Annotated in this window: 60 protein-coding genes (1 of these 60 running past the window's edge); 13 read left to right on the top strand and 47 right to left on the bottom strand. The window is 62.1% G+C overall.

Annotated features, from left to right (window positions below; translation table 11 throughout):
• The 11 genes from AB5Y81_RS06900 to AB5Y81_RS06950 all read left to right on the top strand — a co-directional run.
• Positions 1-66: the end of a fructose-specific PTS transporter subunit EIIC gene (locus AB5Y81_RS06900; RefSeq protein ID WP_279484630.1), read on the top strand. The gene continues 1,842 nt to the left of window position 1, outside the view; 66 of the gene's 1,908 nt are visible here — the last part of the coding sequence; its start codon lies beyond the left edge, outside the window; the stop codon is at positions 64-66.
• Between the two features lie 415 nt (positions 67-481).
• On the top strand, positions 482-1,888 hold the full coding sequence (gene uhpT / locus AB5Y81_RS06905; protein WP_139431773.1) for a hexose-6-phosphate:phosphate antiporter: 1,407 nt from the start codon (positions 482-484) through the stop codon (positions 1,886-1,888).
• Between the two features lie 239 nt (positions 1,889-2,127).
• The gene (locus AB5Y81_RS06910; protein ID WP_017409976.1) at positions 2,128-2,433 is read left to right on the top strand and encodes a PTS fructose transporter subunit IIB; all 306 of its coding nucleotides are present in this window, start codon (positions 2,128-2,130) and stop codon (positions 2,431-2,433) included.
• On the top strand, positions 2,434-3,201 hold the full coding sequence (locus tag AB5Y81_RS06915; RefSeq protein ID WP_043170084.1) for a PTS sugar transporter subunit IIA: 768 nt from the start codon (positions 2,434-2,436) through the stop codon (positions 3,199-3,201).
• Positions 3,202-3,270: 69 nt separating this feature from the next.
• Positions 3,271-4,188 carry a pseudouridine synthase gene (locus tag AB5Y81_RS06920; RefSeq protein ID WP_279484631.1) on the top strand — a complete coding sequence of 306 codons (918 nt, stop codon included), beginning with the start codon at positions 3,271-3,273 and terminating at the stop codon, positions 4,186-4,188.
• A 95-nt stretch (positions 4,189-4,283) separates the two neighbouring features.
• Entirely contained in the window at positions 4,284-4,751 is a 468-nt protein-coding gene (locus AB5Y81_RS06925) for an NUDIX hydrolase (protein WP_017766656.1), read from the top strand.
• Positions 4,752-5,054: 303 nt separating this feature from the next.
• Complete coding sequence (mnmA, locus tag AB5Y81_RS06930; protein ID WP_279484632.1) at positions 5,055-6,161, top strand: tRNA 2-thiouridine(34) synthase MnmA; 1,107 nt, start codon at positions 5,055-5,057, stop codon at positions 6,159-6,161.
• Positions 6,162-6,319: 158 nt separating this feature from the next.
• Positions 6,320-6,931 (top strand): high frequency lysogenization protein HflD, encoded by a 612-nt coding sequence (gene hflD, locus AB5Y81_RS06935; RefSeq protein ID WP_005298892.1) that lies wholly within the window; start codon positions 6,320-6,322, stop codon positions 6,929-6,931.
• 122 nt (positions 6,932-7,053) lie between these two features.
• Positions 7,054-8,424, top strand: a complete 1,371-nt coding sequence (gene purB, locus AB5Y81_RS06940) for an adenylosuccinate lyase (RefSeq protein WP_279484633.1) — start codon at positions 7,054-7,056, stop codon at positions 8,422-8,424.
• A 137-nt stretch (positions 8,425-8,561) separates the two neighbouring features.
• Entirely contained in the window at positions 8,562-9,692 is a 1,131-nt protein-coding gene (locus AB5Y81_RS06945) for a cupin domain-containing protein (protein WP_017781161.1), read from the top strand.
• A gap of 240 nt (positions 9,693-9,932) precedes the next feature.
• Positions 9,933-10,340 carry a hypothetical protein gene (locus AB5Y81_RS06950; RefSeq protein ID WP_201988433.1) on the top strand — a complete coding sequence of 136 codons (408 nt, stop codon included), beginning with the start codon at positions 9,933-9,935 and terminating at the stop codon, positions 10,338-10,340.
• A gap of 64 nt (positions 10,341-10,404) precedes the next feature.
• Here the strand turns inward: AB5Y81_RS06950 and AB5Y81_RS06955 are convergent, their stop codons facing one another.
• From AB5Y81_RS06955 to AB5Y81_RS06980, 6 genes are all read right to left on the bottom strand, one after another.
• Positions 10,405-10,920, bottom strand: coding sequence for a GNAT family N-acetyltransferase (locus AB5Y81_RS06955; protein WP_005298877.1), 516 nt, complete (start codon positions 10,918-10,920; stop codon positions 10,405-10,407).
• A gap of 32 nt (positions 10,921-10,952) precedes the next feature.
• Complete coding sequence (locus AB5Y81_RS06960; protein ID WP_279484634.1) at positions 10,953-12,581, bottom strand: GNAT family N-acetyltransferase; 1,629 nt, start codon at positions 12,579-12,581, stop codon at positions 10,953-10,955.
• Positions 12,581-13,195, bottom strand: a complete 615-nt coding sequence (locus AB5Y81_RS06965; RefSeq protein WP_279484635.1) for a glutathione S-transferase family protein — start codon at positions 13,193-13,195, stop codon at positions 12,581-12,583. The genes AB5Y81_RS06960 and AB5Y81_RS06965 overlap by 1 nt, the downstream gene beginning before the upstream one ends.
• A 38-nt stretch (positions 13,196-13,233) precedes the next feature.
• Entirely contained in the window at positions 13,234-13,872 is a 639-nt protein-coding gene (gene pdxH / locus AB5Y81_RS06970) for a pyridoxamine 5'-phosphate oxidase (RefSeq protein ID WP_005298871.1), read from the bottom strand.
• A gap of 154 nt (positions 13,873-14,026) precedes the next feature.
• Entirely contained in the window at positions 14,027-14,356 is a 330-nt protein-coding gene (locus AB5Y81_RS06975; RefSeq protein ID WP_017778730.1) for a hypothetical protein, read from the bottom strand.
• The gene (locus tag AB5Y81_RS06980; RefSeq protein ID WP_279484636.1) at positions 14,353-16,332 is read right to left on the bottom strand and encodes a reprolysin-like metallopeptidase; all 1,980 of its coding nucleotides are present in this window, start codon (positions 16,330-16,332) and stop codon (positions 14,353-14,355) included. Before AB5Y81_RS06980 ends, AB5Y81_RS06975 begins: the two co-directional genes overlap by 4 nt.
• A 210-nt stretch (positions 16,333-16,542) precedes the next feature.
• On the opposite strand from AB5Y81_RS06980, the gene AB5Y81_RS06985 reads away from it, so the two are divergent.
• Positions 16,543-17,754: an RsmB/NOP family class I SAM-dependent RNA methyltransferase gene (locus tag AB5Y81_RS06985; RefSeq protein ID WP_019839609.1), complete on the top strand. Its 1,212-nt coding sequence runs from the start codon at positions 16,543-16,545 to the stop codon at positions 17,752-17,754.
• Positions 17,755-17,820: 66 nt separating this feature from the next.
• Here AB5Y81_RS06985 and AB5Y81_RS06990 read toward each other — a convergent pair whose 3' ends face one another.
• Positions 17,821-18,165 carry a Grx4 family monothiol glutaredoxin gene (locus tag AB5Y81_RS06990; protein WP_010673955.1) on the bottom strand — a complete coding sequence of 115 codons (345 nt, stop codon included), beginning with the start codon at positions 18,163-18,165 and terminating at the stop codon, positions 17,821-17,823.
• A 286-nt stretch (positions 18,166-18,451) separates the two neighbouring features.
• Between AB5Y81_RS06990 and sodB the strand changes: the two genes are divergently transcribed.
• On the top strand, positions 18,452-19,036 hold the full coding sequence (gene sodB / locus AB5Y81_RS06995) for a superoxide dismutase [Fe] (RefSeq protein ID WP_005298860.1): 585 nt from the start codon (positions 18,452-18,454) through the stop codon (positions 19,034-19,036).
• Positions 19,037-19,161: 125 nt separating this feature from the next.
• On the opposite strand, the gene AB5Y81_RS07000 is transcribed toward sodB, so the two are convergent.
• The 40 genes from AB5Y81_RS07000 to AB5Y81_RS07195 form a co-directional block, all read right to left on the bottom strand.
• The gene (locus AB5Y81_RS07000; protein ID WP_026141231.1) at positions 19,162-19,974 is read right to left on the bottom strand and encodes a VacJ family lipoprotein; all 813 of its coding nucleotides are present in this window, start codon (positions 19,972-19,974) and stop codon (positions 19,162-19,164) included.
• Between the two features lie 79 nt (positions 19,975-20,053).
• Positions 20,054-21,328 carry a c-type cytochrome biogenesis protein CcmI gene (gene ccmI / locus AB5Y81_RS07005; RefSeq protein ID WP_042050385.1) on the bottom strand — a complete coding sequence of 425 codons (1,275 nt, stop codon included), beginning with the start codon at positions 21,326-21,328 and terminating at the stop codon, positions 20,054-20,056.
• Positions 21,325-21,804 (bottom strand): cytochrome c-type biogenesis protein, encoded by a 480-nt coding sequence (locus AB5Y81_RS07010; protein ID WP_005298856.1) that lies wholly within the window; start codon positions 21,802-21,804, stop codon positions 21,325-21,327. The genes ccmI and AB5Y81_RS07010 overlap by 4 nt, the downstream gene beginning before the upstream one ends.
• An 11-nt stretch (positions 21,805-21,815) precedes the next feature.
• Positions 21,816-22,346, bottom strand: coding sequence for a DsbE family thiol:disulfide interchange protein (locus AB5Y81_RS07015; RefSeq protein ID WP_005298853.1), 531 nt, complete (start codon positions 22,344-22,346; stop codon positions 21,816-21,818).
• Complete coding sequence (locus AB5Y81_RS07020) at positions 22,343-24,298, bottom strand: heme lyase CcmF/NrfE family subunit (protein ID WP_017781150.1); 1,956 nt, start codon at positions 24,296-24,298, stop codon at positions 22,343-22,345. Before AB5Y81_RS07020 ends, AB5Y81_RS07015 begins: the two co-directional genes overlap by 4 nt.
• Positions 24,295-24,786, bottom strand: coding sequence for a cytochrome c maturation protein CcmE (gene ccmE, locus AB5Y81_RS07025; protein ID WP_005298847.1), 492 nt, complete (start codon positions 24,784-24,786; stop codon positions 24,295-24,297). Before ccmE ends, AB5Y81_RS07020 begins: the two co-directional genes overlap by 4 nt.
• Positions 24,783-24,989: a heme exporter protein CcmD gene (gene ccmD, locus AB5Y81_RS07030; protein ID WP_010634608.1), complete on the bottom strand. Its 207-nt coding sequence runs from the start codon at positions 24,987-24,989 to the stop codon at positions 24,783-24,785. Before ccmD ends, ccmE begins: the two co-directional genes overlap by 4 nt.
• A gap of 2 nt (positions 24,990-24,991) precedes the next feature.
• Positions 24,992-25,732: a heme ABC transporter permease gene (locus AB5Y81_RS07035; protein WP_005298843.1), complete on the bottom strand. Its 741-nt coding sequence runs from the start codon at positions 25,730-25,732 to the stop codon at positions 24,992-24,994.
• A gap of 163 nt (positions 25,733-25,895) precedes the next feature.
• The gene (gene ccmB / locus AB5Y81_RS07040; protein ID WP_010634609.1) at positions 25,896-26,564 is read right to left on the bottom strand and encodes a heme exporter protein CcmB; all 669 of its coding nucleotides are present in this window, start codon (positions 26,562-26,564) and stop codon (positions 25,896-25,898) included.
• 5 nt (positions 26,565-26,569) lie between these two features.
• A complete protein-coding gene (gene ccmA / locus AB5Y81_RS07045) occupies positions 26,570-27,205 on the bottom strand; it encodes a cytochrome c biogenesis heme-transporting ATPase CcmA (RefSeq protein WP_123245803.1) in 636 nt (211 codons plus the stop codon).
• A gap of 163 nt (positions 27,206-27,368) precedes the next feature.
• The gene (locus AB5Y81_RS07050; protein WP_010634610.1) at positions 27,369-27,755 is read right to left on the bottom strand and encodes a DUF2802 domain-containing protein; all 387 of its coding nucleotides are present in this window, start codon (positions 27,753-27,755) and stop codon (positions 27,369-27,371) included.
• A gap of 18 nt (positions 27,756-27,773) precedes the next feature.
• Positions 27,774-28,262: a chemotaxis protein CheW gene (locus tag AB5Y81_RS07055; RefSeq protein WP_005298836.1), complete on the bottom strand. Its 489-nt coding sequence runs from the start codon at positions 28,260-28,262 to the stop codon at positions 27,774-27,776.
• Between the two features lie 69 nt (positions 28,263-28,331).
• Entirely contained in the window at positions 28,332-29,201 is an 870-nt protein-coding gene (locus AB5Y81_RS07060) for a chemotaxis protein CheW (protein ID WP_010634611.1), read from the bottom strand.
• On the bottom strand, positions 29,198-29,992 hold the full coding sequence (locus AB5Y81_RS07065) for a ParA family protein (RefSeq protein WP_005298826.1): 795 nt from the start codon (positions 29,990-29,992) through the stop codon (positions 29,198-29,200). Before AB5Y81_RS07065 ends, AB5Y81_RS07060 begins: the two co-directional genes overlap by 4 nt.
• 4 nt (positions 29,993-29,996) lie before the next feature.
• Entirely contained in the window at positions 29,997-30,920 is a 924-nt protein-coding gene (locus AB5Y81_RS07070) for a flagellar motor protein MotB (protein WP_010634613.1), read from the bottom strand.
• A 2-nt stretch (positions 30,921-30,922) separates the two neighbouring features.
• On the bottom strand, positions 30,923-31,660 hold the full coding sequence (locus AB5Y81_RS07075; RefSeq protein ID WP_010634614.1) for a flagellar motor protein: 738 nt from the start codon (positions 31,658-31,660) through the stop codon (positions 30,923-30,925).
• 2 nt (positions 31,661-31,662) lie between these two features.
• The gene (locus AB5Y81_RS07080; protein WP_010634615.1) at positions 31,663-32,772 is read right to left on the bottom strand and encodes a chemotaxis response regulator protein-glutamate methylesterase; all 1,110 of its coding nucleotides are present in this window, start codon (positions 32,770-32,772) and stop codon (positions 31,663-31,665) included.
• Between the two features lie 32 nt (positions 32,773-32,804).
• Positions 32,805-34,997, bottom strand: a complete 2,193-nt coding sequence (locus tag AB5Y81_RS07085) for a chemotaxis protein CheA (protein ID WP_042008387.1) — start codon at positions 34,995-34,997, stop codon at positions 32,805-32,807.
• A gap of 11 nt (positions 34,998-35,008) precedes the next feature.
• The gene (locus AB5Y81_RS07090; protein WP_005298816.1) at positions 35,009-35,749 is read right to left on the bottom strand and encodes a protein phosphatase CheZ; all 741 of its coding nucleotides are present in this window, start codon (positions 35,747-35,749) and stop codon (positions 35,009-35,011) included.
• 12 nt (positions 35,750-35,761) lie between these two features.
• On the bottom strand, positions 35,762-36,145 hold the full coding sequence (gene cheY / locus AB5Y81_RS07095; protein ID WP_010634617.1) for a chemotaxis response regulator CheY: 384 nt from the start codon (positions 36,143-36,145) through the stop codon (positions 35,762-35,764).
• Positions 36,146-36,256: 111 nt separating this feature from the next.
• A complete protein-coding gene (locus tag AB5Y81_RS07100) occupies positions 36,257-36,976 on the bottom strand; it encodes an RNA polymerase sigma factor FliA (RefSeq protein ID WP_005298811.1) in 720 nt (239 codons plus the stop codon).
• On the bottom strand, positions 36,969-37,844 hold the full coding sequence (locus AB5Y81_RS07105; RefSeq protein ID WP_010634619.1) for a MinD/ParA family protein: 876 nt from the start codon (positions 37,842-37,844) through the stop codon (positions 36,969-36,971). The genes AB5Y81_RS07100 and AB5Y81_RS07105 overlap by 8 nt, the downstream gene beginning before the upstream one ends.
• A 1-nt stretch (position 37,845) precedes the next feature.
• Positions 37,846-39,258 (bottom strand): flagellar biosynthesis protein FlhF, encoded by a 1,413-nt coding sequence (flhF, locus tag AB5Y81_RS07110; RefSeq protein ID WP_005298808.1) that lies wholly within the window; start codon positions 39,256-39,258, stop codon positions 37,846-37,848.
• Between the two features lie 16 nt (positions 39,259-39,274).
• On the bottom strand, positions 39,275-41,377 hold the full coding sequence (gene flhA, locus AB5Y81_RS07115) for a flagellar biosynthesis protein FlhA (RefSeq protein WP_005298806.1): 2,103 nt from the start codon (positions 41,375-41,377) through the stop codon (positions 39,275-39,277).
• Positions 41,378-41,484: 107 nt separating this feature from the next.
• Positions 41,485-42,615, bottom strand: coding sequence for a flagellar biosynthesis protein FlhB (gene flhB / locus AB5Y81_RS07120; RefSeq protein ID WP_017766597.1), 1,131 nt, complete (start codon positions 42,613-42,615; stop codon positions 41,485-41,487).
• Between the two features lie 134 nt (positions 42,616-42,749).
• Positions 42,750-43,541, bottom strand: a complete 792-nt coding sequence (gene fliR / locus AB5Y81_RS07125) for a flagellar biosynthetic protein FliR (protein WP_010634622.1) — start codon at positions 43,539-43,541, stop codon at positions 42,750-42,752.
• A gap of 49 nt (positions 43,542-43,590) precedes the next feature.
• Positions 43,591-43,860 carry a flagellar biosynthesis protein FliQ gene (gene fliQ, locus AB5Y81_RS07130; RefSeq protein ID WP_005298799.1) on the bottom strand — a complete coding sequence of 90 codons (270 nt, stop codon included), beginning with the start codon at positions 43,858-43,860 and terminating at the stop codon, positions 43,591-43,593.
• A 27-nt stretch (positions 43,861-43,887) separates the two neighbouring features.
• Positions 43,888-44,667 (bottom strand): flagellar type III secretion system pore protein FliP, encoded by a 780-nt coding sequence (gene fliP / locus AB5Y81_RS07135; protein ID WP_010634623.1) that lies wholly within the window; start codon positions 44,665-44,667, stop codon positions 43,888-43,890.
• Positions 44,654-45,037, bottom strand: a complete 384-nt coding sequence (gene fliO / locus AB5Y81_RS07140; RefSeq protein ID WP_017785777.1) for a flagellar biosynthetic protein FliO — start codon at positions 45,035-45,037, stop codon at positions 44,654-44,656. The genes fliP and fliO overlap by 14 nt, the downstream gene beginning before the upstream one ends.
• Positions 45,034-45,426 carry a flagellar motor switch protein FliN gene (gene fliN / locus AB5Y81_RS07145; protein WP_005298791.1) on the bottom strand — a complete coding sequence of 131 codons (393 nt, stop codon included), beginning with the start codon at positions 45,424-45,426 and terminating at the stop codon, positions 45,034-45,036. The genes fliO and fliN overlap by 4 nt, the downstream gene beginning before the upstream one ends.
• Before the next feature lie 51 nt (positions 45,427-45,477).
• A complete protein-coding gene (fliM, locus tag AB5Y81_RS07150; RefSeq protein ID WP_005298775.1) occupies positions 45,478-46,548 on the bottom strand; it encodes a flagellar motor switch protein FliM in 1,071 nt (356 codons plus the stop codon).
• Positions 46,549-46,557: 9 nt separating this feature from the next.
• A complete protein-coding gene (fliL, locus tag AB5Y81_RS07155; protein ID WP_005298773.1) occupies positions 46,558-47,076 on the bottom strand; it encodes a flagellar basal body-associated protein FliL in 519 nt (172 codons plus the stop codon).
• A gap of 57 nt (positions 47,077-47,133) precedes the next feature.
• Positions 47,134-49,131 carry a flagellar hook-length control protein FliK gene (locus AB5Y81_RS07160; protein WP_279484637.1) on the bottom strand — a complete coding sequence of 666 codons (1,998 nt, stop codon included), beginning with the start codon at positions 49,129-49,131 and terminating at the stop codon, positions 47,134-47,136.
• Between the two features lie 91 nt (positions 49,132-49,222).
• Positions 49,223-49,663 carry a flagellar export protein FliJ gene (fliJ, locus tag AB5Y81_RS07165; protein ID WP_005298769.1) on the bottom strand — a complete coding sequence of 147 codons (441 nt, stop codon included), beginning with the start codon at positions 49,661-49,663 and terminating at the stop codon, positions 49,223-49,225.
• Positions 49,664-49,688: 25 nt separating this feature from the next.
• Positions 49,689-51,020 carry a flagellar protein export ATPase FliI gene (fliI, locus tag AB5Y81_RS07170; protein ID WP_279484638.1) on the bottom strand — a complete coding sequence of 444 codons (1,332 nt, stop codon included), beginning with the start codon at positions 51,018-51,020 and terminating at the stop codon, positions 49,689-49,691.
• A 63-nt stretch (positions 51,021-51,083) separates the two neighbouring features.
• Entirely contained in the window at positions 51,084-51,890 is an 807-nt protein-coding gene (gene fliH / locus AB5Y81_RS07175) for a flagellar assembly protein FliH (RefSeq protein WP_279484639.1), read from the bottom strand.
• A gap of 64 nt (positions 51,891-51,954) precedes the next feature.
• The gene (fliG, locus tag AB5Y81_RS07180; RefSeq protein WP_005298762.1) at positions 51,955-53,016 is read right to left on the bottom strand and encodes a flagellar motor switch protein FliG; all 1,062 of its coding nucleotides are present in this window, start codon (positions 53,014-53,016) and stop codon (positions 51,955-51,957) included.
• Positions 53,009-54,721, bottom strand: coding sequence for a flagellar basal-body MS-ring/collar protein FliF (gene fliF, locus AB5Y81_RS07185; protein ID WP_005298761.1), 1,713 nt, complete (start codon positions 54,719-54,721; stop codon positions 53,009-53,011). Before fliF ends, fliG begins: the two co-directional genes overlap by 8 nt.
• A gap of 55 nt (positions 54,722-54,776) precedes the next feature.
• Positions 54,777-55,094: a flagellar hook-basal body complex protein FliE gene (gene fliE, locus AB5Y81_RS07190; RefSeq protein ID WP_005298759.1), complete on the bottom strand. Its 318-nt coding sequence runs from the start codon at positions 55,092-55,094 to the stop codon at positions 54,777-54,779.
• A 117-nt stretch (positions 55,095-55,211) separates the two neighbouring features.
• The gene (locus AB5Y81_RS07195; protein WP_024942923.1) at positions 55,212-55,601 is read right to left on the bottom strand and encodes a hypothetical protein; all 390 of its coding nucleotides are present in this window, start codon (positions 55,599-55,601) and stop codon (positions 55,212-55,214) included.
• Between the last annotated feature and the right edge of the window lie 79 nt (positions 55,602-55,680).

The following is a 55,680-nucleotide window of genomic DNA, read 5'->3' on the forward strand; positions in this document are numbered from 1 at the left end:
GCGGTTGCCCTGAAAAAACTGCGGGTCAAGAAGAGTGACGAGGTGACGCTGGCCAAGGCCGCCTGATCCCCGCCCAACCAAGCCGCCCCCTACGGGGCGGTGACCAAACCAAATGAGGCCACCTGCGGGTGGCCTCCTCTTTTGTCGGGTTCGAGAGAGCCCGCTCACCTCTGCTTTACGACGCCGGCTTGTGATCCTCTTCACGCTTCGCGGCCGGATCCCGCCAAACTAGGAAATTTTCCTACCACCCCTAGGGATGGCTCTCACGCCATTTGCAGCGTGGCTCATTAAAGTCACGCTACCTGATGTGGTTACCCGACCCGCGCCACGGCGCAAGGGACGGGCATGGGTTCAATCGACAGGGGCTCGCCGCGCACCGCGCCCGCTTCCTGTTGTTCTTTCCGTGGCGTGACCTCCAACACCAATCAAAAAGGGAGGAACGCGGCGGAAACAGCGTCTATCTCGCAGAGGATGAACGAAGATGTTTAAACTGCTCGAACAGGTTCGGGTCCCCACCCTGAACCTGCCGGTCGAAGCCCGGCGCAAGCTCTGGTTCAAACCGTTTATGCAATCCTATCTGGTTGTGTTCATCGGTTACCTGACCATGTATCTGATCCGCAAGAACTTCAACATTGCGCAGAACGACATGATCCAGGAGTACGGTCTGTCCATGACCGAGCTCGGCATGATCGGCCTTGGCTTCTCCATCACCTACGGGGTGGGCAAGACCATCGTCTCCTACTATGCCGACGGCAAGAACACCAAGCAGTTCCTGCCGCTGATGCTGATCCTCTCCTCCCTCTGCATGCTGGGCTTCAGTGCCAGCATGGGCGGCACCGGTTTCAGCCTCTACCTGATGATCTTCTTCTACGCGGCCAGCGGTTTCTTCCAGAGCTGTGGCGGCTCCTGCAGCTACTCCACCATCACCAAGTGGACGCCCCGCAACAAGCGCGGCACCTATCTGGGCATGTGGAACCTCTCCCACAACGTGGGCGGCGCCGGTGCGGCCGGTGTGGCGCTGTTCGGTGCCAACTACCTGTTCGACGGCAACGTGCTCGGCATGTTCATCTTCCCCTCCATCATCGCGCTGATCGTCGGCTTTATCGGCCTGCGCTTTGGTAGCGACTCGCCGGAAGCCTATGGCCTTGGCAAGGTGGAAGAGCTGTTTGACGAAGTGGCGAGCGAAGAAGACGTCGCCACCGAGGAGCAGAAGCTGACCAAGTGGCAGATCTTCGTGAAGTACGTGCTGCTCAACAAGGTGATCTGGCTGCTCTGCTTTGCCAACATCTTCCTCTACGTGGTGCGTATCGGTATCGACCAGTGGTCCACCGTCTACGCCCACCAGGAGCTGGGCTTCTCCAAAGACGTAGCCATTCAGGGCTTTACCTTCTTCGAAGTGGGCGCCCTGGTCGGCACCCTGATGTGGGGCTACCTCTCGGATCTGGCCAACGGTCGTCGTGGTCTGGTGGCCTGCGTGGCGCTGGCGCTGATCATCGCCACCCTGGGGCTCTACCAGCACGCCACCACCCAGTTCATGTTCCTGGGCTCTCTGTTCCTGCTGGGCTTCCTGGTGTTCGGTCCGCAGCTGCTGATCGGCGTGGCCGCCGTGGGCTTCGTGCCCAAGCAGGGGATCAGCGTGGCCGATGGCGTCAAGGGCACCTTCGCCTACCTCATTGGTGACAGCTTCGCCAAACTGGGTCTGGGCATGATCGCCGACGGCACCCCCATCTTCGGCCTGACCGGCTGGAGCGGCACCTTCGCGGCGCTCGACATGGCCGCCGCCGCCTGTCTGGTGCTGATGGCCTGCGTCGCGGTCGCCGAAGAGCGCAAGATCCGCCGCATCAAACGTGAGCTGAAAGCTGCCACTTTGGCGACCCAGTCCGCCTGAGCCCCGGCATCCGCCCGGCCTCACGATTTCACTCCGTAGTGTGTATTCGGCCCGCCCTCTGGCGGGCCGTTTTTTATCTCCGCTTCCCCATTTGTCCCTTTTGGGGCCACAAAAGCGCTCACCCCTTGCCCATCCCTTCAACAGAGCGCAGTCGGGATCCCATTTTTGCCTCCGTCCCTTTGGCAAGGCCGTCCCTTGGCGCTATCTTGTTGCCCCACCCGAATTTGCCGTGAGAGCCCATGAAGATCCTCGCCGTCACCGCCTGCCCCACCGGCATCGCCCACACCTACATGGCCGCCGAGGCGCTGCAAAAAGCCGCCGACAAGCTGGGGCTCAAGATCAAGGTCGAGACCCAGGGAGCCATGGGGCTGGAGAACATCCTCACCGCCCGCGACATCGCCGGCGCCGATCTGGTGCTGATCGCCTCCGATATCGAGATTGAGCAAAAAGATCGCTTCCTCGGCTGCCCCATTCACCAGGTGGCGCTGGAGGCAGTGCTGCTCGATGCGGTAGCCGTGCTCAAGACCGCCGCCCCCGGCGTCTGAATGCTGATCCGCGAGATCTCCTTTCACTGCCGGCTGGGGCTCACCATCACCCAGGCCAAGCAGTTGAGCCGGCTGGCCGGGCTGTTCAAGTCCCATATCCAGTTCATCAACGTCACCCGCCGTCAGGCGGTGGAGGCGACCAATCAGCTCTCCCTGCTCACCCTGGCCACCCAGCCCGGCGATCTCTGTCTGCTGCTGATCGAGGGGCTGGATGCCGAGCTCGCCCACATGGCCTTTACCTGCTGGTGCGTGGAGCTGGGCCAACCACTGGGGCGCCCGGGCAGCGCCGCCCTGGCCGAGCAGCGCCTCGCTCAGGCACTGCCCGACTATTGCTTCACCCTGGCCCAGCTCGGCCATGCCACGGCTCCCCTCGACAAGACCCAGGCACTGGCGGTGCTGGTGGATCTACTGCCCGCCGCGCTGATAAGCGACAGGCCCATGCTGGAGCGGGCCATCGCCGCGCGTGAGCAGCTGGCCGCCACCATCATCCGGCCCGGCCTCGCCATGCCCCACGTCATCTGCCCCGCCATCCGCCGCCCCGCGCTCTCGCTGCTCAGCAGCAGCGAACCCATCGAGTGGGGCTCCGCGCTCGGACCGGTGCAGGCCCTGATTTTGCTGGCGGTGCCCACCAGTCTTGCCCCCGAGCAGTTGCGCCCCCTCACCCGGCTGGCTCGCGCATTGATAGACGAGCAGGTGGGCACCGCGCTGCTGCACGCCGGCTCCGCCCCCGCCCGTCAGGCCATCGTCATCGACGGTCTGCTCGGCTGAGCTGCCAGCCCCGTCGTTCATGCCCGTGACAGCCCCCTGTGGTACACTCGCCCTTCCTCTGTTTTTGGTATGCATGCGATGAAATCAGCCCGTCCCCGCCTCTCCCTCTCCGCCCGCCCTGACACCGAGCACAAGGCCAAAGGGCCCGCCACGGCGCGCCCATCCCAGCGCAGGGAGGCGCAGCACGCCATGAGAGACAAGGAGGGCGAGCGCAAACCGGCACCGGCGCCTGCCGATCGCAAGCTGCTGCTCTTGAACAAACCCTACATGGTGCTCTGTCAGTTCACCGACGAGGCGGGCCGCGAGACCCTCAAGGATTACATCACCGAGCCCGGCATCTATGCCGCGGGCCGGCTAGACCGTGACAGCGAGGGGCTCTTGCTGCTCACCAACGACGGCAAGCTGCAGGCGCGCCTCACCCAGCCGGGGGAGAAGACCCCCAAGACCTACTGGGTACAAGTGGAAGGCGTGCCGAGCGAGGAGAAACTGGCCGCCCTGCGCGCCGGGGTGGAGCTCAACGACGGCATGACCCTGCCCGCCGGGGCGCGCATCATGGATGAGCCCACCGTATGGCCGCGCAACCCGCCTATTCGCGAGCGCAGGGAGATCCCCACCTGCTGGCTGGAGATCAAGATTGTCGAGGGGCGCAACCGCCAGGTGCGGCGGATGACCGCCCATATCGGTCACCCCACCTTGCGCCTTGTCCGCTACGCCATCGGGGAGTGGACCCTCGATGGTCTGGCGCCGGGGGAGAGCCGCGCCCTGCCCGCTCCCGAGCTGGCAGCGGCACCGCGGCAATCGGCTGTGCACGGCAAGCCGCGCACAGCCGCCAGGCCACAGGGGGCCGGCAGCAACAGCAAGGCCCGGCCGACCCGTCACGCCCAACACCAGGAGCGGGACAGCCGCGAAGCGAGCCCCCGCCCGGCCAATCGCAGCGGCGGCCGTGGCACCGCACGCCGTCCGGCCCGCAGCAAGCCATCGGAATAACACGAGCAAGCCATTTGGCCAGCGTGCCGCAACATAGATGGCGCAACCTGATCGAGTGCCACAGCAAGGCACAATACACAAGACAAGGAGTCCCAATGAGCGATCATCCCCCCCTGCCCGCCCGCCTCACCGTGGCCGCCCTGGTGCACTGGCAGGGTCGCTTCCTGCTGGTGGAAGAGGAGATAAAAGGCCAGCGCCGCTTCAACCAGCCCGCCGGCCACGTGGAGCCGGGGGAAGATCTCGTCCAGGCGGCCTGCCGCGAGCTGAAAGAAGAAACCGGGCTCACCGCCGCTCCCACCGCCTGGCTCGGGGTCTATCTCTACAAGCCGGCAGACAGCGAGGCCACCTTTGTGCGCATTGCCGTCATCTTCGACCTTGAAAAGGCGCCGGGCCAGCACCATCCAGAGGATCCCGACGGCGACGTGCTGGCCTGCCACTGGCTCACCCTGGAGGAGATTGCCGAGTGCAAACCGGCCCTGAGAAGCCCTCTGGTGTGGCAGTGCATTCAGGACTATCTGGCGGGCACCAGGCTGCCACTGTCGGCCCTCAAAGCCTTTATCTGAGAGCCTGCCCACGCTCTTACTGCGAGACCGTGATCAAGGCTCATGTGCTGCTCGGAATCCTCACGTATATCTATACGTTCCGGTTCCTGCGCTGCTCTTTACCTTGCTGACGGCCTCTCGTGACAGATCGTGAACAGGCTATACGGGACCGTTTGGCACCACTTTTTCATCATGGTGCCAACAAATAGAAAAACGATTTCCTGCTGCCGGGTTCCTGATGAGAACGGCGGCATGGATATGTGACCGGGGGCGCGAAATTCTGGTAGAATACGCCCCGTTTAAACGAACTGGTAACTTCGACTAATGACAGACAACAGCCAAATCAAGGTGATCGTCGGCATGTCCGGCGGCGTGGATTCTTCCGTCTCGGCCTACCTGCTCCAGCAGCAGGGCTATCAGGTCGAAGGCTTGTTCATGAAGAACTGGGAAGAAGACGACACGGACGAGTACTGCTCTGCCGCCCAGGATTTGGCTGATGCCAAGGCCGTCTGCGACAAGCTGGGGATGAAACTCCACACCATCAACTTCGCTGCCGAGTACTGGGACAACGTGTTCGAGCACTTCCTCGAAGAGTACAAGGCCGGCCGTACGCCGAACCCGGATATCCTGTGCAACAAGGAGATCAAGTTCAAGGCGTTCCTGGAGTTTGCCGCCGAGGAGCTGGGTGCCACCTACATCGCCACCGGCCACTATGTGCGCCGTGACGACAGCACCGGCCGCCCGCGCCTGCTGCGCGGCCTCGATACCAACAAGGATCAGAGCTACTTCCTCTACACCCTGAGCGAAGCTCAGGTGGGTCAGAGCCTGTTCCCGGTCGGGGATCTCGAGAAGCCGGAGGTGCGCTGCATCGCCGAGCAGCTGGATCTCATCACCGCCAAGAAGAAAGACTCCACCGGCATCTGCTTCATCGGTGAGCGCAAATTCAAGGACTTCCTGGCCAAGTTCCTGCCCGCCCAGCCCGGCCCCATCGAAACCGTGGACGGCAAGGTGATCGGCGAGCACCAGGGGCTGATGTATCACACCCTGGGCCAGCGCAAGGGGCTTGGCATCGGCGGGCGCAAAGATGCCACCGAAGAGGCCTGGTATGTAGTCGACAAAGAGGTCGAGCGCAACACCCTGATAGTGGCGCAGGGGGAACACCCCCGCCTCTACTCCGATGGCCTGATCGCGAGCCAGCTGCACTGGGTGGATCGCACCCCCATTCGCGAACCGCGCCGTTGCACCGTCAAGACCCGTTATCGGCAGGAAGATATTCCCTGCCTGATCCAGCCCATCGACGATGAGACCATCCGGGTCATCTTCGACGAGAAACAGGCTGCGGTCACCCCGGGCCAGTCCGCCGTCTTCTACGACGGGGAAGTGTGTCTGGGCGGTGGCATCATAGAGCAGCGTTTCAGCCATCCGGTGTAAGGGCTGGACGCTCACAAGCGTCCGCGCTCTACTCCCTTCTCTCCTCGCGGGGAGAAGGGACAAAGAAAAAACAGCACAAGGCAGCGATACATGATTGGCAACTTACAGGCCGGATCATGGCATCGGCCGGTGAATGAACAGAACAGGGCTGTGAAGATATGAGCGACAAATTCCAAGACAGAACCATGGCCTTTGCCGGCATCTGCCAGGCCGCCTACCTGGTGCAGAAGGTGGCCCGCGACGGCACCTGTGACGAGGCCTCCCTGCGCGAGAGCCTCTCCAGCATCCTGGTCACCGACCCCAAGCAGCCGCTGGACGTGTTCGGCAACCACCTGGCCATTCGCGACGGCTACCGCGCCCTGGTCGAGCAGCTGGGCGCCGACGGCAGCCAGAAGAATGCCGAGCTGACCCGCTACGTGGTGAGCCTGATTGCGCTGGAGCGCAAGCTGGCCAAGCGCAAGGACATTCTCAACATGCTGGGTGAGCGGATCGGCCAGATCGGCCGCCAGCAACAGCATTTCGACCTGCTCGACGAGCAGATCCTGGCCAACATGGCGAGCATCTACAGCGATCTCATCAGCCCGATCGGCCCCAGAATCCAGGTGGCGGGTACACCGCTGTTCCTGCAGCAGCCGCTGGTGCAGCACAAGGTGCGCGCCCTGCTGCTGGCTGGCATCCGGGCCTGCGTGCTGTGGCGCCAGCTCGGCGGAAGCCGTACCCAGATCATCTTCGCCCGCAAGAAGATGGTGGAACTGGCCAAGCGTTACTAATCATTGGCTCGCGCAAAGGCAGAGGGAGAACAAGGTGAACAGCCGCACATCAGCCTTGATGGCCCCCGGCCCGCGCGCGAGTGGATACGAATCCCCCACACCAATCATCAGGAGTTCACCCCATGGAGCTGTCCGCGCTGACTGCTGTTTCCCCGATTGACGGTCGTTATGGCGACAAGGCCGATGCCCTGCGCCCTATCTTCTCCGAATTCGGTCTGCTGCGTTTTCGCGTCGAAGTCGAGGTACGCTGGTTGCAAAAACTGGCCAGCCACGCCGGGATCCCGGAAGTCCCTGCCCTGAGCGCGGCAGCCAGTGCCCTGCTCGACGGTATCGTCAGCAACTTCAACGAGAGCGACGCCGCCCGCATCAAACAGATCGAGCGCACCACCAACCATGATGTGAAAGCGGTGGAGTACTTCCTCAAAGAAAAAGTCGAAGTGAACCCGGAGCTGGCCGCCGTCAGCGAGTTCATCCACTTCGCCTGCACCTCCGAAGACATCAACAACAACTCCCACGGCCTGATGCTGAAGACCGCCCGCGAGGAGGTCATCAAGCCTTACTGCGAGAAGCTCATCAGCGAAATCAAGCGCCTGGCCGCCGAGTATCGCGACATGCCGCTGCTATCGCGCACCCACGGTCAGCCGGCGACCCCGAGCACCATGGGCAAGGAGATGGCCAACGTCGCCTACCGTCTGGAGCGCCAGCTCAAGCAGATCATGGCGGTGGAGATCTTGGGCAAGATCAATGGCGCCGTGGGCAACTACAACGCCCACATCAGCGCCTATCCGGAAGTGGACTGGCACCAGTTCTCCGAGGAGTTCGTCACTTCTCTGGGCCTGACCTGGAACCCCTACACCACCCAGATCGAGCCGCACGACTACATCGCCGAGCTGTTCGACGCCATGGCGCGCTTCAACACCATCCTGATCGACTTCGATCGCGACGTGTGGGGCTACATATCCCTGGGCCACTTCAAGCAGCGCACCATCGCCGGCGAGATCGGCTCCTCCACCATGCCGCACAAGGTCAACCCCATCGACTTCGAGAACTCCGAAGGCAATCTGGGTCTGGCCAACGCCGTGTTCCAGCACCTGGCGAGCAAACTGCCCATCTCCCGCTGGCAGCGTGATCTGACCGACTCGACCGTGCTGCGCAACCTGGGCGTGGCAGTGGGTTACTCCCTGATTGCCTATCAGGCGACCCTGAAGGGGATCTCCAAGCTGGAAGCCAACGCCGATGCCATGGCCGCCGATCTGGATGCCAACTGGGAAGTGCTGGCCGAGCCGATCCAGACCGTGATGCGCCGTTACGGCATCGAGAAGCCCTATGAGAAGCTCAAAGAGCTGACCCGTGGCCGCCGCGTCGACGCCGAAGGGATGCGCACCTTTATCGACACGCTGGAATTGCCGGAAGCCGTGAAAGTCGAGCTGAAGAAGCTGACCCCGGCCAACTATATCGGCGACGCCCAGCGTCTGGTCGACCTGCTGAAATAAGCGGGCGAGAGAGTATCGGGGGCCCTGGGCACTAGCCACAGGGCCCCCTGTTGTTTTCCCTGCCAAGGCAGGGCCATGAGTGGCGTTGCCCAAGCCCGTCTTGGGCAACACCTCTCTCACAGAGACACGAGAAGACCATGTACCAACTCAATCTGGATATCGCTCACTTCCTCGAGCACTACTGGCAGAAGCGCCCGCTCCTCATCAAGGGCGGTTTCACCGACTTTCAGGATCCCATCAGCCCGGACGAGCTGGCGGGTCTGGCCATGGAAGAGGTGATTGAATCGCGCCTGGTAACCCGCTTCAACAACAAGTGGGAGGCGGCCCACGGCCCCTTCGAATCCTACGATCACCTGGGCGAAGAGAACTGGACCGTGCTGGTGCAGGCCTGCAACCACTGGGCCCCCGAGGTCAACGAGCTGGCGCTGCCGTTCCAGTTCATCCCGGGCTGGCGTTTTGACGATGTGATGGTGAGCTTCTCCACCCCTCATGGCGGCGTCGGTCCCCACATCGACAACTACGACGTCTTCATCACCCAGGGTCAGGGCAAGCGCCACTGGCGGGTCGGCGATGCAACACCACGAAGCGAGTTTGCCGCCCACGCCGCCCTGCTGCACTGCGAGCCGTTCGAGGCGATCATCGACGTTATCATGGAGCCGGGCGACATCCTCTACATTCCGCCTGGATTCCCCCACGAGGGCTACGCCATCGAGCCCTCCCTGAACTTCTCGGTGGGCTTTCGCGCGCCGGATGCCAAGGCGCTTATCTCCTCCTTTGCCGATCACCTGATCGACAACGAGATCCGCACCGAGCGTTACGGCGATGCCGACCTCAAGCCCCGTGCCCGCCACGGCGAGATCCAGCCCCATGAGCTGCACCGCCTGCGCGAGCTGATGCAGCAGGCACTCGATGACGAGACCCTGTTCAAGGAGTGGTTCGGCACCATGATCTCCGAGGCCAAGCACGATCTGGACGTGAGTCCCATGGAGCCTGACTACAGCGCCGAGGAAGTGGCCGACCTGCTGACCCAGGGCGAGCCCGCCATCAAGGTACCGGGCCTGCGCTCTGTCTGGTTCAGCGGCGAAAGCCAGACCTGCTACATCGACGGCGAAGCCTGGACCCTGCCGAGCGAGGATGCGGCGGCAATTTCGCTCTTGTGCGACAAGGACATGGTCACCCAGGCCGACATGGTGGAGCTTGCCGATCAGGCCGGTTTCCTCCAGCTGCTGACCCGACTGGTCAACCGCGGCTACTGGTTCTTCAACTGATCCCCCTGCGGTGACAAAAGGCGCCCTAGGGCGCCTTTTCTATCTCAGCTGCCCGACCTCACCGTCTCTGCTGCCGACCCGGCCACCCCGGCGGCGCTTTCACTTCTGCTCTGATCCACAACCTGCTTTCGAAGCTGAACCCACTCTTGACGGCACATCTGATGATGCTTTTTTGCGCAAGTGAAAGCTCGTATCATGCGGCCATTGCTCAAGCAGCCAGGTTTAGCAGAGAGGTATCCCATGCAGATCAGCACTCGTCCCATGCCGTTGCCCGGTTATGACAACGCCTATCCCAAGCTGACCCCGGAGCAGCTCAACCAGGGTCGCGACAAGGCGCTGGACAAGAGAGATGAATACGTGGCGACGCAGGAGGAGAAAGAGACCACCCGCCGCACTCTGGCCGTCTCCTACACAGAGCAGCAGCAGGACAAGGCCGCCGTGGATCGCTATCTGCAAGCCAGTGGGCAGGAGATCGATGAGCAAAACGCCCCGACGGCCGTCGATCTCTACCGGATGGAAGAACGCCACCAGCAGCAACAGCAGCTCGGCGACTACCTGCAATACCGGCAGAGCCCCCTTGGCAAACAACTGGCGGGCATGACGGGAGCCGAAGATCGCAAGGGCAACCTGCTCGATACCCGCGCCTGAGCAAGCCCTGTACACGCAAGGGGCTGACATAAAAAAAGCCCTCGCTGAGGGCTTTTTTTATGGGTCAGGATGCCGTCTCTTCCGGCAACTCGTCAAACAGCGGGTGGTAGAGCACCTCCCCCTGCACGCCAGCCAGACCGCCCTCCTGCAGCTCCATCGCCATGAAGCAGTCGGCGGGCACTTCATAGATGCAGTGCAGGCCGAACTCGCTGGCGGGACGAAAACCGAAGCGGCTGTAATAGGTCGGGTCACCAAGTACCACCACCGCCTTCCAGTCCATCTCCAGCGCCGTATCCAGCCCCTCGCGCACCAGATCCGAGCCGATCCCCTGCCCCTGCCAATCCGGGTGGACCGCCACGGGCGCGAGACCAAGCCAGGGCCCCTCCACCCCGTTAATGGTGATCGGGCTCAGCATCAGGTGCCCCATGAACTCGTACTCCTCCTCCTCGACCATGGTCACCACGGCGGCGCCGCATTCGCGCAGGCGGTTGACCAGTTCGGCCTCGTCGGTACGACCAAAGGCGGCACTCACCAGGTCATAGACCGGCAGCATGTCGCCAGGGCGCTCGGTTCTCAGCATACAGCGTTACTCCTCGTACAGCAGAGCGGGCATTATTCCACAAACTGCCCGCCGTCCTGAGCATCTTTGTCCAGAAATGGGAGGGTGGACTCAGGAAAACGATCCGCCACCTGCGCCAGCAACTCATGCAGATCGGCCGGTTGCAGGCTGGTGATGGCGGTTCGATAGGCATTGAACAGCAGCGGTTCGGCCCGTGCCAGCCAGGCCAGGGTGTCGTCGGCATCCCGATGCCAGCGACCGGCCAGCTCGTCGAGCAGAGCGGGCAAGGCCACCAGCAAGTCGAGCAGATGATAGCGATGGGTGAGCGGCTCAGCGGCCAGCAGGGCGAGTCTGGACTCCTCCCTTGCGAGCCAGCGCAGGCGCTGGTGCCGCTCCGCCAGGGTCAGCAACACAGGTCCCTGGCGCTGCAGGCTGGCCAGCTGCAGCAGGTAGTCCAGCCCCTGCTCCTCGGCGTCTTTCAGCAGCAGGCCGCGCAGCAGATGGAGCTGCTCCGGCTCGGCCTGCGCCAGCGCATCCTGGTCGTAGTATTCCACCGCCAGCGGCCCGTCAGTATCCAGGGAGCGTAGCGGCGCGGCGGCGAGCTCGGCCCCTTCTTCCCCATCCCGATTTGTCATGAACAGCGCCAGCCGCTGCAGCGCCCCCTCCCCGACCTGTATCTGCAGGATGGCCGCCACCACCCGCGCATCGGCCAGCAAGGAGGCCAGCTGCCGTTCGACCGGCGCCGCCAGCGTCAGGCTTCGCGCCAGCTGCCAGTAGCTCACCTCGCTCTGGCTCAAGCCCTGGCGCTGGCCACTCAATGCCCGCCGGCCGCAATAGCGCATGCCCAGCTTGGCCATCACCCGGCCGGAGGCATGGTTGTCCGGCATGTGGCGGGCGGTGAGCACCGGCAGCTGCAGCCGGTCGAACGCAAAGGCCTTCACCAACCGGGCGGCCCGGGTCGCCAGCCCGCAGTTTTGCCAGGGCACGCCCACCCACCAGGCCAGCTCGCCGTTCCAGTGCAGCGAGATCACCCCCACCAGCGGTGCCTGGCCCTCGCCTGCCGGCAGGGTCAGCGCCCAGCTCCAGCCCAATCCGAGCGCCGCCTTGCGCCAGCAGCCGGCCAGCCAGTCGCGGGCCGCCTCCGGCGGATAGGGGTGGGGAATGTTGAGGGTGTAGCGGGCGAGCGCCGCATCGCTGCAATAGCGCACCACCTCGACTTCATCGAGCGCCAGCAGAGGGCGCAGCAGCAGGGCGGGCTCCGACCGGGAGGAAGGCTCGGCCAGCACCGGCACCGTCAGGCGGCGGGCCAGCAGGCGATTGAGCACGGCGCCCAGATCGTCCTGCGCCGTCAGCGCCAGATCGGCCCCCTGCCCCCCCAGAGTCAGCAGCCCCTCCTCCCGCGCCAGCGTCAACAGGGAGGCCGAGCCGCTGATGAGGATCTGCCGGCTCGGATCAACGGCCTGCTGGCCGGGCAGATCGCCGTCCAGCCAGGCCGCCAGCAGTGCGCTAGCCGAACGCACGCCATCGGGCGGACAACAGGACCAGAGTCCGCCGGTATCGCTCGGCAAACACTCATCGACCTTGCTCTGCAGCAACTGCCAGCTATGACCCTGCCGCTGCCAGGCCTGCAACACCGGCGCCCAGTGGGGCTGCCACAAGGCGCGCTCGATCAGCAGTTCCATCAGCCGGCCTGACAGGCAGCAGGCAGGCTCAGGTGGCGGGGATGCGCCTCGATTCGGGCAATCCAGGCCCGGATGGCGGGCCAGCCCTGCAGCGAGAAGATCCCCTCCTCCGCCACATGGGTGTATGCATAGAGTGCCAGATCGGCGATGGTCGGCGCCTCGCCGCACAGGTAGGGGCTCTGCTTGAGCTGCTGCTCCAGCACCGCCAGCGCCTTCTCGCCGCCGGCTTTGAGCCCGTCGAGGCGCGCCTTCTGGGACTCCGGCCGCCCCAGATAGTGAACAATGAAACGAGCTACCGCGATATAGGGCTCATGGCTGTACTGCTCGAAGAACAGCCACTTGAGCACCTCGGCCTGCTGACGCGGCTCGGCCGGCCACAGGGGCGACCCCTGCGCCAGGTAGAAGAGAATAGCGTTGGACTCCGCCAGGGTGTCGCCCTGGGCCAGCTCCAGCACCGGGATCTTGCCGTTGGGGTTCAGGGCCAGAAAATCGGGGGTGCGGGTCTCCCCCTCCAGCACATCCACCGGCACCAATTCGAGGGGCAGCTCAAGCCAGCGGGCCAGCAGCCAGGGCTTGTAGCAGTTGCCGGACTTCAGATCGCCATACAGACGCATACAGACTCCTTGTCAGCAGCAGAAGACTAGCGGGGTGCTCAGGGCGCCAGCCGCTCGATGTGCCACCCTTCCCCTTCGCGGGTGTAGTAGAAGCGGTCGTGCAGGCGATGCTCGCCCCCCTGCCAGAACTCGACCGTGTCGATGCGCACCCGGAAACCGCCCCAGAAGCTCGGCAGCGGCACCTCGCCATTGGCAAACTTCTGCTTGAGCTCGAGGAACTTGGCTTCCAGCACGCCGCGCGCCGAGATGCGGGTCGACTGTTTGGAGACCCAGGCGGCGATCTGGCTGTCTTTGGGGCGGCTGTGGAAATACTTCATCACCTCGAAGGTGCTCATCTTCTCCACCCGGCCGGTCACGTGCACCTGTCTGTCCAGGGTGTGCCAGGGGAAGAGCAGGCTGATGCGGGGGTTGCCCTCCAGCTGGTGTGCCTTGCGGCTGCCCATGTTGGTGTAGAACACCATGCCTTCGGCGTCGTAGTGCTTGAGCAGCACGGTGCGCTGCCAGGGCTGGCCGTCGGCATCCACTGTGCCCACCACCATGGCGGTGGGGTCGGTCAGCCTGGCTTCGCACGCCTGGGCCAGCCACTTCTCGAACAGGGCGAGGGGCTCGGCCGGCAGATCGGCCCTGTGCAGTCCACCCCGGGTGTATTCACGGCGCAGATCGGCTACATCCATCATCTTGATTTTCCTTCTCTCTTTGCCGCCCATGCGGCCATGCGTGCAGGCATTGTGCGACGAGCACGCCATGGGTACAAGCCTTGTGACCGGCAAATGACAGCCGTAAAAAAGAGGGAGGCTCGCGCCTCCCCCTGTTGACCTTGACGGCCCTCTGTCACTGCCGATCCGTCGCCGGTCGTGGCGGGCAGTGCGCCAGCATGCGCCGGTTGTAGTCGGCCGCGTAGGCCGCCAGTTTGGCCTGAGCCTCCTGCTGGCCTGGCTTGATCACATCCCCCAGCCCCTCCAGATAGCGCACGCCGCAGCGGGCCTTGGCCGAAGCCTGCTCTGCCGGCGCTATGCCGGGCGCCACCTCGCCTCGCCCGGCCCGCACGATCAGCCGGTAATCCTGCTTGGCCAGGCTGGCGCTGACCGCCTGCTCCAGGGTATCGGCGTCAGCCTGACAGCCGCCGAGCAGGGACGCCAACACCAGCCAGGCCGCCCTCATCCGCGCCTCCGCTGCCAGCCCAGCAGGGCCAGCGCCAGGGTCCAGAGACCGAGGGCGCCACCACCGCCACCGCCCGAGCTGCCGCCGCTTTGGACGACCGGCAGCTTGGCCGGGCTGATGGCGAAGAAGATGTTGTCGCTGCAGGCCACCTTCAGACGGGCGTCGCTGGCCAGATCCGCCGGCAGGGTCACGGTAGCCGAGCCGCTGTTGGGCTGGCTGACCGCCAGGCTGCTCCAGCTGGTTCCCTCGTTCTGGGTCAGGAGCAGGTCCACCTTGCTGCAGCTGATCGGTGCCAGGTTGGTGCCGGCCACATCCCAGCTGACCGCCTGACTTGCCCCCGGCGTCAACGACACCCCAAGCGGCGCAGTCAGCCGGAAGGCGCTGCCGGTATTGACCACCTGTACCTTCATGTCGTCGCTGGCGACACCGCCCTTGCCGTCACGCACCGTCAGCCGGAAGTTGAGATCCCGGTTGGTGGTGGGCCAGGCCTCGCCCTTGACGAGCGTGCCCGAGAGCAGGGAGGGCAGGCTCGGCAGGATCCGCTCCGGTGAGCTGGTGGGGGAGACGAAGCGAAACAGCGGCCGGCTGCCGTCGTCCACCATGGTGGCCAGGCTGCTCGATTCAGTACCCAGATCGATCTGCTCCCAGGTGTAGGTCAGGGGATCACCGTCCAGATCGGCGCCGGCCCCCTTGAGCACGAACGGCGTGTTGGCCGGAATGATGCGGCTGGCCCCGGCCGCCGCCTGGGGCGCGTTGTTGACAAGATCGATAGGGGTGCCACAGGTCGGCACGGTCGCCATGTGTGCCCGCATCTGCTCGATGGACTTGCTGTGGAAATAGGGGTCGCTGTGGGGCTGGATGTTCTCCTCCCCACAGATGCCCGCATAGGCCATGATGGAGGTGCCGCTGCCCGGCTCCCAGGCCTGCTCTGGCGTCCGGTTGTCGCCGCCACAGCTGTTGGTGGTGCCATTGAAGGTGTGATCGGCGCCGAACTGGTGGCCAATCTCGTGGGCCACATAGTCGATAAAGAAGGCATCCCCCACCGGGGTGGCGGAACCTGTCATGCCGGCCGACTTGTCAGCCATACAGAGCACGCCGAGGCCAGCCAGACCGCCACCTCCGGTATTGACCACATGGCCAATGTCGAACGGTCCCAGCGGCGTGCTGGGCAGGGTCTGGGCATTGGCCTGCACCACGCTGTTGATATCGACGTCGGCGTCACTATTGGTGAAGGGATCGCTGCCCGGATCGGTAAAGATGATGTTGTCGTTGCCACTGGCCAACTGGAACTCGGCCCCCACGTCGCGCTGGTACACCTCGTTGACCCGGTTGAGCAGGGTGGCGATGGCCGCGGTGGCCAGCACCTTGGAGCCGCCGTGGAACTGGGTGTACTCCCCCGCCGCCGAGATGGCGATGACGTAGCGCTTGCGCACGTTGCCATCCACCTGCACCTTGTGCGCCAGCGCCTTGCTGGCATCGCTGCCGATAACCTTGTCCGCTTCCTCCGCCAACCTGCTGTAGGCGTCTTGCTGGTAATAGACGGCATACCCCTCGGCATTGCTGAGGGGATCGACGAACACCGTCTTGCCCTGATGGCTGAACATGGCGTGGAAACCCAGCGGCCCCAGATCAAAGCGCCCCGTCTCTACCGGCGCCGCCGGATTGTGACCCTTGAAGGTCTTGATTTCGGGGAATTTGGCCGCCTGATCGGCCGGCAGCAGGTCATAGGCCTGCAGGGTGAAGGTCACCTCTCCCCCGTCGGGCAGAGGCAGGGTCAGCGAGCGCGCCCCGGCTTGCAGTCCGGCAAAATAATCGATGGGCACCTTGGCCACCCGAAACTGGTTGGCCCGCACTTCATAACCGTCGGCGGCGGTGGCGCGCGCCGCGACCGTATCCCACTCTTTGGCCGCAAGGCCGCCCGAACTCATCAAGCTGGCAACCACCAGCGCCAAGGGAGAAAATTTCATCAACTGCATCTTTTTAGTCCTTTTAAAATGCACTCACCTGAACTGCAACCGGCATCATTCGCCTGCTGGTCCGATTAGTCCAGCAGCATCCACCCTATCTTCCCCGAATGGGGAGTGTTGCACCAACCCTGTCTAGCCCCTATCATTGCGCGGATTTATCAGTTTTTGAGCCGCGTCACCATGGCGACGGTTCGTCTTTTTCTGACCAAGGTTAATCTCATGCTCAAATCCCCACTGTTGCCCCGTCTCGGGGACCTGGTCGTTGCCATTGTTGACGATGTGCTGGGCCAGGGTCTCACCCTGGATCGCGCCTATGCCCGTCACTTCTCCGGCATCGAACTCAAACCGCAAGAACAGGCAAGGATTGCCCTGGTCACCGGCGATCTGCTGCGTCGCCTCAGCCTCTACTGCGCCCTGACCGGTATTCAGGTCCGCCAGGCCGAGAAGCACGTCTGGCCGCTGCTGCACAGCTGGCATGCTTTCCACAAGATAGCTCAACCCAACCACCCGACCCTGGATCGCTTCAATGAAGAGGCGTTTCGTCGCCGCCTGACCGAAGCCAAGAAAAACCCGGTGCTGATGGATGGCTGCCCGACCTGGCTGGAAAAGCTCGGCAGCGAGCAGTTGGGCGATGCCTGGCCGGCCGAGCGTGCCGCCCTGACCGCCATGCCCAAGCGTTACCTGCGGGTCAACACCCTCAAGTGCACCCGTGACGAGCTGCAGGCCGCGCTGGCCAAAGAGCAGGTCACCACTGTACCGGTGGAAGGGGTCGAGAGCGCCCTGGAAGTGACCTCGGATGCCGCCCTGTTTCGCACCAACGCCTTTGCCGACGGCTGGTTCGAGCAACAGGATGCCGGCTCCCAGCACATCGCGGCGGCGCTCGACGTGGCTCCCGGCATGCGGGTGATCGACGCCTGCGCCGGTGCCGGCGGCAAGACCCTGCATCTGGCCGCCATGATGAAGGGCAAGGGCCGCCTGCTGGCGATGGACGTGGAAGAGTGGAAGCTGGAGAACCTCAAGCAGCGCGCCCGCCGCGCCGGTGCCCACAACGTGGAGACCCGGGTCATCACCAGCAGCAAGACCGTCAAGCGCCTCAAAGAGAGCGCGGATCGCCTGCTGCTGGACGTGCCCTGCTCCGGCCTTGGCGTACTCAAGCGCAATCCGGATGCCAAGTGGCGCGATACCGCCGAGCGGCTGCCGGTGCTGGTCGCCCTGCAGGAAGAGATCCTGCAGCGCTACAGCCAGATGGTGAAGGTGGGCGGCATGCTGGTCTACGCCACTTGCTCCATCCTGCCCGAGGAGAACCGCCAGCAGGTGGACAAATTCCTCGCCGCCAACGACAACTTCCGCCTGCTCGGTGATCACACCGTGAGCCCGGCGGCCACCGGTTTCGACGGCTTCTATCTGGCGCGCATCGAGCGCATCGCCTGATACCGTCTTGCAGCATAAGAAAAGGGGAGCCGATGGCTCCCCTTTTTGCATGATGCGATGGCGGCCTTATTCGGCGGCTGCGTCATCCTGCTTGTGTTTGGCGGCAGTTTCCTTGATCAGGGTCTGCAGTTCGCCAGCCTGGAACATCTCGATCATGATGTCGCAGCCGCCGACCAGCTCGCCCTCGACCCACAGCTGCGGGAAGGTGGGCCAGTTGGCAAACTTCGGCAACTCGGCGCGGATGTCCGGGTTTTGCAGGATGTCGACATAAGCAAACGGCTCGCCACAGGACATCAGGGCCTGGGAGGCCTGGGCAGAGAAACCGCAGCTGGGTAGCTTGGGGGAGCCCTTCATGTACAGAATGATGGGGTTTTCAGCCAGCTGCTGTTTGATCTTTTCAATAGTTTCCATAGGTGCCTCACTAGAGCGATTTCGGCGGCCATTCTACTGCAATCCGGGCAGACCACAAACTGGCAAACCGCGACAACAGCAAGAAGTGACGAATCAATACGCCGCAGCTTGATCCGGATCATGGCGAGAATCAAGAGTTGTTAGGCCATCTTTGATGCTGGTACAATCGATGGGCTTTGGGCCAACTGGCCCCATCACTTCAAGAACAATTCTTTTCAAAATAGAAAAGAGTACGCAATGTCTTGCAACCGTCGCCTTCGCACGGCCAGCCAATGGAGAGTAGAAAATGGCATTCGAACTTCCCGCTCTGCCCTATGCAATCAATGCTCTGGAACCGCACATCTCCCAGGAAACTCTGGAATACCACCACGGCAAGCACCACAACACCTACGTGGTCAACCTGAACAACCTGGTGCCGGGTACCGAGTTTGAAGGCAAGTCTCTGGAAGAGATCATCAAGACCTCCACTGGTGGCATCTTCAACAACGCCGCCCAGATCTGGAACCACACCTTCTACTGGCACTGCCTCTCCCCGAACGGCGGTGGCGAGCCCACTGGCGCCCTGGCCGATGCCATCACCAAGGCGTTCGGCTCCTTCGCCGAGTTCAAGGATGCGTTCACCAAGTCTGCCATCGGCAACTTCGGCTCCAGCTGGACCTGGCTGGTGAAGAAGGCTGACGGCTCCCTGGCCATCGTCAACACCTCCAACGCCGGTTGCCCGCTGACCGAAGCCGGTACCACCCCGCTGCTGACCGTCGACCTGTGGGAGCACGCCTACTACATCGACTTCCGCAACCTGCGTCCGAAGTACATGGAAACCTTCTGGGCCCTGGTCAACTGGGAATTCGTGGCCAAGAACCTGGCTGCCTGATAGCGCCACACTCTTGCCAAAACGCCCCGCTCTTGCGGGGCGTTTTTTTATGGGCGCGAGGGCAGCCAGCGCAGCAAAAAGGCGCCCGCAGGCGCCTTTGTCATTCGAGCCGGGATGCACAGGCATCACTGGTCAATCTCGTCCAGATAGTCATCCAGATTGCTGTCGTCTTGCTTCTCCTGCTGCTCTTGCTTGAGCTCGCTCTGACGGCCAGTCACCTTGTTCTGGTTGTACTGCAGATAGAAGTCCTTGGTCAGGGCGTAAGGATCGAGCGCGTTGTCGATGATCCGCTCCTGATCGATCAGCTTGGAACGGGTACCCAGACCATTCAGCGCCCAGTGCACCGCTTTCAGCGGGAAAGTCAGCAGCGAGTAGGGGAAGTAGAGCACGTCTATGGTATCCCCGACTATCTCGCGGGTGGTGGTGGGACCATAAACGGGCACCATGACGTAGGCCCCCTCGCCTATGTCCATGCGCCCGAGCACGGTAGAGAGCTCCAGCTTGTTGCGCTCGAGGCCCGCATGCTTGGCCACGTCGAAGATCCCCAGCAGACCCACAGTGGTGTTGAGGGTGAAGCGGCCCAGGTTGGTACCCGCCCCCTTCAAGTCGCCGGTCAGCAGGTGGTTGACCATGCTGCTCGGTTCGTTGAAGTTCTCCACCAGATTCTCGATGCCATCCTTCATTCCCTGCGGAACGTATCGGGCGTAGCCGTGCACCACGGGGCGAGCCACGTAGGGCTCAAGCACATCGTAGTTGACGGCCCACATGGCCCGGTTGGCACCCTGAAACGGGTCACGGCTGTCACTGGCCGTGCTGGTCGCTTCGGGCCGGCTCGGCGTCTCCTTGAGGTCAAGGCTCTCGGGGCCCGGCTTGGGCGGGCCGCCAGCACAGCCACCCAGCAACAAGGCCACCGTCAATGCCCCTACACGCACATGCATATGGAAGTCCTAGCTTTTTATTGTGATTAATCTGAATTATAGGCAGCCCGGCCCCATCGAGGGCCGGGCCAGAGGCGTATTAGAGGGCGTGATCGATGCGGATGTCAATCGGCGCTGAAGGAATTGAGCCGGTGGCGACCGGGACCGAGGCCCCTTCGAACGCCCCTTCCTTGTTCATGACGTTTCCGCCACGGGAGAGGCGCGCCTTGAACTGCAGCTCGGGATAGGCGGCCAGCTTGTTACCCTCCATCATGGCATCGCCGTCACCCAGCGACAGCGTCAGCGGGAAGTGCGGGCCTGGGATACGCTTGACCGCGATGGGCATGGGCGGCCCGTTGGGGATCACCGCAAACACGAACAGATGGGCATCTTCCGGCAGCGCAATGCCATCGGCCAACGTCACCTTGAGCGGGAACTCGCCGGCCTTCACTTCCAGCACCTGGGCGGAGGCGGTGCCCTGTCCGCTCGCCTCTGCCGGCACGACCGCACTGGCCATGCCGCGTTTCTTCAACTGCTGCTCGGCATAGTCGATGGAGCGCTCCACCATGGTGTAGCGGGTCGAGCCCTTCTCCATCAGCGGCAGCATCTCGCGCCAGCGTTGCAGGGCGGTCTTGAAGTCCTCTTTTTGCAGGGCCATGAAGGCGTAGACGGAGCGCGCCTCTATATTGGCCGGATCCTGGGCGATGGCTCCCCGCAGCAGCTGATCGGCCTGCGCGTCATCCCCTGTCATCATCAGCGCCTGGGCATAGGGCACCGCCACCATCCCCTTCTGCGGTGCCAGAGCGTAGGCCCGTTCCAGCGCCTCGCGGGCCATATCGGGATCATTGCCATCCAGCGACAGTCGGCCCAGCAGCAGCCAGCCGCGGTAATCGTTCGGTTCCTCTTTCAGGCGGGTACGCAGGGCCAGGGTGAAGTCCAGCAGATCCTGCTCGGTGACCTCGGCATTGCGCTCCACCAGGATGCGGTTGCTGAGCTCGCCCAACCGGCTGCTGGCGTCCTGCCAGCGGCTGACCTCCTGCCAGGCGCCCAGCTTGTAGTAGAGCCCCAGGCTCACCACCAGCAGCACCAGCACACCCGGGATCCAGATCAGACTCTTGCCGCCGCGAGCGGTCTGCTCCACGTCGGGGATGTCGTCCAGCAGGCTGCGCTGCAACTCGATCAGGGTGTCCTGCTCTTCCGCCAGCACCCCCTGTTCGCGCTCTTCACCGATCTCCAGCAGACGCTGACGATAGAGTTGTTTGTTGAGGGCCGAGCGGCTGATGCTCTGCCGGCCCTCTCCCCGCCACAGGGGCAACACCAGTGCCAGGCTCACCAGCACCAGCAGGGCCGCGATCACTATCCAAAATGCGGTCATTGTTTCTCTTCCTCTTTGAGCAGGGCAGCCAGACGACGCTGCTCCTCCGCGCTCAGGGCGCTATCCGCCGGCGTAGCTGCCGCGGGACGACGGCGACTGCGCACCACCACCAGGACTATGCCCACCACGATCACAAGCAGAGGCCCCAGCCAGAGGATCAGGGTGGAGGCCATCAGCGGCGGGTTGTACAGGATGAAGTTGCCGTAGCGGGCCACCATGTAGTCCACCACCTCCTGCTTCTCCTTGCCCTCGCGCACCATCTGGTAGGTCTTGTCACGCAGGTCCTTGGCCAGGCCCGCATTGGAGTCGGCGATGTCCTGGTTCTGGCACTTGGGGCAGCGCAGCTCCTTGGTCAGTTCACGAAAGGTCTGCTCCTGGGCGTCGTTGTCGAAGGTGTAGACATCGATGGCGGCCAGCGCCTGACCTGCCCCGCCCAGTCCCGCCAGCAGCAGCAGGGATGCAATCAAGATTCTCATCGGGTTCTCCCTCACTTCATGGCGTCATAGATGGGTTTGAGGGTCGATGCCCACACCTCGGGGTTGACGTCACCCACGTGGCGATAGCGGATGATCCCCTGACTGTCGATGAAGAAGGTCTCCGGCGCGCCGTAAACCCCCAGATCCAGCCCCAGCATGCCGTCGGGATCATAAAGATTGATCTGATAGGGATTGCCGAGCTCCGCCAGCCAGTTGATGGCCTTGGCCCGCTCATCCTTGTAGTTCATGCCGACGATGTAGATCCCCTGCCCCGCCAGTTGCTTGAGGTAGGTGTGCTCCCCGTAGCAGGTCGGGCACCAGGTGGCCCAGACGTTGAGCAGCATGGGGCGTCCCTTGAGGATGCTCCTGTCATGCTGCTTATTGAGGTCATAGATATCCTGCAGGGTGAACACGGGCACTTCCTTGCCCACCATCACGGATTCGAGCTTGGTGGGATCGGAGTAGAGCCCCTTGAACAGAAACACGGCCCCCAGCAGAAAGACGATGAAGGGGATCAGAAACAACCAGGTCTTCTTGCTCATGCCTTGGCCTCCTCTTCACGACGACCGAAACGGTAGCGCTTGTCCAGCATCGCCAGCACGCCGCCAATGGCCATGAAGACGCCGCCGAACCAGATCCAGCGCACGAAGGGTTTGTAGTAGATCCGCACCGCCCAGGCGCCGTTGTCGAGCTGCTCGCCAAGGGCCGCATAGAGGTCACGGGTAAAGCCGGCATCGATGGCCGCCTCGGTCATCGGCATCCGGGTCACCTTGTACATGCGCTTCTCCGGCTTGAGCAGAGCCACCTGCTTGCCATCCTTGTGCACTTCCAGCACGCCCTTGAAACCGTCGTAGTTGGGGCCGTTCTTCTCCTTGATACCGGTAAAGACGAACTCATAATCGGCAAAATGAACCCGATCGCCGGCCTGCATGCGCAAGTCCTTCTCGATGCTGTAGTTCTGGGTGCAGGCGATGCCGATAATGCTCACCGCAAGACCCACGTGGCCCAGGATCATGGCCCAGTGGCTGTTGCCAAGGCGCTGCACGCCGACGGCAAAGCTGTGTTTGTGGGTGGCGCGTGCCCAGGTCTCCTGCACGCTGGTGACGATGATCCAGGCGCCAAGCCCGATACCGAGCGCAGCCCAGGGCTTGAACTCCTCGGCCAGCAGCAGCGGCAGCAGGATGGCGGCGGCCAGGCTCAGCAGGAGCGCCAGGACCACCTTGCCCTTGAGCTCGCCCAGCTCCTGACGGCGCCAGCGAAACAGCGGGCCGACCCCCAGCAACAGGGCGAACGGGATGATCAGCCAGCTGTAGATGTGATTGAAGAAGGGGGTGCCGATGGAGATGCTGCCAAGCCCCAGCTCCTTGTGCACCAGCGGCAGCAAGGTGCCGAGCAGCACGGTCAGCAGGCCCGCCACCAGCATGATGTTGTTGCCAAGCAGCAGGGTCTCGCGGCTCCACAGCTCGTGCTTGCCATGGCTTCTCACCTGGGAGCCCTTGAAGGCGAACAGCAGCAAGGATGAACCGATTACCGCCAGCAGGAAGCCCAGAATGAACAGGCCGCGGGTCGGGTCGGAGGCAAACGCATGCACCGAGACCAGCACGCCGGAGCGCACCAGGAAGGTACCCAGCAGGCTCAGGGAGAAGGCCGAGAGCGCCAGCAGCACGGTCCAGGCCTTGAAGGTGGCGCGTTTTTCACTGACTGCCAGCGAGTGCAGCAGGGCGGTGCCGGCCAGCCAGGGCATGAAGGAGGCGTTTTCCACCGGATCCCAGAACCACCAGCCGCCCCAGCCGAGCTCGTAATAGGCCCACCAGGAGCCCAGCACGATACCCAGAGTGAGGAAGACCCAGGCGGCCATGGTCCAGGGACGGGACCAGCGCGCCCAGGTGGCATCGAGCCGGCCGGTCATCAGGGAGGCGATGGCGAAAGCAAACGCCACCGAGAAGCCCACATAGCCCATGTAGAGCATGGGCGGGTGGAAGATGAGACCCGGGTCCTGCAGCAGCGGGTTGAGATCGCGCCCATCCACCGGGAAGTAGGGCAAGGTGCGGGTGAAGGGGTCGGAGGTAAACAGCACGAAGGCGGTGAAACCGACCGAGATGAGGCCGAGCACCCCGAGCACCCGCGCCACCGCGTCGAGCGGCAGGCGGCGGCTGAACATGGCGACCGCCGCGGTCCAGCCCCCCAACGTCAGCACCCACAGCAGCAGGGAACCTTCATGGGCTCCCCACACCGCGGAGATGCGGTAGGCCAGCGGCAGCAGGCTGTTGGAGTTGGTGGCCACGTACTGCACGGTGAAGTCGTTGTCGATGAAGGCCCAGGTCAGGCAGAGGAACGACAGCAACAGCAGCAGGAACTGGGCATAGGCCAGCGGACGGGCCGCCGACATCATGCCAAGGCGCCCCCATTTGGCCCCGAGCAGCGGATAGCTGCCCAGCAGCAGGGCGGTGGCAAACGCCAGGATCAGTGAGAACTGTCCTAATTCCGGGATCATTGCTTGCTCCCCTTCAACTGCGCGTCGGTATATTCCGGCTTGAAGTGCATGCCGTTGGTGGCATCGGCCACTTCCGGCGGCATGTAGTTCTCATCGTGCTTGGCCAGCACCTCGAAGGCGGCGACCGTGGTGGCATCCTTGAGGGTGCCCTGGGCGACGATGCCCTGCCCCTCGCGGAACAGATCCGGCAGGATGCCGTCAAACTCGACGGTCACCAGATGCCCGCCGTTGTCCACCAGTTTGAAGGCCACCTTGAGGCTCTGGGGATCGCGCTGCACCGAGCCCGGCACCACCAGACCCCCGATGCGCAGGCGCTGCCCCTCTTCCGGCTTGATCTTGTCCGGTCCCTTGCCCTCCACCAGCTCGCTCGGGGTATAGAAGAGATCGATGTTCTGGCTGAGGGCATAGAGCACCAGGCCGATCACGGCGGCGAGGCCGGCACTGATCGCCAGGATGATGGTGAGGCGTTTTTTGCGTCTCGGGTTCATAGGGTGTTCTCCATCTGCTGGGCCGCCTTGCGACGAGCCTCGCGCGCCTGCTTGCTGCGCAGTTCACCGAGCAGGGCGCGGGTTTTCATACGGGTGGAAATGACGATGCCGACCAGGCAGAGCAGGGTCAGACCGAAGGAGAGCCAGACGTAGAAGGCGTAACCGCCCATCGCCAGAAAGTCACTGAATGAGGCAAAGTGCATGCTTACTTCTCCTGCTCGGCTATCTCTTTGACCCAGGGGCGGTGCCACTCCCGCATCAAGAGCTCGTTTCGAAAACGCATCAGGGAGAGAGCCCCGAGGAAGGCGGCAAAGGCCAGGATCATGATGAGCAGCGGCCACAGCATCTCGGGGGAGATGGAGGGCTTGTCAAACTTGGTGATGGTGGCGCCCTGATGCAGGGTATTCCACCACTCCACCGAGTAGTGAATGATGGGCAGGTTGATCACCCCCACCAGCGCCAGGATACCGGCGGCCCGGCCGGCCAGCACCTTGTCGCTGAAGGCATTGTAGAGGGCGATGACCCCCAGGTAGAGGAACAGTAGGATCAGCTCCGAGGTGAGCCGCGCATCCCACACCCACCAGGTGCCCCACATGGGTTTGCCCCAGGCGGCGCCGGTAAACAGCGCGATGAAGGTAAACACGGCGCCGACCGGCGCGATGGCGGCCACCGTCATGTCGGCCATCCGCAGCTGCCACACCAGACCGATGAAGGCCGCGACCGCCATGGTGGAGTAGGCCCCCATGGAGAGAATGGCGGCGGGAACATGGATGTAGATGATCCGGAAGGAGTCACCCTGCTGGTAATCGGCAGGGGCGAACGCCAACCCCCAGAGGGTGCCGATGATGAATGCCAGCAGGCTGGTCACGGCAAACCAGGGCAGCAAGGTCCCTGCCAGCTGGTAAGCGCGCTCGGGTTTAGCGTAAGGGTGCAACCATTTCCACATAGCTCACAAAACCTTTCTGTTATTAATATCGTGGCGAGGCCTACCTTACCCACTGCCGGAAAACATCACATCCCCCGAAAGCAATAAGCAGCCATCCTCTTGATCTATCTCAATTATATTTTTTATAACGGCCCTTCCATGGCCACTTTTTCAGACGCTTTCATCAATTCACGCTGACCCGCAGCGCCGCCGAGACCGCCAACGGGGTCAGGGTGAGCGCACCGGCCAGCATGGCCCCCAGAATCGCCAGCTGCCCCGAATAAGGCAGCCCCATCCCCGCCGCATCGATGGCGGAGGTGGCAAAAATCAGTACCGGAATATAGAGCGGCAGGATCAGCAGACTGAGCAACACTCCCCCTTTGCGCAGACCCACGGTGAGGGCCACCCCGATCGCCCCGAGCAGGCTCAGCACGGGTGTGCCCAGCGCCAGGGTGGCGACCACCGCCAGATAGGTGTCCATGTCCAGCGACAGCAGGATGGCGAGCAGCGGGGAGATGAGCAACAGCGGCAGGCCGGTCAGCAACCAGTGAGCGATCACTTTGGCCAGCGCCAGCAAGCCCAGCGGATGGGGCATCAACATCATCTGCTCCAGCGCGCCATCGCCGAAGTCGTCGCGAAACAGCCGCTCTAGGGAGAGCATGGCCGCCAGCAGGGCCGCCACCCAGATGATGCCGGGGGCAATGCGGGCCAGCAGCTTGGGCTCGGGGCCAATCCCCAGAGGAAACAGGGTGATGACGATGAGAAAGAACCAGAGCGGGTTGAGGATGTCGGAGCGCTGGCGCAGGGCCATCAGCAGCTCACGGTGGATCAGGTGCATTACGGCGCGCAACATCAGAACTACTCCTGCAGCAAGGGCGTGAGAGAGAGGGTCTTCAGCCGTCCCTGCATCAGGGTCATGTCCTGATGAGTGGTGAGGATCACCATGCCCCCCCGCTCGGCATGGGTCAGGAACAGCCGCTCCAGCACCTTCACCCCCTGCTTGTCGATGGCGGTGAACGGCTCGTCCAGGATCCAGAGTGCCGGCTGGTCACTCAACCACAGACGGGCCAGCGCGACGCGGCGCTGCTGACCGGCGGAGAGCTGACCGGTGGAGTTGTCTTCAAAGCCAGCCAGACCGACCTGGGCCAGCACCCGCCACAGGTCCACGCTGGTATCGGCCGCATGGTGCAGTTTCTGGTAGAAGGCGAGGTTTTCAAGCGGTGTCAGGGCAGCCTTGACACCTGGCTGATGACCGAGATAGAGCAGATTGGCGTGATATTCGTCGCGGCAATGGCGAATATTCTCGCCATTCCAGCACACTTCACCGGCAAAAGGCTGAGACAGGCCGGTCAGCAGGCGCAGCAGGCTGGTCTTGCCGACGCCGTTGGGACCTTCAATTTGCACCAGATCACCGGGAGCCACCGCAAAGGAGAGATGTTCAAACAGAGTGCGATCTTCACGCACGCAGCTCAGGTTGTGAATTTGAAGCAGCATGAGGATGTAATCAGTGAAAAGAAGCGGCCTGCATATTAACACAGTATCGGGAAGCGTCTTTTCAAAGATGCCAATTATCAGCAGGATTTGTGGGGGAGATCCCGCCTTGGGAAGCCGCAAAGCGGGGCGGGAAAATCAGGAAGGCAGATGCCTTCCCAATCAATCATGAGCGGCCTTTTCGCAATGAAATCAACAATTCAGCCTCGGCCTTTGGCAATTCACACTCGTTCATGACCTCATCGAGGTCGGCACCGAGCTCCACCATTTTGGCGGCCCGGCTGTACAGGCGGCGTTCCGGATCCTGCAGGGTAAGCTCCTGCTGGCGGTCATTGACCTGCTGCATGGCCCCTTCGACGGATTGCAGACGCTGGCCCATGCCGATGGCTCCGGTATGCAGCTCCATCATCTGCTTGCGCAGACTCTCTAGCTGACCCTGCAACAGCTCCACCCTGGCCTCGGACTCTCGCTGGCCACGTCGGCTGCCTAACACCCCGTACAGGGCCAGCGCCAACGCCAGCAAGGACACCCCCAAGGCGGCAATTTCAATCATCAACACATCATCTTCCTATCAGAGGGAACCGATATCTTCCCACTCTTCATCGGAGAGCAGCTTGTTCAGATCGACCAGGATCAGCAGCTGGCCATCACGGTTGCTGACCCCCTGAATGAACTTGGCGCTCTCTTCGGTACCCACGGCAGGGGCCGCATCGATCTCGGACGAACGCAGATAGACCACCTCAGCCACGCTGTCGACCATGATGCCGATCACCTGCTTTTCCGCCTCGATGATGACGATGCGCGAGTTTTCACTCACATCGCCAGAAGGCAGACCGAAGCGGGAACGGGTGTCGATGACGGTCACCACGTTGCCGCGCAGGTTGATGATGCCCAGCACGTATTCGGGGGCACCCGGCACAGGGGCGATCTCGGTGTAGCGCAGCACCTCCTGCACCTGCATCACGTTGATGCCGTAGGTTTCATTTTCCAGCTGGAAGGTGACCCATTGCAGCACTTCGTCTTCGGCCAGATTCTGTGCAATATTGCGCTTTTCTGTCATGTTTTTATTCCTTTTATGAAAACGTCTACTGGTAAAACTAGCAATAAAACAGCCCGAGTGCAGAAGTTATCAGCGACCTTCTATGTTGACCCCGCGCTCCAGCAACAGGAGCAATTCCTTCACGTGCAGCAGGGCACACATCTTCTCCTTGACCATGCCTGCCAGCCAGGGACGTTTGCCCTCCTGATGGCGCCATTTGACCTGATCACGGTGCAATAACTCGGTTCCCTTCAGATGATGGCAGGCCAGTCCCCAGGGGGATTCACCCAACATGATCAGATACTTGTAGTCATCTATTTCCAGATGCTGGCCCGGCATGACCCACTGCGCCGTGTCCACCACGTTCATCTTCTGCTCGCGGGACGTCATGATCCCCTTGTACCAGCCGGGCTGGCCAAAGAGGGATGACACCTCCCCCAACTGATGAATACCGCCAAGCTCGGTCAACGGCACGGCAAAGGTGACGCCGGCCACTTCAAAGAACAGGGCCTGAAACTCCTTGCCGGTATCGATGTTTTCCCAGGTGGAGGGGGCAACCTCCTCCTGTGGCGCCAGCGCCACCTCGGTCTCCGTCACCACCAGAGTCGCGGGATCCGCCGCCACCGGCTCGGGCATCTCCTCGGGCCAGACCGGCTCAACCGGCAGCAGGGCATCTTCGGCCTCGATCTGCAGCGGTTCAGTAACCACCTCTTCATGGCTCAGGGCGTCGATTTCATATTGTACCTGACCCACCTGGGCCAGCAGTTCACTCAACTGTTCCAGCCGCTGATCCGCCTCCAGATAGGGCTGGGCCACTTTCTCGGCAACCGGCTGGGGCTTGCGTTGCAGCTGGATAACGGGCGCGGAGTCAGGCTCGTCGGCATCAAGCAGCAGGGCATCCTCCAGCAGCAGGGAGTGGAAGTAATCATCCATGGCCCGGACTTGGGTGGTATCTCTCATGATGTCACCTCATGAGCACGCTGGCGCTCTTGCGCATCAAGATAGTTGAGCAGCGTCTCATAGGCGTAGGTACCGCGGCTGCTCGGCGAATAGATGGAGGGGGGAATGTGAAGCAAACTGGCATCCCGAAACTTAGTATCTATGGGTATGACGGCATTCCAGACCGCGCTCCCGTGCTGCTCCTTGATGGACTGCAGGGTCATCAGCGAGGCGCGGGTTCGCTTGTCAAACATGGTGGGAATGACGGTATAGCGGAACTTCTCCCGCTTGGAGCGCTGCATGATCTCGAAAGTCTTCATCATCCGCTCCAACCCCTTGAGCGCCAGGAACTCGGTCTGCACCGGCACCAGGATCCGGTCACAGGCCGCCAGCGCATTCACCATCATGACCCCCAGCACGGGCGGGCAGTCGATCAGCACGTAGTCGTATTGATCTTGGATGCGCAGCAGTGCCCGCTTGAGCACCAGCCCCATCCCTTCCCGATTGCCCATCACCCGATCCAGCGTGGCCAGGGTAATGGAAGCGGGCAGCAGGTGGATGTTCTCAAACTTGGTACGCAGCGTCAGTTTATTGACGAGCTCCGCCGTGGGCTTGACCGCCTGGAACAGCTCATAGAGGGTGCCATCCAGCCGATCGGAGTCAAAGTCGAGATATGAGGTCAGGGAAGCATGAGGGTCGGTGTCGATCAACAGCACCCGCTGACCACGCTGAGCCAGAATACCGGCCAACGAGACCACCGTGGTGGTTTTACCGACCCCACCTTTTTGGTTGGCAACCGTCCAAACAATCACTGTATCAATCCTGCCTCGTTGTTATGCGTATGCCACCACCTGGCAGCGAGATCACCTTGACCTCTCCTGCCTCGACTGCCTGCTGAACTGCCGGGACCGGCTCCTCCGTCACTGGCTGAACGGGAGGAGTCGGTGTCGGAGGTGGTACCCAGGCGAACTTGGAGATAGCGACCACCACCTTGCGATTCTGTAAACGCCCCTGCTCGGTACTGTTGTCCGAGAAGGGAGAGAACTCCCCGTACGCCTCGTAGGCAAGCCGCTGCGGGGCTATCCCCTTAACGATCAGGGCAGTGAGTACGGCCTCCGCCCTTGCTGCCGACAACGTCCAGTTGGAGCGAAAAATTTCATTATTTATCTGCTGGTTATCCGTGTAACCCCGCACTCTCACATAGTTATCGACCGGTTTCAGGATACTTGAAAGAGTATTGAGCACCGGATCTGCATTGGAGCTCATAAACGCGCTGCCACTGCCAAACAGCAGGCCGGAACTCAGCTCCACCGTCAGCCAGTTGTCATCCTGTGTCAACTTGACTACCCCGGCATCAACCAGAGACCCCATGTTCTCCTGCAGTTGCGAATCTATCTTCGCAAGAGTCATACCATCTTGCAGAATGGGAACACCAGAAATAGGAGCCTGCGAGGGTGAACGGGCCTTGGCACTTTCCAGCACAGAGGTTGCGGCGGACACTTCATTGTTCAGCAGCGACTTGCCCTGCCCCTCCAGCAAGCCATCGCTGCGGGGCTGCATCACATTGAATGCCTGGGTCATGCCGTCGATGACGGCACGATACTTGTCCTTGTTGACCAGTGCCACCGAGTAGAGCACCACGAACAGGGCGAAGATCAGCGTCATGTAGTCGGCGTAGGAAACCAGCCAGCGGTCGAGGTGTTCCCGACCTTGCAGATGCAAACGATAGCGCTTGCGCATGGCTACTCTCCCTTCAGATAAGCCTTCAACCGCCGTTCAACCTGGGGGCCATTCTCGCCATGGGCGATGGCCATCAGGCCTTCCAGCGTCATCTCCTGAAACAGGGCGTAATGATAGTGAAAAGCACGCAAGCGATTGGCGATCGGCAAGTAGAGCAGGTTGGCAAAGCCGACCCCGTAAATGGTGGCAACGAAGGCGACGGCAATGCCAGCACCGAGAGCGGCGGGCTCCTCCAGATGAAACATCGCCTGGATCAGCCCGATGACGGCACCTATGATGCCGATGGTCGGACTGTATCCCCCCATGGCCTCGAAGACCCTGGCAGAGTGCTCGTTGCGCTCCTGCTCGATATCGATATCCGCTTCCAGCAACATGCGAATGTCGTCTACCGAAACCCCGTCCACTATCATGGTGAGGCCATGACGGGTAAATTCGTCACTCTCCTGCTCGGCCTGATTCTCCAGCGCCAGCAACCCTTGCTGGCGTGCAAAGATAGCCCAGGATTGCAATCTCTCGGCCTGAGCGACCAGATCCCAGTCCGGCGGCAGCACCATCCAGCGGGTCTGCCTGATCGCTTCCAGCAGGAACTTGCGCGGCGTCTGCAAAATGACCGCCCCCCAGGTTCCCCCCACCACGATGACAAACGCGGGTCCATCGAGCAGGGTCAACAGGTTGCCGCCATGCCACAATTGGGCAATGGCAATGGCTCCCAGTGCCAGGATCAGGCCAAACATGCCCATCGTTAGCGGCCCAGCTCAACCAGGATACGTTGTGCGACCCGATCCAGCGGCAGCGATTCAGTGGCAATCCCGGCTTTGGCAACCGCCTGCGGCATGCCATAAACCACACAGGACGCTTCATCCTGCGCCCAGATGGTGGAGCCCTGCTCCTTGAGCAGACGCGCACCATCTCGACCGTCCGCCCCCATCCCGGTCAACACGATGGCAAGCACCTTGTCGGCATAGGTCTTGGCGGCAGAGGCGAAGGTAATGTCGACACACGGCTTGTAGTTGACCTTGTCATTGCCATCGACGATGCGGATGCGGGCACCGGCACCACGACCTTCCAGCAGCATCTGTTTGCCGCCGGGGGCCAGGTAGGCGTGTCCGGGCTTGAGCACATCCCCATCTTCCGCTTCCTTGACGCCTATCTGGCACAGGCCATTGAGGCGTGCGGCAAAGGCCGCGGTGAAGGTTGCCGGCATGTGCTGGATAAGCAGGATCGGATGCGGGAAATCGCCGGGCAGCTTGGTCAGCACATTCTGCAGGGCGACCGGGCCGCCGGTGGAAGTACCAATGGCCACCAGCTGATAACTCTTGCCGCTGCGCTTGAATGCGGCCACCGGAGCAGCACGCTGCGGCTCAGCCTGACGCTCTGCCGTACGTGGCGCATTCAGAGGTGTCCTGGCCACAGGCTCGGGCGCCTTCGGGCGTGACGGCGCAGACATCAGGAAGCGCTTGCGTGAAATCTCCTTGACCCGCTGCTGCAACAGACGGACGGCTTCATCCTTGTCACGGGCAATGTCTTCGAATTTCTTGGGCAGAAAGTCGAGCGCCCCTGCATCGAGCGCATCGAGCGTGGCTTTGGCCCCTTCATGGGTCAAAGAAGAGAACATCAGGATCGGCGTGGGGCACTTGGCCATGATCTCACGCACGGCACTGATGCCATCCATCACCGGCATCTCTATGTCCATGGTGATCACGTCAGGACGCAACTGCTGTGCCTTTTCTACCGCTTCCCGCCCATTTTGGGCCGTGTCGATGACCGTCAGCATGGGATCCTGAGTGATGATCTCGCTGACCCGACGACGGAAGAAGCTTGAATCGTCGACAACTAATACCTTGATTGCCATTGTTATTCTTCTAACTCCTTGAGCCTGGGGTATCAATGTCTACGGGCGTACGCCTTGAGCAGACTCGGCACATCCAGAATGAGCGCAATACCGCCATCGCTGGTGATGGTCGCCCCGGCCATGCCGGGAGTCCCCTGCAGCAGGCTGTCCAGCGGCTTGATCACCACCTCTTCCTGGCCAATCAGATTGTCCACGACAAAACCGATCTGCTGGGTACCAATCTGGACAATCACCACGTGGCCCGTGTCCTGACGCGATTTTCGGTTTTTGCCTCTGACCAGCCAGTTGTGCAGATAGAACAACGGGATGGCCTTCTCGCGCACTATGATGGTGAGCTGTCCATCCACCATGTTGGCCTTCTTCAGATCCAGATGGAAAATCTCGTTCACACAGCCCAGCGGCAGCGCAAACGTCTGCTCGCCCACTTCCACCATCAGGGTCGGCAGGATAGCCAGGGTCAGCGGCACCTTGATCTCGAGACGGGTGCCCTTGCCCCAGGTCGAATCGATATGCACCGAGCCATTCAGGCTGACGATGCTGGTCTTCACCACATCCATCCCGACGCCACGGCCGGAGATATCGGAGATCTCTGACTTGGTCGAGAAGCCGGGAGCAAAGATCAGGTTGTAGGCATCGTTGTCGCTCATGCGGGCCGCAGTATCGGCATCCAGCACACCGCGGCTGATGGCGATGGACTTGAGCTTCTCGGGATCCATCCCCGCACCATCATCCTCGATGCAGAGCAGGATATGATCGCCCTGCTGGGACGCGCTCAGGGTAATGGTGCCTTGCCGTGGCTTGCCCGCCTTCTCGCGAACATCCGGCATCTCGACGCCGTGGTCGCAAGAGTTGCGCACCAGGTGAACCAGCGGGTCGGCAAGCGCCTCCACCAGGTTCTTGTCGAGATCGGTCTCTTCACCGACCATTACCAGCTCGATCTCTTTCTTGAGGGTACGGGCCAGATCCCGCACCACCCGTGGGAAGCGACCAAATACTTTCTTGATAGGCTGCATGCGGGTCTTCATCACCGCGCCTTGCAGATCCGCCGTCACCACATCAAGGTTGGCAACGGCTTTTGACATGTCTTCATCGTTGCTGGCGATGCCGAGGCTCACCAGACGGTTTCGTACCAGCACCAGCTCACCCACCATGTTCATGATGACGTCCAGCGTCTTGGTATCCACCCGTACAGTAGTGTCGCTTTGCACCGCACTGTCGGCGGGCGCTGGCGCAGCCTGCTTGGATGGCGCCGGGGCTGGAGCCGGTTTTGCCGCTGACGGCGCGGCGGCTGGCTTGGCCGCAGCAGGTGCAGGAGCCGGTTTGGCTGCCGGCGCCGGAGTAACCGGTGCTGCCGGCGCTGGAGTCTGGGGCGCCGCCGGGGCTGACATGCTGCTCTGCGGACTCTGACCGCGACCATGCAGTTCATCCAGCAGACGTTCGAACTCATCGTCATCGATCAGCTCGTCCACCTCTTTCTGTACCGATTTCAGCGGGTTGACTTCGGGAGCACCACCATGCTGACCCTGACCATGGAGCTGGTCAAGCAAGGCTTCAAATTCGTCATCTGTGATGTCGCCGGAACTCGGCGCAGCAGGGCTGGCCGCAGCGGTAGGTGCGCCACCGACGCCATGCAACTCGTCAAGCAGGCGTTCAAACTCATCGGCCGAGATCTCATCGATGGAACCACCACCGCTGACCACGGAGGCCTCTTGCGCGGGTTCCGGAACGGCCGCAGGCTCCGGCTCGGCAATCACAGCCACCTCTTCAGCCACGGGAGCGGCAGCCTCCACCGGCGCACTGCTGCCTGCAGAGGCGGTCAACAGCTGCTCTTCCCCTTCGGGTTTGCAGAGCTCGTGCAGATCATGAAGGATTTCGGCGGACGCAGGGCTAGGCGGTTCGCGATTCTGCACCTGGGCGAACATCACATTGATGGCATCCAGGGCCTGCAGGATCACGTCCATCAACTCGGCGGTCACGGTCCGCTTGCCGTTGCGCAAGATGTCGAACACGTTCTCGGCACCGTGGCAGACGTCCACCAGTTCGGTCAGCGAGAGAAAACCGGCGCCGCCCTTGACGGTATGGAAGCCGCGAAATATGGCATTCAACAGATTCTTGTCATCGGGTCGCTTTTCCAAGTCGACCAGTTGTTCAGACAACTGTTCCAATATTTCGGATGCTTCGACCAAAAAGTCTTGCAGTATGTCTTCATCAACTTCGAAGGCCATGCGTCACTCCATTAAAATCCCAGGCTAGACAGCAGATCGTCCACATCATCCTGACCATTGACCACATCGGAACGAGTCTCAGGGTTCATGATGGGGCCTTCGGCTTCAATCCCGCTTACAGGAAGGCTGCGAGAAGAATGCTCGGCAGATGCCTCACCAAACATAGTCAGCATTTCTATTAATTTAGTTTCAACTTCCTGGACCAACTTGATGACCTTGCGGATCATTTGGCCGGTCAAATCCTGAAAATCTTGCGCCATCAGGATTTCTGTCAGCAGTTGCCGTAATTTATCGGCATCAGATTCAGAAGCCTTAATAAAATCATCCAGTTGGTGACACAAAGACTTGAATTGACCAACACTCATGTCTCTGCTCATCAGGGCATTCCAGTTGGGCAGAACGAGTTGAATGTTGTCATTTAACCGATCGGCAATGGGCAGACTGGCTTCCACCGCATCCATGGTGCGATTGGCAGCCTTGTCCGTCATGTCGATGACATAGCTGAGGCGCTCCCGCGCATCGGGAATTTCATGGGTGGCCAGATCGGGGATCCTGGGATCCAGCCGAAAATCTTGTAGGGAATCATGCAGTTGTCGGGTCAACTGACCCACTTTGTCAAACAGGGCCGCCGCATTGGGTGCACACGCATCGGCGATGAGAGTGTCGGCCTGTTCGAATTCACCTTGCTCAAGATGGGCAACAAGCATCCTTGCCTGATCGAGCGAAATCATTGCACTCGTTTTGGCCTTCATCCCTGCTGCTCCTTAGCCGATTCGTTCAAAGATTTTGTCGAGTTTCTCTTTGAGCGTTGCAGCAGTGAAAGGCTTGACGATATAACCATTGACGCCTGCCTGAGCGGCTTCAATGATCTGCTCGCGCTTGGCTTCGGCAGTCACCATCAGTACCGGCAGGTGTTTGAGCTTGTCATCGACGCGAATAGCCTTGAGCAAGTCGATGCCTTGCATGCCAGGCATGTTCCAGTCAGTCACGACAAATTGAAAATCGCCATTTTTCAACATTGGCAAGGCCGTGTTGCCATCGTCTGCTTCGTGGGTGTTGTTGAATCCCAGGTCACGCAGCAAGTTCTTGATAATCCGGCGCATCGTTGAAAAATCGTCAACAATGAGGATTTTCATGTTCTTGTCCAAAATTCCCTCCTAAATAGCCGCCAGAGCGGCTCACTTACATGATGCAGATCGCAGGTTTTGTTTTGCGGATTATGCCTTAGAGTTTTGTTTCAGTGTAGCCAGTACAAACACTTATACATGCCAATCTCTTAAACGCGCGCGTAATCTATGCATCGCCTGACTGTGTATCTGGCTCACGCGAGACTCGCTGACGTTCAATACCTCGCCTATTTCACGCAAGTTCAGTTCTTCATCGTAGTAAAGGGAAAGCACCAGCGCTTCCCGTTCCGGCAGACGGGCAATGTGTTCGGCCAGCGCCCCCTGGAAACGTTCGGCCGCCAGTTCATCAAAGCCGTTGCTGCCCGGCTCGTCATCGGGGTGACCGATGACATCCTCGCTGACACCAAGATCCTCGATGCCGATGATCTTGCCGCAGGACACATCCTGCAGCATGGTGTGATACTCGGCGAGGCTGACCCCCATCTGGGCGGCCACTTCGGTGTCGCGAGCATCACGACCGTGGGTTTGTTCAACATTTTCGATGGCTTCGGCTATGGTGCGGCTGTTGCGGTGAACCGAGCGCGGCACCCAGTCACCGCGCCGGATCTCGTCCAGCATGGAGCCGCGGATGCGGATCCCGGCGTAGGTTTCAAAACTGGCCCCCTTGCTGCCATCAAAGTTGCGAGAGGCTTCGAGCAGCCCAATCATACCTGCCTGGATCAGGTCATCCAGCAAGACACTGCTTGGCAGGCGAGCCAACAAATGCTGGGCGATCCGCTTCACCAGCGGAGCATGGCGCTCGACCAGCACGTAGGAATCCTGATGACGCAAGTACGCTTGGGCTTTATTCACGGGAACCTTCCTGTGCTATGACCGGCTTTTGCAGCAAATTTTCCAGGAAAAATTCGAGATGACCGCCGGGTTGGTTAGGAATGGGCCAGCTTGCCGCCTTGTTGGCCAGCGCTCTGAATGCCAGTGCGGCCGGAGACTTGGGGAAGGCTTCGACAATCAGCTTCTGCTTGCGCACGGCAGCCCGCAGATTGGTGTCATAAGGCACGCAGGCGACCAGCTCCAGCGAGGTATCCAGGAAGCGGTCGGTCACCCGGGTCAGCTTGGCGTAAAGCTCCTGCCCTTCGCGCAAGGAACGCACCATGTTGGCCACCACCTTGAAGCGAAACACTCCGTGCTCCTTGGAGAGGATCTTGATGAGCGCGTAGGCATCCGTGATGGAGGTCGGTTCATCGCAGACCACCACCATGATGTCCTGGGCAGCGCGGGTGAAACTCAACACCATGTCGGAGATGCCCGCCGCGGTATCCACCAGCAGGATGTCGACCTGGGTCTTCATCTCGCTGAAGGCGCGGATAAGCTCGGCGTGTTGCACCGGCGAGAGCTCGACCATGGACTGGGTGCCCGAGGTCGCCGGCACTATCATCATGCCGTAAGGGCCTTCGACTATGATGTCGTCGATGGTGCACTCGCCCGCCAATACATGGGAGAGGTTGCGATGCACCCGCAGCCCCAGCATGACGTCCACGTTGGCGAGGCCAAGGTCGGCGTCCAGCACCATCACCCGTTTGCCTTGTGCGGCCATGGCTCCCGCCACGTTCAGGGTTACGTTGGTCTTGCCTACGCCCCCCTTGCCACCAGACACGGCGATCACTTTTACTCGATTGTTTTGACGCATTTTGCGCAGACCACTCGCCTGATCCATATACATGTTACTCATAAAACTCCGAATCTTCGGCCTCGCCAAAGCCTGTGCCCCAGAAATAGGGTTCTTCTGTTTCCCGCTCCAGCGAGCCCATGGCAGCTCCGACGAGCTGCGCCGCATTGGCGACCTGAATATCTTCCGGAACCCTTTGTCCATCAGTGATATAGCTGATGGGCAACGCATTCTGGATACACACGTTAATCACTTCGCCCAGATTCAGACTCTCATCCAATTTGGTAAGTATGCAGCCGCTCAATGGAATACGCCGGAAATGGTCCACCGCCTCCTGCATCACCCGACGCTGGGAAGTGGCCGACATCACCAGGTAGCTGCGGATGCGCACCTTGGCATTCTTGACCAGGGTATCGAGCTGCTCGGTCAACCGGATATCCCGCTGCCCGACCCCCGCCGTGTCGATCAGCACCAGACGGCGGTGGCGGAACTGATAGAGGGCATTGGCCAGCTCCTCGGCATCCCGCACCTGGCGCACCGGGCAGCCCATGATGCGACCATAGGTCTGCAGCTGTTCATGGGCCCCGATCCGGTAGTTGTCGGTGGTGATGAGGGCCACCTGCTCGGCACCGTACTTCATGGCAAACCGCGCCGCCAGTTTGGCGATGGTGGTGGTCTTGCCCACCCCAGTCGGCCCGAGCAGAGCAACCGCCCCGCCCTGGCGCAGAATCTCGTCTTCGCTGATCTTGAGCTGGGCCGTCAGCACCTCGGCCAGCTGGGCCATGGCCTGATGGATCGGCATATCCTCGGGGATCATGCCGGCCAGCTGATCGGCGAAGGCATCGTCGAAGCCCATCTTCTTGAGCTCCTTGATGAGCAGGGCGCGCATCGGCTCGCGGCGCTCCACCTCCTGCCACATCAGGCCGGAGATCTGGTGCTCCAGCAGCTTGCGGATGCTGGCCATCTCCTTGCGCATCCCTTCCATCTCCTGATCCCGCTGAGGGGATTGGGGAGCACGACCGGGCGCGGCAGCCCTCGCCTTCGGCTTGGCCGGTTCGGGAGCATTGCCCCACTGTCCCTGTTCGGCCAGAGTACGGGGAGCACCACTGGCGGCGGCAGGCGCAGCGCCGTTGAGCCCCTGGCCGGCCGGGTTCAGTTTCTGCTGGCGGGCCAGCAGGGCGGCCAGGGTATCGGCATAGTGTTCATTCTGCTCTTTGGCCGGGCTCGGCGCGGAGCGCGTCATCTGCCGGCCGGCAGACGAGATATTGACGCTCTCATCGTTCAACTGACGGCGAACCGGCGCGTCCTTGGGTCCCGGCACCTGGGACTGATAATCGACAGCGGCGACTATCTCCACCCCACCGGTGACCTTCTTGTTGGACATGATGACGGCGTCGGGCCCGAGAGTCTCCTTGACCTCGGCCAGAGCCGTTCGCATGTCCTTGGCAAAAAACCGCTTAATCTTCACCCGTCATCTCCGCTAACTAGTTCTGTCCTACCGCACTGACGATGCGGATTTGCTTGTCATCAGGCACTTCCTGATAAGACAGAACGCGCAATCCAGGAATGGCATTCTTGACAAATTTCGCCAGGGTATTGCGCAGTATCCCTGATGTCAGAAGCACGGCCGGCTGGCCTTCCAGTTCTTGTCGTTGTGTGGCTTCCACCAGCGAGCGCTGCATCCGCTCCGCCAGTCCCGGCTCGATGCCGGCGCCATCACCACCCCCTGCCTGCAGGGATTGATGCAATATGCGTTCCAATTCCGGTGCCAAGGTGATCACCGGCAGTTCGGGATCCGGTCCGGCAATCTCCTGCACGATCAGGCGCCGCAGGGCGATACGGCAGGCGGCCGTCAACACTTCCGGATCCTGGCTGCGCGGGGCATATTCCACCAGGGTCTGCAGGATAGTGCGCATATCGCGGATTGGCACGCCTTCATTGAGCAAATTCTGCAATACCTTCACTAGGTTACCCATGGAGATGACCTCAGGAACCAGCCCTTCCACCAGCTTGTTCTGATGCTTCCCTATCATGTCGAGCAGTTGCTGCACTTCATCGTGACCCAGCAGCAGGGCGGCATGGTTGGAGAGGATTTGGCTGAGGTGAGTGGCCACCACGGTCGCGGTATCCACCACGGTATAACCCAGGGTCTGCGCCTGGGAGACCTGCTCCTTGGCAACCCAGACCGCCTCCAGCCCGAAGGCCGGGTCCCGGGTGGCAATCCCCTGGATCTGGCCGAACACCTGACCCGGATTGATGGCCATTTCCTTATCATGATAAACATTGGCCTCGCCGGTACTGACCCCCATCAAGGTGATGCGATACTGGTTCGGGGCGAGATCCAGGTTGTCACGGATATGCACCGCAGGCACCAGAAAACCCAGCTCCTGGGAGAGCTTCTTGCGCACCCCCTTGATCCGGTTGAGCAGCTCGCCGCCCTGATTGCGATCCACCAGCGGGATGAGCTGATAACCCACCTCCAGTCCGATGATGTCCACCGGCATCACGTCGTCCCAGCTCAAGTCTTTCTGCTCGTGAGGCTGCTCTGCGTTCGCCGGCATCAGCTCGCCCTTGGCGGCCTTGGCGGCCAGTTGTTTCTCGCGGCGCAGCAGCCACCAGGCACCGGCGGCGGCGACGCCACCCAGGCTCAGAAACGCCAGATGGGGCATGCCGGGCACGCTGCCCATCATCAGCAGGATACCGGCCGAGATGATGAGGGCTCTGGGGTTGTCGAACAGTTGACCCAACACCGCGGTACCCATGTCCTGATCGGTATTCTGACGGGTGACGATGATGGCGGCGGCGATGGAGAGCAGCAGCGACGGGATCTGGGCGACCAGACCGTCACCTATCGCCAGCAGGGTGTAGATCTGGGCCGCTTCGCCGAAGCTCAGCTGGTGTTGCACCATGCCGATGATGAAGCCGCCCAGGATGTTGATGAAGAGGATCATGATCCCCGCCACCGCATCCCCTTTCACGAATTTCGAGGCACCGTCCATGGAGCCGTAGAAGTCGGCTTCCTGGGTCACGTCCTGACGACGCTTCTTGGCCTCTTCCTGATTGATGAGGCCGGCGTTCAGATCCGCGTCGATGGCCATCTGTTTGCCGGGCATGGCATCCAGGGTGAAGCGTGCGCTCACCTCGGAGATCCGGCCCGCCCCCTTGGTGACCACCACGAAGTTGATGATCATCAGGATCATGAAGACGATGATGCCGACCGTGTAGTTGCCGCCGATCACCACGTTGCCGAAGGCCTCGATCACGTGGCCGGCCGCCGCACTGCCGTTGTGGCCTTCCAACAGCACCACTCGGGTGGAGGCGACGTTGAGGGCGAGACGCAGCAGGGTTGCTATCAGCAACACGGTCGGAAAGGCGGCGAATTCTAGCGGCCGGCGGGTGTAGACCGCCACCAGCAGCACCACGATGGAGAGGGCGATGTTGAAGGAGAAGAGGATATCCAGCATCAACGGCGGGATGGGCAGCACCACCATGCCAAGGGAGGCCAGCACCAGCAGCGGCGTCCCCACGCCCTTGGTCAACAGCCACTTGTACTCTTTGATACGGCCCAATGATGCCTGGAGTTTCATCGTTTTTCTCAATCTCAAACCGCTGATGCCAGATTAAAGCAAACATCAAGCCAATAATGCAACGCATTGAAATACAATGCTTTTATTTTGACTGTGTCAGAAGTTTGTCATTTGCGAAATTCGGGCGGGATGGGCAGATCCTTGGCCAGCGGGTTGGGGCGACGACCACGGCCACGGCGGAACTTCCTGAGCTGATAGACATAGGCCAGCACCTGGGCCACGGCGGCAAACAGCCCCTCCGGGATCTCGTGGCCTATCTCGGTAGCGTGATAGATGGCGCGGGTCAGCGCCGGAGAGGGCATCACAGGGATCTCGTACTCTCGGGCTATCTCCCTGATCTTCATTGCGATTTCATCGGTACCCTTGGCTACCACCTTGGGCGCGCTACCAGGCTTGGCGGAATCGTACTTGAGCGCCACCGAGTAGTGGGTCGGGTTGGTGATCACCACGTCCGCCTTGGGCACGTCCCCCATCATGCGGCGCATCGCCATCTCCATCTGCAGGCGACGGATCCGCCCTTTCACCTCGGGTTTGCCCTCGCTGTCCTTGAACTCGTCCTTGACCTCCTGCTTGGTCATCTTGAGCTGGCGCATGTGGTTCCACTGCTGGAACGGCACGTCGATGGCGACGATGGGAATGAGGGCGCAGCAGAGGATGATCAGCATCCACAGCAGCAGATCCAGCGCGTCTATGATGCCGCCCGGGTAGCCCTCGAGGGAGAGGTTGAGCAGGTGGTTGAACTGGCTGGAGAGCATCCACCAGGCGAACAGGGTGATGAACACCACCTTGGCGATGGACTTGATCAGCTCGACCAGGGACTGCACCCCGAACATCCGCTTGATGCCGTTGAGGGGGCTCAGCTTGCTCCACTTGGGCAGCATGGCCTCGGAGGAGAAGTTCATCCCCCCCATCAGCACGTTGCCGACGAAGGCCGCGATGGCCACCAGCATGAACAGCAGACCAAGAGGCTGCAGCAGTTCGCGCAGCAGGGCCGGCAGCATGGTCATCATGGCGTTGGGATCGAACGCCTGCTCCCTGTCCAGGGTAAAGCCCATGGTAAGCACTTTGACCATGGCGCCGGCCAGGCTCTCCTTGACCATCAGCAGGCCGAATACGGCCGCCAGCAGGACGCTGGCGGTGCCCAGCTCCTTGGATCGTGCAATCTGCCCTTTTTCCCGGGCTTGTTGCAGTCGTTTGCCCGTGGGTTGTTCGGTACGTTCCTGATCGGTATCAGCCATGCTGACCTCCGCACAGGTTGAGGCAATCAGGTATCAAACCCGCCTGAGCGCCGTTGTTCAGTCGCACCATGCCAACAGGGCAGGTCCAGGCAATCCATCCCGTGCAATGGGCCCCCCAGCCTGCCGCCGACATCTTACTGGCCCCCCAGACACTGGGTGCCGATGAGGGTGCAGCTGGTCTCCTGCACCCGCTCCCACATGCTGTCGAAATGGCCGAGGAAGCCACCTATGGTGAGCCAGAGGATCAGCAGGCCCGACATCATGCTGACCGCAAAGCCGATGCTGAAGATGTTGAGCTGAGGGGCGGCGCGGGTCATGACGCCAAAGGCAAAGTTGATGAGCAGCAGGGCGACGATGGCGGAGAGCGCCATCACCAGCGAGGCCTGATACATGACCCCGAGAAAACCGATCAGATCGCGAATGGAGGGCAGGCTGAGGCCGCTGTCCGACACCGGCAGGGTATCAAAGCTCAGCACCACCATGCGCAGCATGATGAGGTGACCATCCACCGCCAGAAACACCAGGGTCGCCAGCATCAGGTAGAACTGGCCCACCACAGGGGCCGACTGGCCGTTCATGGGGTCCACCAGGGTGGCGAAACCCAGACTGGTCTGCATGGCGATGATCTGGCCGGCCATCACGAAGCTCTCCATCAGAAACTGGGTCATGAGGCCGAGCGCGACCCCGATGAGCAACTGCTGGCCCAGCACCAGAAAACTGCCGACGGAGAAGAGCTCGATCTTGGGCATAGGGGGGAGCAAAGGGGCAATCATCAGGGTGAGCGCCAGTGCCAGGCTGATGCGAATGCGGGCCGGGGTCAGCCGGCTGCCGAACACTGCCATCACCATCAGCAGCCCGCTCACTCGCGCCAACGGCCAGACGATGGAAGACAACCACTCCATGATGAGAGCGGTTGTATAGGTCATGCGGGCACCTTGCCGGCCTGCGGCAGCGGCAGGCGCACGGCCTGGCTACTCATCCCACCACCTCGGGAATCTGACTCACCATCAGCATGAAGAAGTCCATCAGACTCTGCAGGCCCCAGTGCGCCCCCGCCCCCAGTGCAAACAGGGTGACGATGAGACGGGGCAGAAAGCTCAGGGTCTGTTCGTTGATGGAGGTGGCGGCCTGGAAGATGGCCACCAGCAGACCGACGCAGAGGCTCGGCAGGATCACGGCACACACCATGATGGTGACCAGCCAGAGCGCCTCGCGAAACACGTCGATAAAGGTTTCAGGACTCATGCCATTCGCTCCTTGCGTCGTTCGCTCTTAGCCACCGGCACCCAGCCCGAAGCTGTTGGCCAGGGATCCCAGAATGAGGTTCCAGCCATCCACCATGACAAACAGCATCAGCTTGAACGGCAGGGAGACCAGCATGGGCGACAGCATCATCATCCCCATCGCCATCAGGATACTGGCCACCACCAGGTCTATCACCAGGAAGGGCAGAAACAGCATGAAGCCTATCTGGAAGGCTGTCTTGAGCTCGCTGGTGACGAACGCCGGGATCAGCACCCGCAGCGGCACGTCTGCGGGCTTGTCCACCTGCACGTTCGCTATCTCCATGAAGGTGTTGAGATCCTTGATCCGGGTCTGGGCCAGCATGAACTGGTGGATGGGCAGCTCGGCCCGCTCCAGCGCCTCCTTGGCCTGGATGGTTTCGGCCAGATAGGGTTGCAGCGCCTCGTTGTTGATGCGATCCAGCACCGGCGACATGATGAAGAACGACATGAAGAGGGCGATGCCGATCAACACCTGGTTGGAGGGGCTCTGCTGCAAGCCGATGGCCTGGCGCAGGATGCCGAGCACTATGATGATGCGGGTGAAGGAGGTCATCATGATGACCATGGCCGGCAGGAAGGAGAGCGCCGTCATCAGCGCCAGCACCTGCAGGGTCAGGCTGTATTCCTGGCTGCCGTCCGCCATGGTCTTGATGGTGACCGCCGACATGCCATCCTGGGCCAGCGCCAGCGGCGAGCAGAGGATCAGGAGAGATAACAGGCCGACCAGCAGCCCACCGTGCGGCCGTGAGCCGTTAGCTTTTTTCATGCTTGCCCATCAATTTGCCAAGCTGCTGGGAAAATGCCTGGGGCTGGCTCTCGTCCAGCGGCTCTTCCAGGCGATAGAGAAAGTTGACCTGCTGCGGCGTCACCCCGAGCAGCAGCTGCTGCTCGCCCACCTTGACCACCAGCAGCTTCTCCTTGTAGCCCACCGGCAGGCTGGCGATGACGCGCATCTGGCCGCCGCCCATGGCGGTGGCAATCTTGCTTTTCTTGAGCAGGAAGCCGAGCACCAGGATGAGGCCAATCACCATCAGACTGGAGAGCAGCCAGGAGGTGAGGCTGGGTGGATTGGCGCCCGCACCGGGTTCGGCCAGTGCGGGGAGGGACAACAGCAGCAACGGGAAGACGCGGATCATTTGAGTTTCTTGATCCGTTCAATCTGGCTGATGACGTCGGTCAATCGGATACCGAACTTGTCGTTCACCACCACCACCTCGCCGTGGGCGATCAGGGTGCCGTTGACCAGTACGTCGAGCGGCTCGCCCGCCACCCGATCCAGCTCCACCACCGAGCCCTGGTTGAGCTGCAGCAGGTTGCGGATGCTGATCTGGCTGCGGCCCACCTCCATGGCGATGGTGACCGGGATATCCAGAATGGTATCCAGCTTGCGCCGCTCCTCGGCACTGATGGGGGCATCGTCCTTGAGCTCCTCGAGAGGAGCTGGCTTGGCTTCGGCAGTCACCTGCTCTTCCAGCGCGGCAGCCCAGGCGTCCGCCATCAGATCCTCTTCCTCAGTTCCGCTCATCTTGAATTCCTTATGCTGTTTTCGTGACGGTCTGCCCAGGCAGGCCGTCGTTTATTGCTGTTGGTCTCCGATGCTGCGCTCGAGCTCTTCCAGCTCGGCCTCGCCATCGATGCGTACGCCGCCCCGGGTCACCAGATGCATCTCTGTCTTGACCCCTTCCGGGCGTTTGAGTTTGTCGGTGATCTTGAGCGCCACATTGTCCTTGGTGCGGCCCATCTTGGCGTGGAAGGTGGGCAAGTCCTCCACGAACACCAGCAGGTTCTCCGGCATCTCCACCGGGATGATGTCGCCAGGCTGCAGCTCCATCAGCTCGCGCAGGGTGAGCTCGGTCTCCAGCAACTTGGCCCGCAGCTCCACCTTGACGTCCATGATCTCGTCGCGCAGCGCCTTGCTCCAGCGCACGTCGGTGTCGCCCTTGTCGCTCTGCACGCCGGCATCCAGCAGCTCGCGGATGGGCTCCAGCATGGAGTAGGGCATGGCCACGTGGAAGTCGCCACCGCCGCCGTCCAGCTCGATGTGGAACGAACTCACCACGATCACCTCGGTGGGGCTGACGATGTTGGCCATGGCCGGGTTCACCTCGGAGTCGAGGTACTCGAAGCCCACGTCCATCACCGGCGCCCAGGCATCCTTGTAGTCCTCGAACACCAGCTTGAGCAGCATCTGGATGATGCGTCGCTCGGTGGGGGTGAACTCGCGCCCCTCGATCTTGGCGTGGTAGCGGCCGTCACCACCGAAGAAGTTCTCCACCAGGATGAAGACCAGCCGCGCCTCCATGGTGATGAGCGCAGTCCCCTTGAGGGGGCGGAAACGTACCATGTTGAGACTGGTCGGCACGAACAGGGTGTGGACGTATTCGCCGAATTTCAGCATCTGCACGCCGTTGATGGAGACCTCGGCGGTGCGGCGCATCATGTTGAACAAGCTGATCCGCATGTGGCGGGCGAAACGCTCGTTCACCAGCTCCAGGGTCGGCATGCGACCACGGACGATGCGGTCCTGGGAAGAGAAATCAAACTGGGCGACACCGGGATCCCCCGCCGCGCCTATCTCCTCCTCTTCGACATCATCGACCCCGTGCAAGAGGGCATCAATTTCGTCCTGACTTAACAGATCGCTCACGCTTCACCCTTATTGCATGACAAAGCCGGTAAACAGCACTTGTTCGATAACGGGGGAAGAGACCAGGTCATTGAGCACCCGACGGCACTCTTCCAGTGAATCCTTGCGCAGCTTCTCCTTGCCCTCGAAGGTCATCAGCTGCTCGCTGGTGGCCGCACTGAAGACCCGCAGCAGGGTGCCTTCGATGAGGGGGATATTCTGCTTGGCCAGCGTTTCGTCGGCGGTACCGCGAACCATCAGCTGGATCTTGATCTGCACCAGCCGGTCGCGCTGACCGCCGGAGACGTTGAACACGAAGGGGCGCGGCATGCCCACGTAGAGCGAGGGCTGAGGCGCCGCCTCCTTGGGTTTGGCATCCTTGCCCTCCCCCGCGGCTTCCGCCGCCGGCTTGTCACCGCCGGCCAGCATGAACCAAGCACCGGCGCCACCGCCGCCCAGCACAATCACGGCCAGGGCGATAATCATGATCAGCTTCTTTTTCTTGCCTGCCGCCGGATCTTTCAGCGTCAGTTCGTTATCGTCTGCCATCCCTTGTCCACCCTAGTCTCAAACTTGTTCGATATCATAAACTTACTCGGGCTGGCATCAAGCATAGAAATCAATTCCGCGGTCGTTTGTCGATTCCCTCGACAAACTCATGCCGGCGCCCGTGACCTCTGCCTCAGTTTGGCCTGTTTCGGCAAAAGATCCGCTGCCTTTTTGCCCCTGCTGGCCCTGACCGGAGAAGCCAGACTGCCCCTGTGACTGCTGTTGCGGCTGTTGCTGCACCTGGGTCTGGCCAAGCTGGATGCCCTGCCCTGCCAGCATATCACGCAGCCGGGGCATGGCCTGCTCCAGCATTTCCCGGGTCTGGCCATGCTGGACCACGAAATGCACGTTGGCCTGGTTGGAGGAGTCTATCTGGATCTGGATCTTCATCTTGCCAAGCCCGAGCGGGTCGAGCTGGATCTCAGCCTGCTGCAGCTTGTCCGCCAGCATCAGGTTGACCTTCTGGTGCAACTGGGCCGGCGCCTCCGGGTCGGCCAGCTTGAGGTGGGGCAGATTGGCGGGATCCCGCCGCGCAGCCAGCTCGGCGGTGGCAGGCCGGTTGTCATGACCGACCACCTGGGGCTGGCTGTTCTGTTGCACCTGCTGACTGTGGCTGCTCTCCGGGGTGGCGGTCGTCTCACTGCTACCCTGGCTGGTGCCGCGAGCCAGCTCTGCCGCCTTCTGTTTCAGGTCAACCTTGACCTCGCTTCGGCCTCTGGCGCTGTCGCTGCGCTCGGTGGCTTCCATCTGCTTGAGTCCGGCCGACAGGCTGGCCAGGGAGGCTTGCGGGCCCTGGGGTTCACTGCTGGCCAGCACTTGCTGCGGCGCCACCAGCACGGGCTCGCTCGGGGTGGCGGCCGGCGCCGGCGTGCTGCCAGCTGCAGGCGCGGGCTGGCTCTCCGTCTTGGCCGCCGTCGCGGGTTTGGACTGGCCATCCACCCCGGCAACGCTCTGCAGCTGCGCCTTTTCAGAGGTCAGGTTCGCCTCGCCATCGGCCCGGCTCATCCCCTCGGCAAACGCCCTGGCTGCGCCCGGCTGAGCGGCCACTGTGCTGTGGGTGGTCTGCAGCGGGGAAGGCTTGGCAGGCTCATCCTTGCCGGCCATGGGCGGCACCACAGGCTTGGCCCCCTTGTCTGCACCCTCCACCTGGATTTGGACGTTCTCCTTATCCTGCCCGCTTACCGCGGCAGCGGCTGGCACCTTGCTCTGCAAGGCCGCCCGCTCGGCGGCGGAGAGCTCGCTTTTGCTCCCCTTGGTATCTTTGCCATTTTTATCGGCATGTTGGTCGGCATTGGCGCCACTCTCCTTGCCACTGCCCTCTTTCCCGGTTTCCTGCAACTGAGCCGTCAGGGCGGCGTCATCCGTCACGACGGCATCCGGCTGTGCGGCTTTCGCATCAACCGGTGTACTTGTTTCGCCCGTGAGCAAGCTGGCAGCCTGACGGGCCAGCGCGGCGGCACTGGTCGTCGTCCCCTGCTTGTCACCGCTGCCGGCGAGCGGCTGGGTGAGGGTGGTCGATGCCTCGGCCGACGCAGCCTGCGCGTCATCCGGCGGCAACATCTTGCCGTCCGTCTCGACTATTGGGGCGCTGGCGACCAGAGTGATGGCCGCCGGGGCGACCAGGGAGGTGTCCTGTTTGAGGGCATCCTGCAGACGCTGCAGGAAGTCGTTGGGGGTGAGGGCGGGGTCGGGATCGCTCCCCTTCTGTGGCTTGTCGTCGGCGCCAGCGGCCTCTTCGGCTTCATTCGCCAAAGATTTGGCAGCCTCGCCCTTGGCGTTCTGCAGCGGCTTGTCGCTCTCCACTGCACCGGCACGCTCCGGCCCGGTGCCAGGCCGCGACCCGGTCTTGCCATCAGCGTTGGCAACATGGCCATCGGCTTTGGCATTGCCCTTGCCGGCCTGCTGCACCCGGTTCATCACCTCAGAAAAGCCGCCCTTGCCGTCGCTCTGCAGGGCTCCTTCGCTACCATCCTGACTCGCCGTCAACACCGCACTCTTGTCGGCAGCGGCGGCTGTCGGTGCGGCGGAAGAATTGGTTAACAATGTCTGCATCATGGTGAAGATTCCTGACGGCATTCGGCTTCGGGTTTCTCCTCAGATCCCCGCAGGGAGTGAGGCGCACACGGGATGGCAAGAAGAAAGCAAGTTACAGGCCAGAATGGTGGAAACGGCGCAGCGTGGCGTACTCATCCAGCATCTTCTGCTCCTGGCGCTGGGCTTTAAGCTGCTCGCGCCCCGCCTGCTTGGCCAGCAGCAGCTCCACCGCCTTGCGCCGCTGCTGGGCGGCCAGCCACTCTTCACGGCGCAGCTCCAGCGCCTGGCGCACCTGCAGTACCCCTTCGTACTGCTGGGTCGCCGCCTGCTCGAGCTTGTTGATGAAGGCGTGATACTGGCTGTTCTGCTGGGCACCGATCCCCTGCAGACCGCGGTCGGTCCACTGCTGGTGGTAGATCTGGCGGTACTGGTTGAGCGCATCCTGCTGCTCTAGGAAGATTTTCAGATCCTGCTGGGCCTTGGCCAGCGCCAGCGCGGCCTGCTGCTCAGCCTCCACCAGCCGCTCCGACAACATCATCAAGCCTTTACTCATATCACGCCTCCCCTTCATCTTCTCGTCAACGCATCAGCGGCATGGCCACCAGCTGCAGGGCCTGCAGGCCGGCATCGTAGTGAATGACCTCGCGCATTCCCTGCTGCAAGAACTGATCCAGATAGGGTTTCTGGATGATGGCCCGGTCGATGCGGGGATCGGAGCCCTGGCTGTAGGCACCGATGGTGATGAGATCCCGGTTCTGCTGGTAGAGGGAGTAGAACTGCTTGAGGGTGCGCGCCAGCTCCATGTGCTCCGGCGAGGTCACCATGGGCATGACCCGGCTGATGGACTTCTCGATGTCGATGGCCGGGTAGTGGCCGGAGTCGGCCAGCTCGCGCGACAGCACTATGTGGCCGTCGAGGATGGCCCGCGCCGCGTCGGCGATGGGATCCTGCAGATCGTCCCCCTCCGTCAGCACGGTGAAGAATGCCGTGATGGAGCCCTGGCCGTCGCTGCCGTTGCCGGCCCGCTCCACCAGCGCCGGCAATTTGGCGAACACCGAGGGGGGATACCCCTTGGTGGCCGGTGGCTCCCCCACCGCCAGGGCGATCTCGCGCTGGGCCTGGGCGTAACGGGTGAGCGAATCCATCAGCAGCAGCACGTTGAGCCCCTGATCGCGGAAGTACTCGGCGATGGCCAACGCCGTTTCACACCCCTTGAGCCGCATCAGCGGCGAGGCATCGGCCGGCGCCGCCACCACCACGGCGCGCTCGCGCCCCTCCTCCCCCAGGATCTCCTCGATGAACTCCTTCACCTCGCGGCCCCGTTCGCCGATGAGCCCCACCACCACCACATCGGCCACCGAGCCGCGGGTCATCATGCCGAGCAGCACGGATTTGCCGACGCCGGAGCCGGCGAACAGTCCCATCCGCTGGCCCTGGCCCACGGTCAGCACGGCGTTGATGGCGCGCACCCCCACGTCCATCGGCTGATGGATCGGACGGCGAGAGAGCGGGTTGATGCGGTGCTGGGCAAACTGCACCGTCTGGGAAGAGAGGATGGGACCGAGCCCGTCCAGCGGCTGGCCGATGCCGTCGATGACCCGACCCAGCAGGTTCATGCCGACCGGAATGCCGTGCTCCTCGGTGATGGGCACCACCCGGGCGCCGGGAATGACCCCCTTGAGCTGTTCGCTCGGCATCAGAAACAGGCGATCGCCGGAGAAGCCGACCACTTCGGCCTCAAGCGATCCATCCTGGGTTTCGATGCGACAGAGTGCCCCGATGGCGGCGCGGCAGCCGATGGCCTCCAGGGTCAAGCCCACCACCCGGGTGAGCTTGCCGGCCACCGGGGGTTTAGGGGCGATATCGCGTACCCGATACCCCTGCAACCGATTGAGTAACGAGCCGCTCATCCGGCCTCCTGAAAGCTGGTGTTGAATGCGTTGAAAAATAGGCTGGGCAAGCAGGCAGGGCCGCTAGCCACGGCCATCCTGGCCGGCATTGTCCCGCAGAAAGTTGCGCAGCAGCTGGTCGATGCGCCCGGCGAGGGTCAGATCGATGCTGGAGAGCTCGGTGGCCAGTTGCAGATCGCCGGGGGAGAGGGTGGGGTCGCTTTGCAGTCGCCAATGACGCTTGGCACACTCCTCGGCGCCAAATGCCTGCTCGACCCGGGCCAGATCGTCCGGATGCAGCATCAGGGTGACCCCCAGCTCGGCGGCAGGCAGCAGCGCCAGCCCCTGCTTGAGTGCTTCGAGCAGCAGCCTGGGCGAGGTCTCGGCTTCATGACGGATGAGGGCGCGGGCCAGCTGCATCACCAGCGCGATGAGCTGCTGCTCCACCGCGCTGTCCAGCTCCTTGAGCGGGTTGGCGAGGCGATCGATCAGCCCCTGCCAGTGGTTCATCTGCTGCTCCACCAGCTCGCGGCCGAGGGCCAGCCCCTCCTCCTTGCCCTGCTCCAGTCCGGCGGCATGGCCCTGCTGCAAGCCTTCCAGCTTGCCCTCCTCGAGCCCCTTGGCGTAACCGGCTTCACGCCCCTCGGCCATCCCCTCTTCCCAGGCGGCCTGGCGAATGGCTTCCAGTTCCTCGGCGGTGATGCTGGGGGCCGGCTCCTCGGCCGGCTCTTCGACCGGCACCTCTTCCTCCTGCCGATACCAGTCCGGGGTCAGCCCGAGGGCATTGGTCTCGACCTCTGCCTCGACCTCCATCTCCGGCCAGCCCCAGGTCTGAACCTGGCTCTCGTCCCCGTCGGGTCTGACATAGCCGCGCAGTTTGTTGTTGTTCATCTGACCGCCGCACTCCTCGTCATCGCGCTGCCGGGAGTGCTATGCACGTCGATGCGAGCGTTCATCAGAGGAACTCCTCGCCGCCACCGGCACCCAGCATGATCTCGCCGGCATCCGCCAGACGGCGGGCGATGGAGAGGATCTCCTTCTGGGCGGCTTCCACTTCGGAGACCCGGATCGGCCCCATGGCCTCCAGATCGTCCGCCAGCATCTCGGCGGCCCGCTTGGACATGTTCTTGAAAATCTTCTCGCGCATCTGGTCGTCGGAGCCCTTGAGGGCACGCTGCAGCAGATCGCCAGGCACTTCCCGCAGCATGGTCTGGATGCCGCGATCGTCCACGTCGATGAGGTTCTCGAACACGAACATCAAATCCTGGATCTGCTGGCTCATCTCCTCGTCCGACTCGCGGATGGAGTCCATCAGCTGACCCTCGATGTTGGTGTCGAGGTAGTTCATGATGTTGGCCGCCGCCTTCAGGCCGCCCATCTTGGCTGCCTGGGCACCCGCCGCACCGGCAAACTGTTTCTCCATGATGTCGTTGAGCTCTTGCAGCGCAGCCGGTTGCACCTCTTCCAGGTTGGCGATACGCATCACCAGATCCAGGCGCACCTGCTCCGGGAACTGGCTCAGGATCTCGGCGGACTGCTCCGGCTCCAGATAAGAGAGGACGATGGTCTGGATCTGCGGGTGTTCGTTCTGGATGATGCTGGCCACCTGGCGGGCATCCATCCACTTGAGGGAATCGAGGCCGCGGGCACCGGAACCCAGGATGATCTGGTCCACCAGGTTGCTGGCCTTGTCTTCGCCAAGGGCGGCCACCAAGGCCTTGCGCACGAAGTCTTCGCTGCCGATACCGATATTGGTGTACTTCTGGATGTCGTCGATGAATTGACGGTGGACCGCCGCCACCCGGTCGTGACTGAAATCCGACATGGAGGCCATCGACATGCCGAGCCGCTGCACCTGCTTGGGCTCGAGATGGCGGAAGATCTGGGCGGCGTCCTCTTCGTTGAGGCTCAGCATCAATACCGCCGCCATCTCCATGCCGCTCATCTGATCCAGGATCTGGCGCTGACTGTCGGTGATGTCATTGCCGGTGACCTGTGTCTTGTTTTCGTCAGCCATCTTTGTTCGCTACCCATTCTTTAATGACCTGTGCGGCCAGATCCGGTTCGTTCGCCACCAGGGCACGTACCGCCTTGAGCAAGTCTTCGTCACGGTGCAGATCCGGCAGTTTCAGATGGCCGTCACGTACCCCGAACACCGGCTCGGCTTCGGCCTGAGCCGCCAGCAGACTGAGCTCGTCATCCCCACCCAGCACGGTGTGGTTGTCGAAATCCAGTTCCCCTTCCGGCTTGGCATCCGGATAGAGCAGGCGCTTGAGCATGGGGCGCACCACGGTGACGATCAGCACTATGATGACCAGCACGGAGGCGGCGATGCGCACCGCGCGCCAGAACCAGGGCTGCTCGTAGAGCGGCGCCTCGGCTACGTTTTCAAGCTCGGGCCGGTTGAACGGGATGGCGACCACCTCCAGAGTATCACCACGGGTCACATCAAAGCCAAGGCCGCCGCTCAGCAGACGACGCAGGGTATCGAGTTCGGCCTGGGTGCGCGGCTCGCGGCTCACCTTGCCATCGGCGGCAGTGGCCGACTTGTAGTCCACCGCCACCGAGACGGTCATGCGGCGAATGCCACCCATCTGGCGCCGGATATGGCTGACGGTGGTATCCAGTTCGAAGTTGCGGGTCGCCTCCTTGCGGGAGCGGCCGGAAGAGGACGCGGTGGTTTCGGCGTTGGGGCCGGTCGCCTGCTGCGGAATGTTGGAGGCGGCGGGCGGCTGGTTGGAGAGCGCGCCGGGCACGCCACCGTTGCTGCCGTTGGCGCTGTTCTCTTCCATGGTCATTTCGGAGCGCACCGCCGGCAGGTCCGGGTTGTAGGTCTTGCGGGTCTGCTCCTGCTGGGAGAAGTCGAGGGAGAGGTCGACCTCCGCCGTATAATTGTCGGCGCCGAGCACCGGGATCAGGATGGCGTCAATTTTTTGTTTGTATTCCAGCTCCTGCTTCTGCTGCATCGCAAACTCCTTGCGAGTCTGGGCAGAGACGGGATCCTGGGAGCCGGAGTTGAGCAGGCGGCCGTTCTGGTCGGTCACGGTGACGCGGGTCGGCTCCAGACCGTGCACGGCGGAGGCCACCATGTCGACGATGGAGTCCACTTCCCCCTGACCGAGGGCATTGCCCTTGAGGCTCAGCACCACGGTGGCGCTGGGCTTGCGTTCGTTGCGGGCAAACACGTTGTCTTTGGGGATGGCCAGCAGCACCTGGGCCTTGGCCACGTTCTGGAACTGTTCGATAGCGCTGGCCAGCTGGCGCTCGCGGCTCAGCTTGAGCCGTTCGCTCTCCATCCGCTGGCTGACCCCGAAGCTGGAGTCCTTGAGCAGAATGTCTTCCCCATCGGTGCTGGCGTCAGTGGCGTTGGCCAGACCGGCACGGGTCAGCGCCAGCCGGATGTTGGAGAAGTTTTCGGCATTGACCAGCACGCTCTTGCCATCCACCTGATAGGGGATCTTTTGCTGATCGAGGAAGTCGAGGGTCTTGACCAGCTCCTGGGTGGTGTAGGTGCCAAGGGGACGCATGTCCGGCTCCTTGCCCCACAACAGGATGAAAACGGCGATGGCCAGACAGATGGCCAGCCCCAGGATCAGGGTGATCTGGCGCAGCACGTCCGTGTTGGAGAGGAAGCCGAGTGCCGAACTCTTCTGCTCATTCTCATCGAGGGCGGCGGTGCCCTCATCGTTCATCAGCAGTTCGCCGTTTTGATCAGTAGCCACGATTTATGTCCTTATTGCTGACATGTTCATGATGCTCAGTCGCCATGGGCCTGAGTTACACCGGCATGTTCATGATGGTCTTGTAGGCATCGACCATCTTGTTGCGCACCTGCACCGTCGCCTCGAAGGCGATGGAGGATTTTTGTCCGGCGATCATCACTTCGGACAGGTCGACCGAGTTGTCGCCCATGTCGAAACGGGTGCGCAGATCGTTGGCGGCCCCTTGCAGCTCGTTGACGTTGCCAAGGGCCTGCTGCAGCAGTTGACCAAAATCGGAGCTGACCTGACGGCCAGGCTGGGTGAGCGGCGTGGCGCCGGCTTCCACCTTGAGGGCCTGCATCTCTTGCATCAGGCTGCTTGCACTGATTTCCATATTTCATCCCCAGACAAATCATTGACACTGACAGGCACCAAGCAATAAGAGTGCCAATTAGGGAGAAGTACCCTCGAAGCTGGGGTTCTTATGGTCGCCGGATGATGGGCCGGCCCCTCAGGGGCGCGGCACTGCCCCCTCCCCCAGCAACAACCTCAGATAGCTCAGGTGGAGATCGTAGTGCTCCCCGGCGGGCAGCTTGACCAGCACCTCGTCATGCAGGTAGCCCGCGCGGCTCGCCGCCAGCTCGGGGGGAACCAGTCCTACCGCCACCAGCCTGGCGACGATGGCCTGCGCCAGGGCCATGGTCGCCTCGTCGGCACGCCCCCAGCCGAAGTGGCCCTGGTATGCCGCCCCCTCGGCGCCGGGCTCGAGGGGGGAGACCAGATCCCCGCTGACCCAGAAGGCCGTGGGGATCCCCTCCTGCAGGCGCAGATAGATGCTCTGCTTGTCCCACTCCCGACGCAGGGCTCCATCCGCCCCGTCCTGTGCTGATGCTTGTGTCATGCCACTCTCCTTGTCTTGCTGACGAACCTGGCTGCGCCCATAAAAAAGAGGGCCTAAGGCCCTCTTTTTACTGTAATTC

The organism is Aeromonas sp. s2, assembly GCF_040907935.1.
In the GTDB taxonomy this organism is placed as follows: domain Bacteria; phylum Pseudomonadota; class Gammaproteobacteria; order Enterobacterales; family Aeromonadaceae; genus Aeromonas; species Aeromonas dhakensis.

Bases quoted from the DNA above. Each gene is read 5' to 3' on its own strand.
- uhpT (WP_139431773.1), top strand. From the start codon at position 482: ATGTTTAAACTGCTCGAACAGGTTCGGGTCCCCACCCTGAACCTGCCG.
- AB5Y81_RS06910 (WP_017409976.1), top strand. From the start codon at position 2,128: ATGAAGATCCTCGCCGTCACCGCCTGCCCCACCGGCATCGCCCACACC.
- AB5Y81_RS06915 (WP_043170084.1), top strand. From the start codon at position 2,434: ATGCTGATCCGCGAGATCTCCTTTCACTGCCGGCTGGGGCTCACCATC.
- AB5Y81_RS06920 (WP_279484631.1), top strand. From the start codon at position 3,271: ATGCATGCGATGAAATCAGCCCGTCCCCGCCTCTCCCTCTCCGCCCGC.
- AB5Y81_RS06925 (WP_017766656.1), top strand. From the start codon at position 4,284: ATGAGCGATCATCCCCCCCTGCCCGCCCGCCTCACCGTGGCCGCCCTG.
- mnmA (WP_279484632.1), top strand. From the start codon at position 5,055: ATGACAGACAACAGCCAAATCAAGGTGATCGTCGGCATGTCCGGCGGC.
- hflD (WP_005298892.1), top strand. From the start codon at position 6,320: ATGAGCGACAAATTCCAAGACAGAACCATGGCCTTTGCCGGCATCTGC.
- purB (WP_279484633.1), top strand. From the start codon at position 7,054: ATGGAGCTGTCCGCGCTGACTGCTGTTTCCCCGATTGACGGTCGTTAT.
- AB5Y81_RS06945 (WP_017781161.1), top strand. From the start codon at position 8,562: ATGTACCAACTCAATCTGGATATCGCTCACTTCCTCGAGCACTACTGG.
- AB5Y81_RS06950 (WP_201988433.1), top strand. From the start codon at position 9,933: ATGCAGATCAGCACTCGTCCCATGCCGTTGCCCGGTTATGACAACGCC.
- AB5Y81_RS06955 (WP_005298877.1), bottom strand. From the start codon at position 10,920: ATGCTGAGAACCGAGCGCCCTGGCGACATGCTGCCGGTCTATGACCTG.
- AB5Y81_RS06960 (WP_279484634.1), bottom strand. From the start codon at position 12,581: ATGGAACTGCTGATCGAGCGCGCCTTGTGGCAGCCCCACTGGGCGCCG.
- AB5Y81_RS06965 (WP_279484635.1), bottom strand. From the start codon at position 13,195: ATGCGTCTGTATGGCGATCTGAAGTCCGGCAACTGCTACAAGCCCTGG.
- pdxH (WP_005298871.1), bottom strand. From the start codon at position 13,872: ATGATGGATGTAGCCGATCTGCGCCGTGAATACACCCGGGGTGGACTG.
- AB5Y81_RS06975 (WP_017778730.1), bottom strand. From the start codon at position 14,356: ATGAGGGCGGCCTGGCTGGTGTTGGCGTCCCTGCTCGGCGGCTGTCAG.
- AB5Y81_RS06980 (WP_279484636.1), bottom strand. From the start codon at position 16,332: ATGCAGTTGATGAAATTTTCTCCCTTGGCGCTGGTGGTTGCCAGCTTG.
- AB5Y81_RS06985 (WP_019839609.1), top strand. From the start codon at position 16,543: ATGCTCAAATCCCCACTGTTGCCCCGTCTCGGGGACCTGGTCGTTGCC.
- AB5Y81_RS06990 (WP_010673955.1), bottom strand. From the start codon at position 18,165: ATGGAAACTATTGAAAAGATCAAACAGCAGCTGGCTGAAAACCCCATC.
- sodB (WP_005298860.1), top strand. From the start codon at position 18,452: ATGGCATTCGAACTTCCCGCTCTGCCCTATGCAATCAATGCTCTGGAA.
- AB5Y81_RS07000 (WP_026141231.1), bottom strand. From the start codon at position 19,974: ATGCATGTGCGTGTAGGGGCATTGACGGTGGCCTTGTTGCTGGGTGGC.
- ccmI (WP_042050385.1), bottom strand. From the start codon at position 21,328: ATGACCGCATTTTGGATAGTGATCGCGGCCCTGCTGGTGCTGGTGAGC.
- AB5Y81_RS07010 (WP_005298856.1), bottom strand. From the start codon at position 21,804: ATGAGAATCTTGATTGCATCCCTGCTGCTGCTGGCGGGACTGGGCGGG.
- AB5Y81_RS07015 (WP_005298853.1), bottom strand. From the start codon at position 22,346: ATGAGCAAGAAGACCTGGTTGTTTCTGATCCCCTTCATCGTCTTTCTG.
- AB5Y81_RS07020 (WP_017781150.1), bottom strand. From the start codon at position 24,298: ATGATCCCGGAATTAGGACAGTTCTCACTGATCCTGGCGTTTGCCACC.
- ccmE (WP_005298847.1), bottom strand. From the start codon at position 24,786: ATGAACCCGAGACGCAAAAAACGCCTCACCATCATCCTGGCGATCAGT.
- ccmD (WP_010634608.1), bottom strand. From the start codon at position 24,989: ATGCACTTTGCCTCATTCAGTGACTTTCTGGCGATGGGCGGTTACGCC.
- AB5Y81_RS07035 (WP_005298843.1), bottom strand. From the start codon at position 25,732: ATGTGGAAATGGTTGCACCCTTACGCTAAACCCGAGCGCGCTTACCAG.
- ccmB (WP_010634609.1), bottom strand. From the start codon at position 26,564: ATGTTGCGCGCCGTAATGCACCTGATCCACCGTGAGCTGCTGATGGCC.
- ccmA (WP_123245803.1), bottom strand. From the start codon at position 27,205: ATGCTGCTTCAAATTCACAACCTGAGCTGCGTGCGTGAAGATCGCACT.
- AB5Y81_RS07050 (WP_010634610.1), bottom strand. From the start codon at position 27,755: ATGATTGAAATTGCCGCCTTGGGGGTGTCCTTGCTGGCGTTGGCGCTG.
- AB5Y81_RS07055 (WP_005298836.1), bottom strand. From the start codon at position 28,262: ATGACAGAAAAGCGCAATATTGCACAGAATCTGGCCGAAGACGAAGTG.
- AB5Y81_RS07060 (WP_010634611.1), bottom strand. From the start codon at position 29,201: ATGAGAGATACCACCCAAGTCCGGGCCATGGATGATTACTTCCACTCC.
- AB5Y81_RS07070 (WP_010634613.1), bottom strand. From the start codon at position 30,920: ATGCGCAAGCGCTATCGTTTGCATCTGCAAGGTCGGGAACACCTCGAC.
- AB5Y81_RS07075 (WP_010634614.1), bottom strand. From the start codon at position 31,660: ATGGGCATGTTTGGCCTGATCCTGGCACTGGGAGCCATTGCCATTGCC.
- AB5Y81_RS07080 (WP_010634615.1), bottom strand. From the start codon at position 32,772: ATGGCAATCAAGGTATTAGTTGTCGACGATTCAAGCTTCTTCCGTCGT.
- AB5Y81_RS07085 (WP_042008387.1), bottom strand. From the start codon at position 34,997: ATGGCCTTCGAAGTTGATGAAGACATACTGCAAGACTTTTTGGTCGAA.
- AB5Y81_RS07090 (WP_005298816.1), bottom strand. From the start codon at position 35,749: ATGAAGGCCAAAACGAGTGCAATGATTTCGCTCGATCAGGCAAGGATG.
- AB5Y81_RS07105 (WP_010634619.1), bottom strand. From the start codon at position 37,844: ATGTATATGGATCAGGCGAGTGGTCTGCGCAAAATGCGTCAAAACAAT.
- flhA (WP_005298806.1), bottom strand. From the start codon at position 41,377: ATGAAACTCCAGGCATCATTGGGCCGTATCAAAGAGTACAAGTGGCTG.
- flhB (WP_017766597.1), bottom strand. From the start codon at position 42,615: ATGGCTGATACCGATCAGGAACGTACCGAACAACCCACGGGCAAACGA.
- fliR (WP_010634622.1), bottom strand. From the start codon at position 43,541: ATGACCTATACAACCGCTCTCATCATGGAGTGGTTGTCTTCCATCGTC.
- fliQ (WP_005298799.1), bottom strand. From the start codon at position 43,860: ATGAGTCCTGAAACCTTTATCGACGTGTTTCGCGAGGCGCTCTGGCTG.
- fliP (WP_010634623.1), bottom strand. From the start codon at position 44,667: ATGAAAAAAGCTAACGGCTCACGGCCGCACGGTGGGCTGCTGGTCGGC.
- fliO (WP_017785777.1), bottom strand. From the start codon at position 45,037: ATGATCCGCGTCTTCCCGTTGCTGCTGTTGTCCCTCCCCGCACTGGCC.
- fliN (WP_005298791.1), bottom strand. From the start codon at position 45,426: ATGAGCGGAACTGAGGAAGAGGATCTGATGGCGGACGCCTGGGCTGCC.
- fliL (WP_005298773.1), bottom strand. From the start codon at position 47,076: ATGGCAGACGATAACGAACTGACGCTGAAAGATCCGGCGGCAGGCAAG.
- AB5Y81_RS07160 (WP_279484637.1), bottom strand. From the start codon at position 49,131: ATGATGCAGACATTGTTAACCAATTCTTCCGCCGCACCGACAGCCGCC.
- fliJ (WP_005298769.1), bottom strand. From the start codon at position 49,663: ATGAGTAAAGGCTTGATGATGTTGTCGGAGCGGCTGGTGGAGGCTGAG.
- fliI (WP_279484638.1), bottom strand. From the start codon at position 51,020: ATGAGCGGCTCGTTACTCAATCGGTTGCAGGGGTATCGGGTACGCGAT.
- fliH (WP_279484639.1), bottom strand. From the start codon at position 51,890: ATGAACAACAACAAACTGCGCGGCTATGTCAGACCCGACGGGGACGAG.
- fliG (WP_005298762.1), bottom strand. From the start codon at position 53,016: ATGGCTGACGAAAACAAGACACAGGTCACCGGCAATGACATCACCGAC.
- fliE (WP_005298759.1), bottom strand. From the start codon at position 55,094: ATGGAAATCAGTGCAAGCAGCCTGATGCAAGAGATGCAGGCCCTCAAG.
- AB5Y81_RS07195 (WP_024942923.1), bottom strand. From the start codon at position 55,601: ATGACACAAGCATCAGCACAGGACGGGGCGGATGGAGCCCTGCGTCGG.